General features: G+C 52.1%; 64 protein-coding genes, 1 tRNA gene, 1 riboswitch and 1 other annotated feature (1 of these 67 running past the window's edge). Of the genes, 55 read left to right on the forward strand and 10 right to left on the reverse strand.

Annotated features, from left to right (window positions below; all coding sequences use genetic code 11):
- From mvk to VF260_10370, 14 genes are all read left to right on the forward strand, one after another.
- Positions 1-707, forward strand: a 707-nt coding sequence (mvk, locus tag VF260_10305) for a mevalonate kinase (GenBank protein ID HEX7057567.1), incomplete at its 5' end; no start/stop codon positions are given.
- On the forward strand, positions 704-1,687 hold the full coding sequence (gene mvaD, locus VF260_10310) for a diphosphomevalonate decarboxylase (GenBank protein HEX7057568.1): 984 nt from the start codon (positions 704-706) through the stop codon (positions 1,685-1,687). The genes mvk and mvaD, both read left to right, overlap by 4 nt.
- 3 nt (positions 1,688-1,690) lie before the next feature.
- Entirely contained in the window at positions 1,691-2,821 is a 1,131-nt protein-coding gene (locus VF260_10315; protein HEX7057569.1) for a phosphomevalonate kinase, read from the forward strand.
- Between the two features lie 96 nt (positions 2,822-2,917).
- Positions 2,918-4,252 (forward strand): diaminopimelate decarboxylase, encoded by a 1,335-nt coding sequence (gene lysA, locus VF260_10320; GenBank protein ID HEX7057570.1) that lies wholly within the window; start codon positions 2,918-2,920, stop codon positions 4,250-4,252.
- A gap of 64 nt (positions 4,253-4,316) precedes the next feature.
- The gene (locus VF260_10325; protein ID HEX7057571.1) at positions 4,317-4,751 is read left to right on the forward strand and encodes a peptidylprolyl isomerase; all 435 of its coding nucleotides are present in this window, start codon (positions 4,317-4,319) and stop codon (positions 4,749-4,751) included.
- A 90-nt stretch (positions 4,752-4,841) separates the two neighbouring features.
- Positions 4,842-5,002: riboswitch (FMN riboswitch) on the forward strand.
- Between the two features lie 179 nt (positions 5,003-5,181).
- A complete protein-coding gene (ribD, locus tag VF260_10330; protein ID HEX7057572.1) occupies positions 5,182-6,363 on the forward strand; it encodes a bifunctional diaminohydroxyphosphoribosylaminopyrimidine deaminase/5-amino-6-(5-phosphoribosylamino)uracil reductase RibD in 1,182 nt (393 codons plus the stop codon).
- Complete coding sequence (gene ribE, locus VF260_10335) at positions 6,344-7,000, forward strand: riboflavin synthase (protein ID HEX7057573.1); 657 nt, start codon at positions 6,344-6,346, stop codon at positions 6,998-7,000. Before ribD ends, ribE (VF260_10335) begins: the two co-directional genes overlap by 20 nt.
- Before the next feature lie 29 nt (positions 7,001-7,029).
- Positions 7,030-8,253, forward strand: a complete 1,224-nt coding sequence (locus VF260_10340; GenBank protein ID HEX7057574.1) for a bifunctional 3,4-dihydroxy-2-butanone-4-phosphate synthase/GTP cyclohydrolase II — start codon at positions 7,030-7,032, stop codon at positions 8,251-8,253.
- A gap of 16 nt (positions 8,254-8,269) precedes the next feature.
- Entirely contained in the window at positions 8,270-8,737 is a 468-nt protein-coding gene (gene ribE, locus VF260_10345; GenBank protein HEX7057575.1) for a 6,7-dimethyl-8-ribityllumazine synthase, read from the forward strand.
- Positions 8,738-8,777: 40 nt separating this feature from the next.
- A complete protein-coding gene (locus VF260_10350) occupies positions 8,778-9,518 on the forward strand; it encodes a segregation/condensation protein A (GenBank protein HEX7057576.1) in 741 nt (246 codons plus the stop codon).
- Between the two features lie 4 nt (positions 9,519-9,522).
- Complete coding sequence (gene scpB / locus VF260_10355) at positions 9,523-10,140, forward strand: SMC-Scp complex subunit ScpB (GenBank protein HEX7057577.1); 618 nt, start codon at positions 9,523-9,525, stop codon at positions 10,138-10,140.
- Positions 10,141-10,226: 86 nt separating this feature from the next.
- A complete protein-coding gene (locus tag VF260_10360) occupies positions 10,227-10,910 on the forward strand; it encodes a DUF2953 domain-containing protein (protein ID HEX7057578.1) in 684 nt (227 codons plus the stop codon).
- A gap of 96 nt (positions 10,911-11,006) precedes the next feature.
- Entirely contained in the window at positions 11,007-11,465 is a 459-nt protein-coding gene (gene ytfJ / locus VF260_10365) for a GerW family sporulation protein (protein HEX7057579.1), read from the forward strand.
- Positions 11,466-11,483: 18 nt separating this feature from the next.
- Positions 11,484-11,663 carry a small acid-soluble spore protein H gene (locus VF260_10370; GenBank protein HEX7057580.1) on the forward strand — a complete coding sequence of 60 codons (180 nt, stop codon included), beginning with the start codon at positions 11,484-11,486 and terminating at the stop codon, positions 11,661-11,663.
- Positions 11,664-11,727: 64 nt separating this feature from the next.
- On the opposite strand, the gene VF260_10375 is transcribed toward VF260_10370, so the two are convergent.
- The 6 genes from VF260_10375 to VF260_10400 form a co-directional block, all read right to left on the reverse strand.
- Positions 11,728-13,344, reverse strand: coding sequence for a response regulator (locus tag VF260_10375; protein HEX7057581.1), 1,617 nt, complete (start codon positions 13,342-13,344; stop codon positions 11,728-11,730).
- 21 nt (positions 13,345-13,365) lie between these two features.
- Positions 13,366-14,712, reverse strand: a complete 1,347-nt coding sequence (locus tag VF260_10380) for an extracellular solute-binding protein (protein ID HEX7057582.1) — start codon at positions 14,710-14,712, stop codon at positions 13,366-13,368.
- Positions 14,713-14,714: 2 nt separating this feature from the next.
- Entirely contained in the window at positions 14,715-16,493 is a 1,779-nt protein-coding gene (locus VF260_10385) for a sensor histidine kinase (protein HEX7057583.1), read from the reverse strand.
- Positions 16,494-16,574: 81 nt separating this feature from the next.
- Positions 16,575-17,426 (reverse strand): carbohydrate ABC transporter permease, encoded by an 852-nt coding sequence (locus VF260_10390; GenBank protein ID HEX7057584.1) that lies wholly within the window; start codon positions 17,424-17,426, stop codon positions 16,575-16,577.
- Positions 17,423-18,388, reverse strand: coding sequence for a sugar ABC transporter permease (locus tag VF260_10395; protein HEX7057585.1), 966 nt, complete (start codon positions 18,386-18,388; stop codon positions 17,423-17,425). Before VF260_10395 ends, VF260_10390 begins: the two co-directional genes overlap by 4 nt.
- 99 nt (positions 18,389-18,487) lie before the next feature.
- Complete coding sequence (locus tag VF260_10400) at positions 18,488-19,834, reverse strand: extracellular solute-binding protein (protein HEX7057586.1); 1,347 nt, start codon at positions 19,832-19,834, stop codon at positions 18,488-18,490.
- A gap of 264 nt (positions 19,835-20,098) precedes the next feature.
- On the opposite strand from VF260_10400, the gene VF260_10405 reads away from it, so the two are divergent.
- From VF260_10405 to VF260_10445, 9 genes are all read left to right on the forward strand, one after another.
- Positions 20,099-21,193, forward strand: a complete 1,095-nt coding sequence (locus VF260_10405) for a D-alanyl-D-alanine carboxypeptidase family protein (GenBank protein ID HEX7057587.1) — start codon at positions 20,099-20,101, stop codon at positions 21,191-21,193.
- A 28-nt stretch (positions 21,194-21,221) separates the two neighbouring features.
- A complete protein-coding gene (locus VF260_10410) occupies positions 21,222-21,821 on the forward strand; it encodes a nucleoside recognition domain-containing protein (protein ID HEX7057588.1) in 600 nt (199 codons plus the stop codon).
- 5 nt (positions 21,822-21,826) lie between these two features.
- Positions 21,827-22,360 carry a spore maturation protein gene (locus VF260_10415; GenBank protein HEX7057589.1) on the forward strand — a complete coding sequence of 178 codons (534 nt, stop codon included), beginning with the start codon at positions 21,827-21,829 and terminating at the stop codon, positions 22,358-22,360.
- 104 nt (positions 22,361-22,464) lie between these two features.
- Complete coding sequence (locus VF260_10420) at positions 22,465-23,196, forward strand: pseudouridine synthase (protein HEX7057590.1); 732 nt, start codon at positions 22,465-22,467, stop codon at positions 23,194-23,196.
- 116 nt (positions 23,197-23,312) lie between these two features.
- The gene (locus VF260_10425; GenBank protein HEX7057591.1) at positions 23,313-23,834 is read left to right on the forward strand and encodes a redoxin domain-containing protein; all 522 of its coding nucleotides are present in this window, start codon (positions 23,313-23,315) and stop codon (positions 23,832-23,834) included.
- Positions 23,835-23,876: 42 nt separating this feature from the next.
- Complete coding sequence (locus VF260_10430) at positions 23,877-25,544, forward strand: cytochrome c biogenesis protein ResB (protein ID HEX7057592.1); 1,668 nt, start codon at positions 23,877-23,879, stop codon at positions 25,542-25,544.
- Positions 25,541-26,800, forward strand: a complete 1,260-nt coding sequence (gene ccsA, locus VF260_10435) for a cytochrome c biogenesis protein CcsA (GenBank protein HEX7057593.1) — start codon at positions 25,541-25,543, stop codon at positions 26,798-26,800. The genes VF260_10430 and ccsA overlap by 4 nt, the downstream gene beginning before the upstream one ends.
- Positions 26,801-26,868: 68 nt before the next feature.
- A complete protein-coding gene (locus VF260_10440) occupies positions 26,869-27,585 on the forward strand; it encodes a response regulator transcription factor (protein HEX7057594.1) in 717 nt (238 codons plus the stop codon).
- Positions 27,586-29,025 carry an ATP-binding protein gene (locus VF260_10445; protein HEX7057595.1) on the forward strand — a complete coding sequence of 480 codons (1,440 nt, stop codon included), beginning with the start codon at positions 27,586-27,588 and terminating at the stop codon, positions 29,023-29,025. It begins immediately after the preceding gene.
- Between the two features lie 130 nt (positions 29,026-29,155).
- On the opposite strand, the gene serA is transcribed toward VF260_10445, so the two are convergent.
- The 3 genes from serA to VF260_10460 all read right to left on the reverse strand — a co-directional run bounded on the left by serA (position 29,156) and on the right by VF260_10460 (position 32,653).
- The gene (serA, locus tag VF260_10450; protein HEX7057596.1) at positions 29,156-30,745 is read right to left on the reverse strand and encodes a phosphoglycerate dehydrogenase; all 1,590 of its coding nucleotides are present in this window, start codon (positions 30,743-30,745) and stop codon (positions 29,156-29,158) included.
- A 63-nt stretch (positions 30,746-30,808) separates the two neighbouring features.
- Positions 30,809-31,061: a binding site (T-box leader), on the reverse strand.
- 72 nt (positions 31,062-31,133) lie between these two features.
- Positions 31,134-31,634: an inorganic diphosphatase gene (locus VF260_10455; GenBank protein ID HEX7057597.1), complete on the reverse strand. Its 501-nt coding sequence runs from the start codon at positions 31,632-31,634 to the stop codon at positions 31,134-31,136.
- A 107-nt stretch (positions 31,635-31,741) separates the two neighbouring features.
- Positions 31,742-32,653 (reverse strand): hypothetical protein, encoded by a 912-nt coding sequence (locus VF260_10460; GenBank protein HEX7057598.1) that lies wholly within the window; start codon positions 32,651-32,653, stop codon positions 31,742-31,744.
- Positions 32,654-32,761: 108 nt separating this feature from the next.
- On the opposite strand from VF260_10460, the gene VF260_10465 reads away from it, so the two are divergent.
- Positions 32,762-33,355 carry a type II CAAX endopeptidase family protein gene (locus VF260_10465; GenBank protein ID HEX7057599.1) on the forward strand — a complete coding sequence of 198 codons (594 nt, stop codon included), beginning with the start codon at positions 32,762-32,764 and terminating at the stop codon, positions 33,353-33,355.
- The gene (locus VF260_10470; protein HEX7057600.1) at positions 33,352-33,528 is read left to right on the forward strand and encodes a hypothetical protein; all 177 of its coding nucleotides are present in this window, start codon (positions 33,352-33,354) and stop codon (positions 33,526-33,528) included. The genes VF260_10465 and VF260_10470 overlap by 4 nt, the downstream gene beginning before the upstream one ends.
- A gap of 1 nt (position 33,529) precedes the next feature.
- On the opposite strand, the gene VF260_10475 is transcribed toward VF260_10470, so the two are convergent.
- Entirely contained in the window at positions 33,530-34,378 is an 849-nt protein-coding gene (locus tag VF260_10475) for a polysaccharide deacetylase family protein (protein ID HEX7057601.1), read from the reverse strand.
- Positions 34,379-34,566: 188 nt separating this feature from the next.
- Between VF260_10475 and VF260_10480 the strand changes: the two genes are divergently transcribed.
- The 30 genes from VF260_10480 to aroH all read left to right on the forward strand — a co-directional run.
- Positions 34,567-34,845, forward strand: coding sequence for a hypothetical protein (locus tag VF260_10480; GenBank protein HEX7057602.1), 279 nt, complete (start codon positions 34,567-34,569; stop codon positions 34,843-34,845).
- A 183-nt stretch (positions 34,846-35,028) separates the two neighbouring features.
- The gene (locus tag VF260_10485) at positions 35,029-35,625 is read left to right on the forward strand and encodes a genetic competence negative regulator (GenBank protein ID HEX7057603.1); all 597 of its coding nucleotides are present in this window, start codon (positions 35,029-35,031) and stop codon (positions 35,623-35,625) included.
- Positions 35,626-35,633: 8 nt separating this feature from the next.
- Complete coding sequence (prsW, locus tag VF260_10490) at positions 35,634-36,338, forward strand: glutamic-type intramembrane protease PrsW (GenBank protein ID HEX7057604.1); 705 nt, start codon at positions 35,634-35,636, stop codon at positions 36,336-36,338.
- A gap of 50 nt (positions 36,339-36,388) precedes the next feature.
- Positions 36,389-36,541, forward strand: a complete 153-nt coding sequence (locus VF260_10495; protein ID HEX7057605.1) for a hypothetical protein — start codon at positions 36,389-36,391, stop codon at positions 36,539-36,541.
- A 75-nt stretch (positions 36,542-36,616) separates the two neighbouring features.
- A complete protein-coding gene (gene ypeB / locus VF260_10500; protein ID HEX7057606.1) occupies positions 36,617-37,957 on the forward strand; it encodes a germination protein YpeB in 1,341 nt (446 codons plus the stop codon).
- Between the two features lie 45 nt (positions 37,958-38,002).
- Entirely contained in the window at positions 38,003-38,677 is a 675-nt protein-coding gene (locus VF260_10505; protein HEX7057607.1) for a flagellar brake domain-containing protein, read from the forward strand.
- A gap of 15 nt (positions 38,678-38,692) precedes the next feature.
- On the forward strand, positions 38,693-38,827 hold the full coding sequence (locus tag VF260_10510) for a hypothetical protein (protein HEX7057608.1): 135 nt from the start codon (positions 38,693-38,695) through the stop codon (positions 38,825-38,827).
- A 104-nt stretch (positions 38,828-38,931) separates the two neighbouring features.
- Positions 38,932-39,618: a (d)CMP kinase gene (cmk, locus tag VF260_10515; protein ID HEX7057609.1), complete on the forward strand. Its 687-nt coding sequence runs from the start codon at positions 38,932-38,934 to the stop codon at positions 39,616-39,618.
- Positions 39,619-39,796: 178 nt separating this feature from the next.
- Positions 39,797-41,059, forward strand: coding sequence for a 30S ribosomal protein S1 (gene rpsA, locus VF260_10520; protein ID HEX7057610.1), 1,263 nt, complete (start codon positions 39,797-39,799; stop codon positions 41,057-41,059).
- A gap of 142 nt (positions 41,060-41,201) precedes the next feature.
- Positions 41,202-41,819, forward strand: a complete 618-nt coding sequence (locus VF260_10525; GenBank protein HEX7057611.1) for a hypothetical protein — start codon at positions 41,202-41,204, stop codon at positions 41,817-41,819.
- Between the two features lie 62 nt (positions 41,820-41,881).
- Complete coding sequence (der, locus tag VF260_10530; protein ID HEX7057612.1) at positions 41,882-43,207, forward strand: ribosome biogenesis GTPase Der; 1,326 nt, start codon at positions 41,882-41,884, stop codon at positions 43,205-43,207.
- A 21-nt stretch (positions 43,208-43,228) separates the two neighbouring features.
- Complete coding sequence (plsY, locus tag VF260_10535; protein ID HEX7057613.1) at positions 43,229-43,837, forward strand: glycerol-3-phosphate 1-O-acyltransferase PlsY; 609 nt, start codon at positions 43,229-43,231, stop codon at positions 43,835-43,837.
- The gene (locus VF260_10540; GenBank protein ID HEX7057614.1) at positions 43,834-44,880 is read left to right on the forward strand and encodes an NAD(P)H-dependent glycerol-3-phosphate dehydrogenase; all 1,047 of its coding nucleotides are present in this window, start codon (positions 43,834-43,836) and stop codon (positions 44,878-44,880) included. Before plsY ends, VF260_10540 begins: the two co-directional genes overlap by 4 nt.
- 75 nt (positions 44,881-44,955) lie before the next feature.
- Complete coding sequence (locus VF260_10545; GenBank protein HEX7057615.1) at positions 44,956-45,237, forward strand: stage VI sporulation protein F; 282 nt, start codon at positions 44,956-44,958, stop codon at positions 45,235-45,237.
- A gap of 126 nt (positions 45,238-45,363) precedes the next feature.
- Complete coding sequence (locus VF260_10550) at positions 45,364-45,540, forward strand: DUF2768 family protein (protein ID HEX7057616.1); 177 nt, start codon at positions 45,364-45,366, stop codon at positions 45,538-45,540.
- A gap of 37 nt (positions 45,541-45,577) precedes the next feature.
- Positions 45,578-46,315 (forward strand): hypothetical protein, encoded by a 738-nt coding sequence (locus VF260_10555; protein HEX7057617.1) that lies wholly within the window; start codon positions 45,578-45,580, stop codon positions 46,313-46,315.
- An 884-nt stretch (positions 46,316-47,199) separates the two neighbouring features.
- Positions 47,200-48,678, forward strand: coding sequence for a stage IV sporulation protein A (spoIVA, locus tag VF260_10560; GenBank protein HEX7057618.1), 1,479 nt, complete (start codon positions 47,200-47,202; stop codon positions 48,676-48,678).
- 207 nt (positions 48,679-48,885) lie between these two features.
- Positions 48,886-49,161, forward strand: coding sequence for an HU family DNA-binding protein (locus tag VF260_10565; protein HEX7057619.1), 276 nt, complete (start codon positions 48,886-48,888; stop codon positions 49,159-49,161).
- 160 nt (positions 49,162-49,321) lie between these two features.
- Positions 49,322-49,398, forward strand: a tRNA-Pro gene (locus VF260_10570).
- Between the two features lie 197 nt (positions 49,399-49,595).
- Positions 49,596-49,817 carry a trp RNA-binding attenuation protein MtrB gene (gene mtrB, locus VF260_10575; protein HEX7057620.1) on the forward strand — a complete coding sequence of 74 codons (222 nt, stop codon included), beginning with the start codon at positions 49,596-49,598 and terminating at the stop codon, positions 49,815-49,817.
- Positions 49,818-49,918: 101 nt separating this feature from the next.
- The gene (locus VF260_10580) at positions 49,919-50,464 is read left to right on the forward strand and encodes a hypothetical protein (protein ID HEX7057621.1); all 546 of its coding nucleotides are present in this window, start codon (positions 49,919-49,921) and stop codon (positions 50,462-50,464) included.
- Positions 50,465-50,675: 211 nt separating this feature from the next.
- Positions 50,676-51,518, forward strand: a complete 843-nt coding sequence (locus tag VF260_10585; GenBank protein ID HEX7057622.1) for a heptaprenyl diphosphate synthase component 1 — start codon at positions 50,676-50,678, stop codon at positions 51,516-51,518.
- Between the two features lie 34 nt (positions 51,519-51,552).
- On the forward strand, positions 51,553-52,266 hold the full coding sequence (locus VF260_10590; GenBank protein HEX7057623.1) for a demethylmenaquinone methyltransferase: 714 nt from the start codon (positions 51,553-51,555) through the stop codon (positions 52,264-52,266).
- A gap of 28 nt (positions 52,267-52,294) precedes the next feature.
- Complete coding sequence (locus VF260_10595) at positions 52,295-53,269, forward strand: polyprenyl synthetase family protein (protein HEX7057624.1); 975 nt, start codon at positions 52,295-52,297, stop codon at positions 53,267-53,269.
- A 59-nt stretch (positions 53,270-53,328) separates the two neighbouring features.
- On the forward strand, positions 53,329-53,781 hold the full coding sequence (ndk, locus tag VF260_10600; GenBank protein ID HEX7057625.1) for a nucleoside-diphosphate kinase: 453 nt from the start codon (positions 53,329-53,331) through the stop codon (positions 53,779-53,781).
- Positions 53,782-53,864: 83 nt separating this feature from the next.
- Positions 53,865-54,647: a protein-glutamate O-methyltransferase CheR gene (locus VF260_10605; protein ID HEX7057626.1), complete on the forward strand. Its 783-nt coding sequence runs from the start codon at positions 53,865-53,867 to the stop codon at positions 54,645-54,647.
- A gap of 70 nt (positions 54,648-54,717) precedes the next feature.
- Entirely contained in the window at positions 54,718-54,885 is a 168-nt protein-coding gene (locus VF260_10610; protein HEX7057627.1) for a hypothetical protein, read from the forward strand.
- Positions 54,886-55,131: 246 nt separating this feature from the next.
- Positions 55,132-56,295: a chorismate synthase gene (gene aroC, locus VF260_10615; protein ID HEX7057628.1), complete on the forward strand. Its 1,164-nt coding sequence runs from the start codon at positions 55,132-55,134 to the stop codon at positions 56,293-56,295.
- A gap of 5 nt (positions 56,296-56,300) precedes the next feature.
- A complete protein-coding gene (gene aroB, locus VF260_10620) occupies positions 56,301-57,395 on the forward strand; it encodes a 3-dehydroquinate synthase (protein HEX7057629.1) in 1,095 nt (364 codons plus the stop codon).
- Position 57,396: 1 nt separating this feature from the next.
- Positions 57,397-57,671, forward strand: the 5' portion of a protein-coding gene (gene aroH, locus VF260_10625; GenBank protein HEX7057630.1) for a chorismate mutase. 91 nt of this gene lie beyond the right edge of the window; 275 of the gene's 366 nt are visible here — the first part of the coding sequence; the start codon lies at positions 57,397-57,399; the stop codon falls past the right edge of the window.

The raw sequence follows: 57,671 nt of genomic DNA on the forward strand, positions 1-57,671 counted from the left end.
TGGGAAAACCGGAGTACGGTTTGTCCATCCGGATCGCTTCGTCCATTCCGCCGGAGAGGGGAATGGGTTCAAGCGCGGCCGTCGCGGTGGCATTGGTGCGCAGCCTGTTTGCTTTTTACGGGCGCAAAGCGGATCCTGCCGAATTGTTGGCTTTGGCGCATATTGCGGAAACCTTTGCGCATGGAACGCCAAGCGGAATCGACGCGGCGGCCGTTTCTGCGGATTGCCCGCTGTGGTTTTGCAAAGGGGAGAAGCCGCAAACGCTGCCGCTCGGCGCGGCCCTGCATTTGGTTATAGCGGATTCCGGCCGCAAGAGCGACACGCGATCCGCCGTTCAGGCAGTGAAAGAACGTTTGCGGCAAGCGCGGGAGGAAACAAAAGAGCATGTCAATCGCCTGGAAACAATGGCCGTAGAAGCAAGATCTGTGCTGTCCCGCGGAGATTGCGCCCGCTTGGGCGAACTGCTGGATTCGGCCCAAGATGCGCTTAATGCGCTCGGCGTTAGCGACGATGGGCTCAATCGGCTGGTAAACGCTGCGCGCGACGCGGGCGCTTTGGGAGCAAAACTTACAGGCGGCGGGCGCGGCGGTTGTATGTTGGCGCTGGCGCCGGACGGCGCGCATGCGGCCCGCGTATCGCGGGCGCTTAAGCGAGCGGGCGCGTCCAACACCTGGTATTTCGAGTTGGGTGAGAGGGTTGAAAAATGAAAGCTACGGCACGTGCCCACACAAATATTGCCCTGGTCAAATATTGGGGCAAACGCGATGATGCGTTGGTTTTGCCATGCAACAACAGCATTTCCCTGACGTTGGACGCGTTTTATACGACAACTTCAGTGGAATTTTGCGACCATTTGAACGATGATGTGATTTTACTGAACGGCCTGATTGTCGACGAGCGGGAGCAGCATAAAATTTCCCGCTTTCTGGATATTGTGCGATCCGCTGCGGGGACAAGCGTGCACGCGGTCGTGAAATCCGTCAATCATGTGCCGACCGCCGCGGGGTTTGCTTCTTCCGCGTCGGGATTTGCGGCGCTTGCCGCCGCGGCGATGAAAGCTTTGGATTTGCCATTGGATGAGCAGGCAATGTCCCTTATGGCGCGGCGGGGCTCCGGTTCCGCATGCCGCTCTGTTTACGGCGGGTTTGTTGAATGGCTGAAAGGAGAGCGTAAAGACGGTTCGGATTCTTATGCTGTTCCCCTGGCGGCGCAAGATTATTGGGATTTGCGCGTCATGGCGGTCACGCTGTCTGCCGGGGTGAAAGAGGTATCCAGCCGGGAAGGCATGAAACGGACGGTGGATACGTCGCCTTTTTACAATGGTTGGTTGCAATCGGTAGAGCATGATTTGCGCAACGTAAGGCAGGCCATAGCGGAGCGCGATTTTGCCATGCTTGGCCGGACGGCGGAGGCAAATGCGCTGAAAATGCATGCGTCGATGTTTGCGGCGAATCCGCCGATTATTTATTGGCATAGCGCCACCGTGGATGTGATCAGGCGGGTTAAGGAATTGCGCACAGCCGGCATTCCCGCATACTTTACGATCGATGCCGGTCCAAACGTGAAAGTTTTATGCGAACCCAAAGACGAAATCGCGGTACGTTCAGCTTTATTATCGGTCCCGGATGTGCTGGCGGTGACGGTGTGCCGTCCGGGACCGGGAGTGACATTTTTACAGGGAGCTTGAGTGATGACTTGGGATTGTTTGCAGATCAAGGCGCCGGGAAAGCTGTTTATTGCCGGCGAATACGCCGTGCTGGAACCTTATCAATCTTCGGTAGTAATTGCCGTGGATCGCTACATTTTGGCGAAGATCGAAAAAAATGAGGAAAACAGTATAGCGCTGCCGGATTTGGGTGTGGGCCAAACAGCGTGGCGATACGCCGACGGAACCGCGGTATTTTCGCCAAGCGATGAGCGTTTTCGTTTTGTCGGCAGCGCGATTGAAACATCGCTTCGTTATTTGCAGGAGCATCAGATCAATCTGAAAACCTTTCGTTTGACGATCACAAGCGAGCTTGATGATCCGTCCGGCCGCAAGTATGGCCTGGGGTCGAGCGCGGCGGTTGTAGTAGCGGTCGTATCCGCAATTTTGCATTTTCACGGTTCGGCGGTGAAGCTTTCCAGGAGTCTTCTGTTCAAGTTGGCGGCGATCGCCCATTTGCGCGCACAGGGCAACGGTTCGGGCGCGGATGTGGCGGCGGCGGTATTTGGCGGATGGATCAAGTACGCTTCGTTTCAGGCCGACTGGTTGTTGCGGCGTATTCGGCAAACCGAACATTTGACCACCATCATCGATGAACCGTGGCCTTTTTTGGCTGTGGACGAGCTTTATCCCATACCCGATTTGCATGTATGCGTCGGTTGGACCGGTCAACCGGCAAGCACATCCGGCTTGATCAAACAGGTGCAGGCAATCCGTGAAACAAGCCCGGAAATGTATCAGGAATTTTTGCAAAGCAGCATGACGGCCGTAAAAGAATTGACCGCCGCGTTTGCCAAAAGCGAAGTTGCGCCGGCATTGGCGGGCATTGCCCGAAACCGCGCAGCCTTGAAAAAATTGGGCGATTTGGCTCAGGCAATGATCGAGACGCCCGAATTAACTGAATTATGCCGCCTCGCGGAAAAATATAACGGCGCCGGCAAACCTTCCGGCGCGGGCGGCGGGGATTGCGGCATTGCCCTGATTGCGGGCGAGGCGAATGCGGAACGTTTGCGCGCAGCCTGGCGGCAAGCGGGGATTACCCCGTTGCGGCTGAATGTGGACTTTCAAGGGGTTGCCGTTTCCGAACAATCGGCTTTTGGCATGAAATTGGTGTAAAAAGCAGTGTTGTCATCTCAATATGGATATGTTACTTTATTAGTATTATTTTATGATTGTGTCGAATCATAGTAGTTTTTGAGAGGGGAAAAAATCATGTATTTGCACGGCACCAGCAAAATCAACCGATTGGGCCATTTGGAGATCGGCGGGTGCGATACCACACAACTGGTTGCGGAATTCGGCACGCCTTTATATGTCATGGATGAGGCGTTGATTCGCAAGCGTGCGGCGGAATTCAAAGCGGCTTTTGCCGCATCCGGACTGAAATTTCAGGTCGCTTACGCCAGCAAAACATTTTGCGTTAAAGCCATGTGCCGTTTGGCGGACGAAGAGGGCTTGTCCCTTGACGTTGTTTCCGACGGCGAATTGTATACGGCGCTGCAAGCCGGTTTTCCCGCGGAGCGCATTCATTTCCACGGAAATAATAAAACGCCCGCCGAGATCGAAATGGCGCTTGAAGCCAGGATCGGCTGTTTTGTCGTCGATAATTTCACGGAACTGCATTTGCTAAACCGGATGGCTGCGGAAAGGGGACAAAACGTCAACGTCTTGTTCCGCATTACGCCAGGGGTTGAGGCTCATACGCACGAGTTTATCTCAACCGGTCAAACCGACTCGAAGTTCGGCTTCGACCTTGCGAGCGGCGCCGCCCTGCAGGCGGTAAAAGAAGCGTTGGCATTGCCCGCGCTGCGGGTGCTTGGCGTTCATTCCCATATCGGTTCGCAAATTTTCGAAACGGAAGGATTCAGATTGGCCGCGGAAAAAGTTGCCGGATTTGCCGCCCAGGTTCGCGATGAATTAAATGCGGTGTTCACCGTTATCAATTTGGGCGGCGGGTTTGGCATACGGTACACGGAAGCGGATGCGCCGCTGCCGATCGCCCAATATGTGGAAGCAATTACCGATGCGATCAAAACGAGTTTTACGGCACACCACTATCCCTTGCCGGAAATTTGGGTCGAACCCGGCCGCAGCATGGTCGGCGAGGCGGGCACGACGTTGTACACAGTGGGAACGTTCAAGGAAATTCCGGGAGTGCGCAAGTATTTGGCGGTCGACGGCGGCATGTCCGACAATCCGCGCCCCGCGCTGTATGGCGCAAAGTATGAAGGCATGCTCGCCAACCGCGCCAACGATCCGGTTGAGGAAACGGTATCGGTCGCGGGAAAGGCATGTGAAAGCGGCGATATGCTGATTTGGGATTTGCCGCTGCCGAAAGCGGCAAGCGGCGATATATTGGCGGTATCCTGCACCGGCGCGTACAATTATGCGATGGCCAGCAACTATAACCGTATTCGCCGGCCGGCGGTCGTTTTCGTGAAGGACGGACATGCCGATCTGGTTGTCAAGCGGGAATCGCACGCTGATTTAACGGCCAATGATGTGATACCGGAGCGCATGAAGAAAGCATTGAGCAACTCGCGCTAGGACGGCAATGGCCGGGCCCCGATCGCAATTGGCCGCAAATAAACGTATACAAGGAGCGTTTGCGATGAAAAAAGGAAGCATCACGCTGGAAAACGGCGGCAAAGTATTGATTGAATTTTTTGCGGAACATGCGCCGAATACGGTGGCGAACTTTGAAAAACTCGCCAATTCCGGTTTTTATAACGGCTTGACTTTTCACCGCGTGATTCCCGGTTTTGTCGCGCAAGGCGGCTGCCCGCGCGGCAACGGCACCGGCGGCCCGGGCTACACCATTAAATGCGAAACGGCGGGAAATCCGCATAAACATGAGCGCGGCGCAATTGCCATGGCGCATGCGGGCAAGGATACGGGCGGCAGCCAATTTTACATTGCATATGACGCTTTTCCGCATCTGGATGGCGTTCATACCGTATTCGGCAAAGTAACTGCGGGAATGGAACATGTTGACGGCATTAAACAAGGCGATAAAATGACGGAAGTAAAAGTTTGGGAAGAATAAACGGCAATTTTGCGCATTCCAGGCGGCGAAAATGTTGCAACTTGGCAAAATGCGTGGACATATACCGGCAAAATCAGTATACTTGTACGTGTAATCCTTCGGGGCGGGGTGCAATTCCCCACCGACGGTGATTGAAGGCTCATGTTCCTTCATAAGCCCGTGACCCGGAGCATCCCGGCATTTCCGGATGCTTCGGCTGACCCGGCGCAAATCCGGGGCCGACAGTATAGTCTGGATGGGAGAAGGATTATACGGCAGTCAACAAAACGGATCAGCCGCATTTGTTCGTTTTTTCACAAGGACAGTTTGTGTGCGAGCAAATTGCGACTTGATCTTAGTTATAGCTGCGTTGATATCGGAACGAATCCCCCAAAGCCCCTTGCCTATAAGCAATCGGGCTTTTTCATTTTTCCGGATGAGAGGGGTGGTTATGCTGCAGTTTCTTGATGATGAGGAATATATGCGGCTGGCGCTAAAGATGGCGGAGCAATGTCAAGGACAAACGGGGATCAATCCGGCCGTCGGATGCGTGTTGGTCAAGGACGGGCGAATCGTTGGCCTGGGCGCTCATTTGGAGCGGGGCGGCCCGCATGCGGAAATTAACGCGCTCAATATGGCCGGGGAAAAGGCGGCGGGAAGCACGGTATACGTCACCCTGGAACCGTGCAGCCACTTCGGCAAAACGCCGCCATGCGGCGAACGGCTAATACGGGAAAAGGTGAAGCGCGTTGTTATTGCCCGGCTGGACCCGAATCCGCTTGTTTCCGGGAAAGGTATCGCCTTGTTGCAAAAAGCGGGCGTGGAAGTAAAGACGGGCGTTTTGGAACAGGAAGCGAAATATTTGAACGAGGCGTTTGAAAAATATATTCGCACCAAAAAGCCGTTCGTCACGTTAAAGACCGCCAGCACATTGGACGGCAAAATTGCCAGTTCTACGGGAGACAGCAAATGGATCAGCGGAGAACAAGCGCGCGAATATGTCCATGTGCTGCGGCATAAACATCAGGCGGTGATGGTCGGCATCAATACGGTTATTGCCGATAATCCGCGGCTTTCGACCCGGTTAACGGTGCCGGGATTGCAACCGATCCGGATTGTGGTCGATTCGGCCTTGAAAATTCCGGAAACGGCGGCGGTAATTTGCGAGCGAATCGCGAGGACGATTATTGTGACGACTTCGCTGGCCCCTGCGGAGAAGATGGAACGCTTAAAAGCGATGGGCGCCGAATTTGTCGTTTGCGGTGCGGGGCCGCACGTGGATTTGCCGCTCGCCATGGAACGGCTTGGCGAAATGGAGATTGGCTCGATCCTTTTGGAGGGCGGCGGCAAACTGAACGGATCGATGCTTGCGCAAGGTCTGGTCGATAAAATGGTGCTTTTTTTCGCGCCGAAACTGATTGGCGGCGCGCAATCTCCGCCGAATTTCGTTTTTCCCGGATTTGCCCGAATGGACGAGGCAATTCGCCTGAAAAACATGAGAGTCGAAACGATTGGCGAAGATATTTGCATCACGGGTTATCCCGCGCTTCCGGGCGAACGGCGTAATAAGCGGGATGAGCGGCAGGTGCGGGATGAAAGGAGGGAAGCGGCCGATGTTTACCGGAATAATTGAAGAAATGGGCACGTTAAAAGCAATTCAACGGCAAGGGGATACGCTTTATATCACCGTTGCCGCAAACAGCGTTTTGCATGATCTGCACATGGGCGACAGCATCGCGGTAAACGGCGTTTGCCTTACGGTCGTATCGTTCGATGCGCATGCGTTCAGCGCGGATGTGATGCCGGAAACGTTTCGCCGCACGAACCTGGCAAACTTGCGCCCGAAAGACCGGGTCAATTTGGAGCGGGCGCTATCGCCAAACGGCAGATTTGGCGGCCATATCGTGCAGGGGCATATCGACGGTGTGGGCGTGATCACGGAAAAACAGGCGGTTGGAAATGCGGTCATGTTCACTATCGTGCCGCAAGACGCCGCTCTTATGAAACATATCGTCGCAAAGGGCTCCATCGCGATTGACGGAATCAGTCTGACCGTCGTGTTCGCCGATGATGAAAAGTTTGGCGTTTCCATCATCCCGCATACGCTCGCCCATACGGTGTTGCAGGATAAAGGCAAAGGCGCCACGGTGAACATTGAAACGGACATTTTGGGAAAATACATCGAGCGGCTGCTGCACTTTTCGTCCGCCAAATCCGCCGAATCCGGCGGTCTCAGTTTGGAATTTCTCGTTGAGCACGGTTTTGCCTGAATTCATCCACAACGGGAGGAGTATGCGAGATGGAAGAGAAAATGAAACTGGACCCGATTGAAGAAGCCATTTACGACCTGATGCTGGGCAAAGTCGTGATTGTGGTCGACGATGAGGATCGGGAGAACGAGGGAGATTTTATCGCTTTGGCGGATAAAGCGACGCCGGAAGTGATCAATTTCATGATCACCGAAGGAAGGGGCCTCGTCTGCGTGCCGATCACGCAGGAGCGGGCGGAACAATTGGAATTGCCGCCAATGGTGGCGAACAATACGGAATATTACGGTACAGCCTTTACCATTTCGGTCGACCATAAGGACACGACCACCGGAATTTCCGCGTACGAGCGCGCCAGAACGATTCAAGCGCTGATCGATCCTGCCGCCAAGGCGCAGGATTTCCGGCGGCCGGGGCATATTTTTCCGCTGATCGCCAAAAAAGGCGGCGTGCTGCGCCGCACCGGACATACGGAAGCCGCCGTCGATTTGGCGAAAATGTGCGGGGCGACGCCCGCCGCCGTCATTTGCGAAATCATTAAAGCCGACGGGACGATGGCAAGACTGCCGGATTTGGTGAAAATCGCCAAAAAATATGAATTAAAGCTGATTTCCATTCACGATTTAATTCACTATCGCAATGAAAAAGAAAAGCTGGTCAAACGCGAAGTGGAGGTCAAACTGCCGACGGATTACGGCACATTTACGGCGATCGCCTACTCCAATGATGTCGACCGTAAAGAACATGTGGCCCTGGTCAAAGGCAAGATTGACGAAACGCAGCCGGTGCTTGTCAGGATGCACTCGGAATGCCTGACAGGGGATGTGTTTCACTCCCACCGTTGCGATTGCGGCCCGCAGTTGCACGCCGCCTTGCGGCAAATCAGCGAAGCGGGCGCCGGCGTGCTTGTCTACTTGCGGCAGGAAGGCCGGGGCATCGGGCTTGTGAACAAATTGCGCGCCTACCGGCTGCAGGAGCAGGGATTGGATACGGTCGACGCGAATATTAAACTTGGGTTTAAACCCGATTTGCGCGATTATGGAATCGGTGCGCAAATATTGAAGGATATCGGCGTCAGGAAAATTCGCCTGCTGACAAACAACCCCCGGAAAATCATCGGTCTGGGCGGTTACGGCCTCGAGGTTGTCGAACGGGTCCCGATTCAGGTGAAGGAAAATGAAGACAACGAGTCATACTTGCGCACGAAAAAGCTAAAAATGGGCCATCTGCTTGATTTTCACGAAGGGCTAAAGTAAAAGGAGCGGACAAAACATGGCGGTTTACGAAGGACAGTTGGTTTCGAAAAATTTGAAGTACGGCATTGTGGTCGGGCGGTTCAACGAGTTTATTTCCGGCAAGCTGCTTTCCGGAGCGTTGGATGCGCTGAAGCGCCACGGCGTGACCGACGATGAAATCGACATCGCGTGGGTGCCGGGATCGTTTGAAATTCCGTTGATCGCGAGAAAAATGGCCGACAGCAAAAAATATGACGCGATTATCACATTGGGGGCGGTCATTCGCGGAGCGACGGCGCATTTTGATTATGTCGCCGGCGAAACGGCAAAAGGCGTCGCCCAGGTTGCCATGGCCACCGGTGTGCCGGTGATTTTCGGCGTGCTGACGACGGAGACGATCGAACAAGCAATCGAACGCGCGGGCACCAAAGCCGGCAATAAAGGTTGGGAAGCCGCCGTTTCGGCGATTGAAATGGCCAACTTGACCAAGCATTTTGCGCCGTAAGGCGGATTGCGCAGTTGCGCCTTTTTTAGGAGGATGATGCATGGGCGTCCTGTACAAGCTGCAAACGTTTGAAGGGCCGCTGGATCTGCTGCTGCATCTGATCGACAAGGCGGAAATCGATATTTACGATATCCCGATCAGTGAAATCACCGACCAGTATATGGAGTATGTCAGCACGATGCAGGAGCTTTCGCTTGATGTGGCGAGCGAGTTTCTGGTGATGGCGGCAACCCTGATGGCGATCAAGAGCAAAATGCTGCTTCCGAAGCCTCCGGTTATCGAACTTGACGGGGAACAATATGATCCCGATTACGACCCGCGCGCCGAACTGGTGCAAATGCTGCTTGAATACCGGAAATTCAAGGAAGCTGCCGAATATTTGCGGGATAAAGAACTGGCGCGCAGCTTGATCTATACAAGAGAGCCGGCCGATTTGACGCCCTATGCGAATCACGCGCCGGCAAATCCGGTGCGGGGGCTGCACATTGCCGATCTTGTCATTGCCTTGCACAAAGCCTTGAAGCGTGCGGCTTCGCGGAATCGGGTAGCCAAAATAGAGCGCGATGAACTTTCCGTTAACGACCGGATCGTTGTCCTGGAAAGCTTGCTCAAGGCGCAGGGCAAAGTGAAATTTTCCGCGCTTCTGTACGACTGTGTGTCGCGCGAAGGGATTATCGTAACCTTCCTGGCGTTATTGGAATTGATGCGGCTAAAAAAAGTCAGCTGCTATCAACATCGCCTGTTTGACGATATGATCATCAGCTACAGAGAGGGGGCTTGAGCGCATGGATTATCGGCAGCTGAAAGCGATTATTGAAGGATTGCTGTTCGTTTCCGGAGATGAGGGGCTTGACGCGCGGCAAATCGCCGAAGTCGTTGAGCAGGATACCGCTCTTGTCATTGATTTGCTTAAGGACATGAAAAACGATTACGTCCGCGAGCACCGCGGCGTGCAACTTTTGGAACTTGCCGGCACTTACCAGTTGGCGACATTGCCGGCGCATGCGCCGTATTTCGAACGGCTGGCCGCTTCCCCCTCGCGTTCCACATTGTCGCAAGCCGCATTGGAAACATTGGCGATCATCGCTTACAGGCAGCCGATCACGCGCGTGGAAATCGAGGAAATCCGCGGGGTGAAATCGGATCGCGCCATTCATACGCTGGCGGTGAAACAATTGATCTGCGAGGTGGGCCGCGCCGATGCGGTGGGCAAGCCCATTTTATACGGCACGTCAAAGGAGTTTCTCGATTATTTCGGTTTAAACAGTTTGCGCGATTTGCCGGACTTTTCCGCGTTTGAAAACGGCGAAAATCTTGAGGAAGAAACGAGAATGCTGTTTGAAAAGCTTGACGAGCGCCAGCTGACGATCGATGATGTTGCCGCCGCCGCCGAAAAAACGTAACGGGCGCCCAAGCGCATGATATCAGGTTTGCTGAGCATAATAGGACTGCGGCTTCGTCGAACTTATTTGCTAAAGGAACGTGAATCATGTTCTGGCTATGGATCGTTGCGGCTGTTATCGCGCTTTTGGCGATGATTGTTTTTTTGGATCGGATCAAAATCGAGCTAATGTTAAGCCGTGAGCACGATAATGACATAATGTTTGCCGATGTAAGGCTTTTGTTCGGAATCGTCCATATCCGCCGGAATATGCCGATGTTTGATTGGCTTGGCAAAGACAAGGGAATCGCGTTCAAGAGCGAAACGGTCAACCGCAACAACAACGAAACGACCGCTGAAAGCCGCGATTTGCTGAATCTTGACGATCTGGAAAATCTTTGGCGCATAAGCAAAGCCATGAATGAATTAATCGCCGGGTTCGGCTCATGGTTTCTCCGCTTTTTGGCGCATGTCCGCTGCCATTCGCTAACCTGGATGACCGAGATCGGTTTTGCCGACGCGGCGAAAACCGGCGTGGCGGTCGGTTTGGCCTGGAGTTTGAAATCTTCCGTCGCCGGTTTTATCACGTCGCGCATTCGCATGCTCGCAAATCCGCGCATTACGGTAACGCCCAACTATGCGCATGCGCATTTCTCCACCAAAATGAGATGCCTGCTAACAGTGCGTCTTTTTTCTTTTCTTGTTGCCGGCATGTTGCTTCTCATCCGGGTGATGCGGGCGAAAAAGGGCGTGCGCAGGTTGCGGAAAATCGTAAAAACGCCCACGGGATGACGTGTTGCCTTGCGTATAACCGAGGTCTGCATACATAAAAAGCTCCGGATTGGCCACACTAACCATGCGTATCTTACACCAGAGGAGGAATAATGTATGTCCGAACATCCGATACAAGGTCTTATGCAGACGGCAATGGAAAACATCAAGGAAATGGTCGACGTCAATACGATTGTCGGCGATCCGGTGGAGACGCCTGACGGCAGCGTTATTTTGCCGATTTCCCGGGTTGGTTTTGGGTTTGCCGCGGGCGGCAGCGATTTTGTCATTGAAAAAGGCGCGGAGAACGCGCAGCATCAAAACGATGCGCAAAACGCCAAGGTCGCGCTGCCCTTCGGCGGCGGCAGCGGCGGCGGCGTATCCATCAATCCGATCGCGTTTCTCGTGGTGAACAGTTCCGGCGTCAAGGTCGTGCCGTTGGACAATAACACCCACCTGGTGGAACGGATGATTGATCTGGCGCCGCAAGTGATGGAGAAAATCCAGGCGATGGTCAAAGGGCAAAAAAATGCGAATTCCCAAGCATTGCAAACAAATTCCAATGTGGTCATGTAGCGGGAGGGCAATTAACTTATGAACGTGCAACGAGCGAAGGAAATCGCGGCGTCTCCCGATATGAAGCATGTGACGTATAACGGTGAAGCGATTTATATCCAGCATGTGGATGAACAGAATGAAACGGCGAGAATTTATTCTTTAAACGATCGGCAGCATGAACAGGTTGTATCGGTGGACAGCCTGCAGGAACATTGAGCGATCGCTTGTGTTTGGCGGTGGGGGACGAACCCCCACCGTTGCTTATGCGCCTTTCCGATTATCAGTTGCCTTTGCGGGAGGCCGCTCCCGCGGAGCCGTAACTTTTCACGCGGTATTCGGTTGGGGTGAGGCCGATGATTTTTTTGAATACCTGGGTAAAATAGCGGGCGTCCTGATATCCCACCAAAGGTCCGATCTGGTACACTTTTACGTCGGGGTTGCGCAGGATTTCGCACGCCTTTTCGATCCGGTATTTTGTCAAGTATTCCAAAAAAGTCAAGCCTGTTTCCTGTTTAAACAGCACGCAAAAATAGCTGCAGCTTAAACCCACGAATTCGGCGGCTTCGTCGACGCTCATATCGTAGTAATACCGGCTGGCGATAAATTCGCGGGCTTTTTCAATCAATGCGCGGCTGCTTTCCTCGTTGCCTTTTTCGACATTTTGCGCGATCATGTTGCCGAAATATTCGGCAAATCGAAAGATCATCTCCGCGAGATTGTCCGCGGCGAAAATGATATCCATCACATAATTCGCGTTCGATTCCGAATGGATGCGCAGATTTTCCGCTTCCCGCTGCAAAACGACGACCATTTGCAACATGGTGTTTACGGCCTGCTCTTTCGAAAGCGCGTTTTGCCGCAGGTGTTCGTGCAGCTTTTCCGCCGTCTCGCGCAAACGCTGGGCGTTCATGGTGTGCAAAGCCTGGACCAGTTCGTTTTCGATCGCTTTCGGATAATCGGTTGCGCCGTTTATCACAGGCACATCGGCGGTATAAATTTTTTTGCCCGGTTCGAAAAATTTTTGCAGCAATGCCGTTTGCGCATCCGCATAACTGGCGCTTAATTGGTCAAGCCCGCGAAATTTGCCGCTGATGCCGACCGAGCAAAGCAGTTTCGTGAATTTATGAATGACCCCGATCAGTTCACGGCCGTATTCGACCAATTCATCGCGCGTTTTATTTTGAAAAATCATGATCCATTCGCCCCGATGAAACGGAAACATCGTAAAGCAGTCTTTTTTCTCTCCGAATTCCGCCAAAATATTGCCGATCGCAAACAGCCACAATTTGACCTCGTCCTGATTCCAGCGTTTGGCGGCCAGATCGTCTTGATCAATGAGGATGATCATCGTATGGTAAGGATGCTCCAGTTCCCAATTTTCCAGCCAATAGGAATGTTTGCTGTCCGCCGCCCTGCCTTCGATCAAATCGACAAACATGCGTTCGCGAACGAGCGTGGACAGCGATTGCATCGATTTTCGCAAAATTTCCGTCTCGCGCTTCTGCAAGCGGGTTTTGTCCAATTTCGCTTTCGCTTTCAGCAAAACTTTGTGCAATTCCTCGTGGTCAATCGGCTTGAGCAAATAGTCGAAGGCGCCGAACCGCATTGCTTCGCGGGCATAACTGAACTCCGAATATCCGCTCAGAAAAATAAAGATGACGCCGGGATATTCTTTCAGGATTTCCTTCATAAAAAAAATTCCGTCCATGGAGGGCATGCGGATGTCGCTTATGATGATGTCGGGCTTCAACTGCCTCGCCATCAACAGCGCTTCTTCGCCGTTTGCGGCATCGCCGACAATATCGATTTGCAATTGTTCCCAAGGCAGGGCGATTTTCAAACTGCGGAGAATGATCGGTTCATCATCAACCAGCATAATCTGATATCTGTTTTCCATTGGGCAATCATTCCTCCAAGGTTAATGTTTTCCGTCTTGCACCAGACTCCGGTAGAGTTCAAGGGACTCCTGCAATTTTGCCAAAACCGCCTCCGGAGTGGTTGTTTGGTCGATCAAATCTTTCACTACCTCAAGGAAGGTCTGCTTGACCTCGGGAGGCAAAATGTTGTCATATGGTATAAACGTATGTTTGGAGTGTTCGATCAAATCGATTACTTGCGGGAAGATCGGGCCGGTTTTGGCGGCGTCGAAAGAAATGTTCATCGACGGGATGCGCATAGCCTCGTACACCAGCTCCCGTTGCACTTCTTCGGTATAAATCGCTTTTAACAATTCCTCGGCGGCTTTTAGCCTGGCTCCCTTCAGATTGGCTGACAGGCCGATGCCAAACGTATATCCGCCGGCCAGCGCTCCGGCGTCTTCTTTGCCGACGGGCGCAACGGGGAAATTGACGACGCCGACCTCGTCGCGGAATAAAAGGTCCGCATTGTTGCCTTGAAACAGCCCGATATCCCAACTGCCGTTCAAATACATGGCCGCTTTGCGGCTTGTAAACAAATTGACCGCGTATTCCTTGGTCAATTCGTTGGCGCCGTCCGGAAAAGCGCCCAGTTCGATCAGTTTGGCGAAGTCTTTTGTCGCCTGCAAATAATCGGCGTTTACAAAACTGCCGTCTTTCGTCAAAATATTTTCGATCCGTTCATTGCCGCCGTATCGCTGCAAAAAATAGTGATAGAAGATTGCGCCTGTCCAGCGGTCTTTGTTTTGCAAGGCAAACGGGATATAGCCGGCTTTCTTTAAAACGGGGATGGCTGCAAACAAATCATCTATCGTTTTGGGCGGGTTCAAGTGCAATGAGGCAAAGATTTTTTTGTTGTAGTAAAGCGGTTCGGCGTTTCCTTCCATAGGCAGTCCGTAGACTTTATTGTGAAACGTCCACAAATCAAGATTTTTGAAAGCGGATTTTAACCCGTTTTGCTCGAGAAAATCCGTCAGGTCGACCAATCTTCCGGCGCGGACGTACGGTTCAATTTCGCCGCCTCCGAACAACGGAATGATGTCCGGCGGATTGCCGGCTACCATTTCGCTTTTCAATTTTTGTTCCCGGTAGATGGTTTGGTTCATGCCTTCAAATTCTATTTTCACATGCGGATGCGTGGTTTCGAAATTGTTGATAACGGCTTCAATCGTGTTCGCCACTTTCAGATCGTGTTCGTCAACCCAGAAATGCCGAAAACTCAAGGTGATTTTTTCCTGTTGCGGCATATCGGCGCCGGATTGATCGGCGCAGCCGGAAACGGCAACGGAAGCGAGCAGGGAAAGGGCCAGCGCCGCTAGTTTGATTCGGATCAATGGTTTGCGTTGCATGGTCATTCCTCCCGGGGAGTGGTTGGCGCCTGGCCGACATCGTCGATCGGCGATTCGATCAGCGGCAGGCGAATGCGAACGGTTGTGCCGTCGTGCGGCGACGAGCAAATCATGATGCCGTAAGGGCTCCCAAAGCGGATGCGGATGCGTTCATGCACATTTTTCAATCCGACGCCCTTATGGTAATATTTTTTCGCTCCGGTCAGCGAATTTTCCGATAAGCTGCGCAGCGTTTCATTGTCGAAACCCAGGCCGTTGTCGATTACGTCAATCACGATGTTGGCGTGATATCTCCTTGCGCGAATCAACAGTTTGCCGACGCCGTGCATCGGCTCGATTCCGTGGTAGAGCGCGTTTTCCACGATCGGCTGGACAAACAGCTTTTGCGTCAATACGTTGCCGAGTTCCTCCGGCAAATCAATTTCGTATTCGAATTTGTCTTCAAATCGGAACTTCTGGATCGCAAGATAGTGCTTGACGTGTTCCATTTCCATGGACAGCGGAATCAACTCCGGACTGTCGCTGATGCTGATGCGCAGCAACCGGCCCAGGGACACGACCATTTTGCTGATTTCTTTGTTGCCGTGAATAATCGCCAACGAGTTGATCGACTCTAATGAATTGTAGATAAAATGAGGGTTGATTTGCGCCACCAGCGCCTGCATTTCCGCTTCCTTCTTGCGTTGTTGCTCCTGTTCGACGGTGCTGATCAATTCCTTGATTTGCCCGCTCATGCGATTGAATCCGTCAACCAGCATCGTGCTTTCGTCTTTCCCCAGTTTGATGTCGGATTTAACCGGGATGACCGGGTTGAAGATCCCTTGCTCGACCCGTTTCATGCCTTTTACCACGCGGCTGATCGCCTTTACCAGTTTCGATATGAACAAGAGGTCGAAGGCGAGGGCGGTTAAGAGGGAGAATGCCAACAGCGCCAGCGTGATATTGCGAATTTTCGCCGATTCGGAGCGCAGCGCGCGAAACGAGGTTTCCGCCACCAAATACCAATTCTCGTTAAAAGAAGGCACGACCGTAATAAAAGATTTTTCGCCTTGATACGTTTCGATATACGAGTTTTTCGCGTTTTGGCCGAAATGCAGCGGCAACCGGTCTTTGCCTCCAAAGTAACGGCCGGATTTGCTGAAAATAATATCTCCGTTTTTATTTACGAGCAAAATGTCCCCTTGTTTCAAAATGGAAGCTTCCCAAAACACTTGTTCCAAAATGTCGGGTTTGACAGTCAAAACCAGCATGCCGATATCTTCCAGCGAATAATAATCTTTCACGGTGCGGGCGAACGTGAGATAGCGCGGCTCGGCCAACGCGTCATTTTCATACGGGCCCAGCCACAGCGGTTTGCCGTTCAAATTTTTCATCTCTTTGTACCAGGGCTGCTTGACAATCACGCTGAAACTGCTTGTCAGCGCAGGATTGGTTGTGTACAGCAGGCGAGTTTTCGAATACAGCGAAAGCGAAATAATCCGGGGATGAGAAAGGAACAGGTTGTTTAATTCCTGTTCCTCGCTGTCGGAGATGGCGGAAATATCTCGTTTTAACATTTTTTGCACGACCGGCTGCACGATCCCGACATCGGTCACCGAGTTGATTTGATTTAAGGCGTAATTCAGTTTCCGGTCGGTTTCCTGAAGCGAAACTTTGTAAAAATCGCTCGTTTTCTTTTCGATCGTTTCGGAGAAGGTCAGGTAGGAAATGACCCCCAGCGCAATTACGGGAGCAAAGACTAGCATAATAATGGCGATCATGAATTTGCCTCTGAGCGTCATCGATCCCACATCCTCCGAATGCTTTCATCCAATTACAATTATTCGTTAAATTGTGACCTTTTTCAATACAAATCTCACAATTTACGCTTTTACAGCCCCGGAAGTCAGACCCGAAATGAACCAGCGGTTGAACAGCAAAAAGACGAGCAAAAGCGGAAGCGTAGCCGTAAACGTGGCCGCCATCACCATCCCGTAGTCGACGCCGTCGCGGTTGTACAACAACTGCCTGAGCGTCATTTGCAGCGTGAAATGCTCTTGCGATTTCAAAACGACAAGCGGCCACATAAAATCGTTCCAGACATACATAAAGGTGAAAATGCCAAGTGTGGACAATGCCGGAGTGATAATCGGCAAAATGATCCGCCAAAAGATGCGAAAATGGCTGCAGCCGTCGATGCGCCCTGCTTCGATCAGATCATTGCTCACCGCCGCTTCGATATATTGGCGCATCCAAAAGATGCCGAACGCGTTCACCATGCCGGGCACGATAATGGCTTTGAAATCGTCGATCCAATGCAGTTTGGCCATGATGATATAGTTGGGCAGCAAACTGAGCTGCTGCGGCACAAACAGTGTTCCGAGCACCAGAATGAACAAGCTTCGCTTCAGCGGAAATTCGTATTTGGCAAAGGCAAACCCCGCCAATGCGCAAAAGAACAAGACAAACACCGTCTCCAAAGAAGCGAGGATAAAGGAATTATACATTGAACGGAAAAATAAAATGCGCTCGATTACTTTTTCCATGTTGGTGAGCAACAGATTGCCCCACACAAGTTTTGGCGGAATATGGAACACGGCGCTGCGATCGTTCGTTCCGACGACAAACATCCAATAGAAAGGAAATGCCGACATAATGGCGCCCAGCCATAAGATCAAATACAAAATCGTTTTTTGTAAAAATCCCGGCTTTTCGCCGACTGCTACAGTATTCATTTCGCACCTCCCAAAGACGACCCGGAAGAGCCCAGTCTGTTCGTAATCATCAGGTTGATCAGCGAAAATATGATCGTAAACAGGAACAATACGACGGCGGTCGCGGCAGCCGTCCCGAAGTATGAATTGGTAAAGGCTTCGCGATACAGGTAGATGACCATCGTAATCCCTTCCGGCCGCGTCGCGCCCGTACCCGATGTTCCGAGAAAGACGAACGGCTCGGTAAACAACTGCAAGCTGCCGATCGTGGACGTCAAAATGGTAAACAGAATAAACGGTTTTAACAGCGGGATCGTGATTTTGAACAACGCGTCGCGCGAGTTTGCGCCGTCGATTTTGGCCGCTTCGTAAAGTTCCGGGGAAATGCTTTGCAATCCGGCCAGGTAAATGATGGCGTTATATCCGGTCCAGCGCCAAAAAATCATGACGGCAATCGCGATTTTGACCCCCCACCAGCCGGAGTTCCACGCCACGTCCGTCGTTACGCCCAACCAGTCAAGCAGCATGTTGGCCATGCCCTGATTGCTGAAAATGACGCTGAAAACCAGCGTTACCGCGACAATGGACGTAATATTCGGCAAAAAGTAGACGATCCTGAAAAAGTTCTTGAAGCGCACAATCGCCGAATTCAGCGCAACGGCGAGCAAAAGCGCGACAATCAGCTGCGGGACCGTGCCCATGATGCCCATGAGGATGGTGTTCATAAGCGATACCCAGAAGGTCGGGTCTTCAAAAATCAGGGCAAAGTTCTGGAACCCCACATATTTCATTGGCGAGATCGCGTTCCACTTGAAAAAGGACAAATAAAACGTGAAAAAAATCGGGTATACGCCAAAAATTAAAAACAGTATAAAGAAAGGCGAAATATATAAATAGGCTGTTGAAGCGGTGCGTCTGCGCTCGGTCCAAAACGGGCGCTTGGGCGGTTTGCCAACGTTAGCTGCCACTATAGTCTGACTCATGGTCCACCTCCGTAATACCTTGCAATGTAAAGGGCACGGCGGGTTTCCCCGCCGTGCATGTGAGCTGTGTCATTCCATAAGCTGCGCAAGCTTGCGGAATCAGCCGCCGCGTTTGACAATCTCTTTCGCTTGCTTGACCGCTTCGTCCCATTCCTTCGCCGGTTCGGCCTTCTTTTCTAGGACATTGCGCAAAGCGTTCTTGAAGATCGCGTCGATGGCGTCATGTTGCGGGCCGTAGTACATCGGTTTCACTTTTTGCGCCGCTGCCGCAAATTCCTGGGCAATCTTTTGATCGCCGTAGAAGCCGCTCGGATCTACGAAATCTTTGAATTCCTGTTCGTCGTAGATGGCCGGGATGGACGGGAACAACTGGTTCGTTTTGAAAGATTCCATCTGGTTTTCTTTGCTTACCATCCAGGAGATAAATGCAAACGCTTCTTTTGGATGTTTCGACTGTTTCGGAATTGTCAGGAACGATCCGCCCCAGTTGCCGGCGCCTTCAGGAAGCTGCGTAATCCGCCATTTGCCGGCAGTGTCGGGCGCGTTTCCTTTGATGACGCCGGACATCCAGGCGGGGGCGGGCATGACGGCGAAATCGCCGTTGTTTGTCGCTTGGCCCCATTCCGGAGACCACATCGGAGACGGGTTCACCCATCCTTCCTGAATGGCTTTAACCGTGTAATCAAACGCTTTTTTCACTTGCGGATTCGTATCGCCGATAAACGAGCCGTCGGCTTTGCTCAGGTAAATTTCTCCGTCGGATTGATCGCGCAGCGCGTTGTGCAACAAATCGGTTGTATCAACGAAATATTTGCCGGTTTTTTCGTGGTATTGTTTGGCGGCTGCCGCGAATTTATCCCAGGTGTCGAGAGCCGCCGCCAATCCTGCCGGATCGGCGGGAAGTCCCGCCGCCTGGACCAAATCCTGGCGGTAGTACAAAACGGTCGGTCCGATATCGGTCGGCAGGCCAAGCTGGAAGCTGCCGTCTTTGGAAGACGCTTGCTGCCATTTCCAGTCCAGATAGTTTCCTTTCAGATCTTGCGCGCCCAAATCATTCAGGTTGTAGAAGTTGTCTGTCGCAGCCAGAAATTTTTCCATGAAGCCGATTTCCAGCATGAAGATGTCCGGAGCGCCGGAACCGGCGGAAATGGCTGTCAGCATATTGTTGTGGTGAGCCGTTTGGTCGCCGGTATTTTGCACTTTCACTTGAATGTCGGGATGATCCGCATTCCATTTGTCAACCAGTGTTTCATACCCGTTGTTGCCCAATGTCCAGAACGTAAGTTCAATTTTCTCCTTGGGCGCATCCGTTTGCGCCGCGCCTTGCGTCGATTGCGGGGAATTGTCGTTTGCTTCTGTCCCCCCTTTCTTTCCGCTGCAAGCCGCCAGTGCGAAAACAAGCGCGACCGACAGCAGCAAGAACAAACTCTTGCGAAATGTTGCCATGTGCGAAACCCCTTTCGTATCAATGGATTTTTGATTGCGTGCATGATCATCTTAAAAGATTCGGTCTGAAAAATAGAGGCGGCGATTCTATTTTTTGCGGTTGAAATTTTTATTCCCGCCATCTCAAAACATAACCGCAAAGGCCAAGCATATGTATAGTTACGGGACGAAATACAAGCAGCATTCCCTGCTGAAATTCGGGAGGAACAAATGATAAGAGCACTATCCGTACCGATCATTGCCGTATTGGCAGCCGCATCTGTCATGTTGCCGCATCCGGCCGCCGCCGCGCCCCAAAAACCGGTCGTCCACGCCGAGGCGGCGGCGCTGATCGATGTCACTTCGGGCAGATTGCTCTACAGCCTGAACGGGGAAAAACAAATGCGCATCGCGTCGCTAACGAAAATCATGACAGCCATTGTGGCGATTGAAGCGGGCGATTTGGCGGATAAGGTAAAAGTGGGGGCGAAAGCTTACGGCGTCGAGGGCTCTTCCGTCTATTTAAAGCGCGGCGAGGAAATCAGTCTGGAAAATTTGCTGTACGGCTTGATGCTGCGTTCGGGAAACGATGCGGCTGTCGCGATTGCCGAGCATGTCGGCGGGTCGGTTGACGGATTCGTGAAAATGATGAACGACAAGGCGCAAGAGATCGGGATGCGGCATACCCATTTTGCCAATCCGCACGGATTGGACGCGCCCGATCATTATTCCACCGCCGCCGATTTGGCCAGACTGGCCGCGTATGCGCTCCATAACGCGACCTTTCGCAACATTGTGAAGACGAAGTTGAAAACCGTTCCGGATCCGGGGCAGCCTTGGGACCGCACCTGGATCAACAAAAACAAAATGCTGTCGCTCTATGAAGGAGCGGATGGCGTGAAAACGGGCTACACGAAAAAAGCGGGGCGTTGCCTCGTATCATCCGCGACCAGGGGAGGGCAGCAACTGGCCGTCGTCACGCTCAACGATCCGGTCGATTGGGCGGACCATCGCATATTGCTGGATTACGGGTTGGCCAACTATCCGTTGCGGGAAATCGTCGCGGCGGGGCAGCCGGTCAAAAACACCGGCTACATAGCGGCAAAATCGTTTCGGTATCCGCTGCGCCACGATGAAGAAGGCGCCTTGTCTTACCGGATTAACCGGCATGCGGCCCAATCGTTATCCTATAGGCTGGGATGGCGCGGAAATGTGGAGATCAGGTTGCACGGCGAAACGATCGGGATTGTGCCGCTTATACCCGCCGCCGACACGTCCGCCGCCGAAGCAAATGCGGCGCGCGCATCGGTTAGCGGACGCGCTTTGTCCGCATATATGCGCGCGCTCAGGATGCTGATCACGTTTCAGGAAAGCGAATAATCAGGATCAAGCGAAAGGGGAGGCATGCATGGTCAACGTCATTTGGCTGTTGTTTATCGTGATCGGCATCGTGTTTGCCGCCGCCAAAGGTGACATCAGTCTGGCGACAAACGCCGTTTTCGAAGGCGCGAAGACGGGTGTTACGGTGAGCTTCGGCTTGATCAGCATTTTGGTGTTTTGGCTCGGGATGATGAAAATCGCCGAAGATGCCGGACTGTTGGCCGTTATCGGCAAAATGCTGAGCCCCTTCATCCGCCTCTTGTTCCCCGGCGTTCCCGCAAACCATCCGGCGTTGGGCTATATTTTGTCGAATATGAGCGCGAATATTCTGGGGCTGGGCAACGCCGCCACGCCGATGGGCATCAAGGCGATGCAGGAGTTGCAAAAACTGAATCCGCAAAAAGACACGGCAAGCCCCGACATGTGCACGCTTTTGGCGATCAATACGGCGAGCATTACGCTGATTCCGACAACGCTCATCGCGATTCGCCTGAATTTTCATTCGGCGAATCCGACGGAGATTGTCGGCACCACGCTTGCGGCCACATTCCTGTCCACGACGGCGGCGATTTTGCTCGACAGGTGGTACAGGCGTGTGCACGGAGCGCCGCAAACACCGAAGGGGTGATTGCCTTGCTGTCCGTCATTACGGCGATTTCGGCATGGGCAATTCCGGTTGTTTTGGTGTTTATTCCTTTATATGCGGCCGCGAAAAAAGTACCCGTTTACGAGTCGTTTGTCGACGGCGCCAAAGACGGTTTCGACACGGCCGTCCGCATTATCCCGCATTTGGTCGGCATGATGGTCGCAATCAGCGTGTTCCGCGCTTCCGGCGCCATGGAATGGCTGATCGGGCTGTTCCGGCCGTTTCTGGAAAATTGGGGCGTGCCCGGGGAAGTGCTGCCGCTTGCCGTGCTTCGCCCGATCACCGGCGCGGGCAGTTTGGCGTTCACCGCCGATTTGATCAAACAATTCGGGCCGGACTCCATGATCGGGCGCATGGCCTCGACAATCCAGGGAAGCACGGACACAACCCTCTATGTGCTGACGGTTTATTTTGGCGCCGTCGGCATCCGCAAAACCCGCTACGCTTTGAAAGTCGGCCTCCTCTCCGATCTGGTCGGCTTTATCTCCGCTGTCGCCGTATGCCTGCTCGCGTTCTCCTGATTCTGCGCCATTTTTTCCCGGTTGATGAACTTGTGATTTCTCCTGTTGATGGCTATCATGAAAGTGTAATCGAAAATTTGCGTTGAGGAGAACATGCACGATCAATGGAACGATTGCAAAAAGTGATGGCGCAAGCGGGGATCGCCTCCCGCCGCAAGTGCGAGGAAATGATCACAGCCGGCAGGGTTACGGTAAACGGCGAAACGGTCACGGCGCTTGGCAGCAAAGTCGATCCGGCCGCGGATGAAATCAGGGTCGACGGCAGGCTGCTCGATAAAGAAAAATTTGTATACTACATGTTTCACAAGCCCAAAGGCGTGATCACCAGCATGTCCGACCCGCAAGGGCGAAAAACCGTATCCGACTATATCCGGGGCGTGAAGGAACGGGTGTTTCCCGTCGGGCGGCTCGATTACGACACCGAGGGCCTGTTGCTTTTGACGAACGATGGCGAATTGGCGAACCGCCTGTTGCACCCGAGCCGTCACGTCAAAAAAACATATATCGCGACGGTCGAGGGCATTCCCCACGGGGACAAGCTGGAGAAATTGGCGAACGGCATCAAGTTGCAGGACGGCATGACCAAGCCCGCCGAAGTTGAATATCGCGACGTAAATCTGGAAAAAAACCAAGCGACGATCATCATCTCCATAACGGAAGGGCGCAATCGCCAGGTACGGCGCATGTTTGAAGCGATCGGACACCCGGTCAGGCTGTTGAAGCGCGTCGGATTCGGGCCGCTGCTATTGGAAGGCGTGCCGCGCGGCAAATACCGGAAACTCACGCCGGAAGAAATAGCCGGCTTGCAGCAAGCGGAAGATTCCCTGTTGCCCTGACACAAACATTTCACAAACTTGGTTGGGAGTAAAAAAATTTTTCGCTATAATGAAGGTAGTTGTGAATATTTAATATTGTTCTAAAAGGAAATACACCGAAGCGGGTGATGCGGGTCATGAATCGGAACAAGGCGGTGCAAATCATCATATTGCTCGCGGTTTTGGCGGTAGGCGGGATCACGATCGCAAGCGGCGCGTTTTCCGCCAACAGTTCGGTTCCGAAAGCGGGCGATATGGCGCCCGAGTTCACGTTGGCGGGTCTGGACGGAGCGGATCACAGCCTCTCCGATTACCGCGGCAAAGCGGTCATGATCAATTTTTGGGGAAGCTTTTGCCCACCGTGCGTAAGAGAAATGCCGGCCATTCAAAAACAATATGAAAAAACAGCCGGCGCCGATTTTACGGTGTTGGGCATCAACCTGGATGAAAGCGTCGTTACGGTGAAGAGCTTTATCAATCAGCACGGCGTCACGTTTCCGATCTTGCTCGATAAAGATACCGTGCGCGAGCGGTATGGCGTCACCGCGTTCCCGACGACATTTTTCCTTGACAAAAAAGGCAAAATTATGGTCCGCCATGAGGGTGAAATGAGCGAGGATTTTATCAAAGCCACGTTGGCGAAATTATTGGCGGACTAATTGCCCGTACAGTCTGGCGACAGAAGGGAGTTTGGCCGGCGCGTGGTCTTCGAAAATACTAAATGCGAATGCGGGCATCAAAATCCTGCGGGAACCGTGCTTTGCGAAAGTTGCGGCAAACCGTTGCAGGAGCATGCCGGGCAAAAACTGCTGGAAATGCGTTATGACGGAGTGGCGCGCCGTTCGCAAAAAGCGAATCCGAACATCATCGACCGTATCTGGAATTTCTTTTCATCGGTTCGAAACGCCGTCATCATCATTGTCATTACGCTGGTCGGCGCTTCGCTGGGGACGGTTTATCCGCAGGAAAACACATTTATTCATTTTGATCCGTCCGTTTACTACAAAGAAACATATGGCACGCTTGGCGAAATCTATTATTTGCTCGGACTTTCGCACACGTATACTTCCTGGTGGTTCAAGACGCTCTTGGTGATGCTCGGAGCGTCGCTTGTAATTTGCAGCCTCGATCGCGTGGTGCCTTTGTACCGCGCGCTCAACAAGCAAAAAATCCGGAAGCATCGTGAATTTATCCAGCGGCAGCGCGTGACGTATATGGGGCCGATTCCCGCCGGGGTGAGCGACCGGGCCTGGGTGGAAAAGTTCGCGGAAATATTGCGGAAAAAGCGTTTCCGCGTGCGCATGGACGGCTCCGCGCTGTTGGCCGAAAAAAACCGGTTCAGCCGTTGGGGGCCGTACATCAACCATTGCGGGCTGATCATCTTTTTGCTCGCGGTATTGCTGCGCGGCGTGCCCGGCTGGTACATGGATGAGTACGTCAATGTGTTGGAAGGCGATACCGTTCCGATTCCGGGAACGCCTTATTTTGTGCAAAACAAGCAGTTTACGGCAGAATATTATTCCGCTGCGGAACTGCCCGAGAAATTCCGCGATGAACAGCGCTATGTGCCGAAGTTGTTTCGCACGGAGGCGGTGTTGTACAAATGTACGGCAAACTGCGGCGATCCGGCAAAGAAACCGGTGCTGACCAAAGTCAAAGAAGGCGATATCGAGGTTAACCACCCGTTGAGCTATAAAGGGATGAAGCTGTACCAGATTGATTTCAGCCAAACGCCGCAAATTGTCAGCATCGATACTTTTTTAACCGACCAAACGACCGGGAAATCGTACGGCCCGTTTACGCTTTCGATGAAAAATCCGCAGGAAAGCTACGATGTCGGGCCCTATCATTTGGAACTGAAAAGTTATTTTCCCGATTTCGCGATAAACGAACAAAAAAAGCCCTATACGAAGTCGAACAATCCGAATGCTCCGGCGTTTGTGTTTCTGGTGACCGGACCCGGCATCGCGCAAACGGGCGAAATCTATATTTATTTTCCGTTGCCGCAAGATCAAGAGCGCTTCAGCCAGGACAAGCTGAACGGCGATTTCGGCAAAAAAATCGCCATAGACGCCAAATCGATGGACGATGTGCGGATCGCGTTGTACACGAGTTTGCTAAACGCGCATGTGGAACGGGCGATTCCTTACATTTTTAGCGGCGCGATCATTTTCATAATCGGCGTGGCGATGGGAGTATATTGGCAGCACAGACGCGTCTGGCTTACCGTAGAAGACGGCGCTTTGCTGCTCGGGGCACATACGAATAAAAACTGGATCGGGTTAAGAAGAGAGGTTGCCGCGATGCTCGGCAAATCGGGCATCGCCGTGAAGCCGAAACAGTTGGAAAACGGAGGCGAACAACGTTGAATTGGTTGGCATTTAGCAGCCAGGCGCTGCTCATCGCATTTGTAATGTATTGTCTGGCATTCATTTCGTTTGTCATTGCCATTGCCGGAAGCCGCTTCAACAACCGCGAGCCGGAAAAACACCGCAAGCGTTGGGGGAATTTCGCATTTTTTCTTATTGTTGTCGGTTTTGCGGCGCAGGTCGTTTATTTCTTCGCCCGTTGGGCAGGCGGGGGACACGTGCCGACCAGCAACATGTTTGAGTTTATGACTTTTCTTGGCATGATGATTATGGCGGCGTTTATTGTCATTTACCTGTTTTACCGCGCGCCGTTGTTGGGAGTGTTTGCGGCGCCGGTCGGCATCATCATTTTGGCTTACGCGGCGGTATTTCCGAAAGAAGTGCAGCCGCTTATTCCCGCTCTGCAAAGCTATTGGCTCTATATTCATGTGACGACCGCCGCGTTGGGAGAAGCTTTTTTCGCCGTCGGTTTCGCCGCCGGCCTGATGTATTTGCTGTGCACGGTCAATTATCGGGACAGCGGCAAAATTGCGCGCCGCGAGCGCTTTTGGTTGGAAATGTCGTTGTTTGTCATCCTTATCGTGGTCGGCTTTATCGCAGATATTTTCGGTTTTCGGGCCGCCGGCTACGAAGCGGAATTCGTGCAGCAAGTGGTTACGGTTGACCAGAACGGACAACCCCAAACGGTCGAGCAAAAAGTCGAATATACACTGCCTGCGCTCGTCAAGCCGTATAACAGCGAAAAAACGCACATGGACGCCTTCCTGGGGATGAATGACGCGCTGTTTGCCGCGCCGGGCTGGATGAAAGGCGTCAATGCCGGACGCAAACTGAATACGATTCTGTGGGCAATCATCACCGGAGCGCTTTTGTACGCCTTGCTTCGCCTTGTTTTGCGCAAGCCGGTCGGAGCGTCGTTTGGCGGCATCATGAACGGGATCGACCCCGATGACCTCGATGAAATCTGCTATCGGGCGATCGCCATCGGCTTTCCCATTTATACGTTGGGCGCGCTGGTCTTTGCCATGATATGGGCGCAAGAAGCGTGGGGCAGGTTTTGGGGCTTTGATCCGAAAGAAACATGGGCGCTTATCACCTGGTTGTTTTACACGTTGTTTTTGCATTTGCGCCTGTCCCGCGGGTGGCAGGGAAAAAAATCATCCTGGCTTGCGGTCATCGGGTTTATTGTCGTCATGTTTACGCTGATTGGCGTTAATCTGATTATCGCCGGACTTCATTCGTATGCCGGTGTGTAAAGCTCCGGCTGTGCTATGTCCGGCGGCCTCATGTAGGGCAACCCATTCCAAGAACGGGAGTTGAGGAGATGGACGAAAAATTGAAGCGCATTCTGGTTGTGGACGATGAAGAAAGGATTCGCCGTTTGCTGCGCATGTATCTGGAGAAGGAAGGGTTCCAGATCGATGAAGCGGAAGACGGCGAAACGGCGCTGCGCAAGGCGATAGCCGAGGATTTTGCGTTGATTTTGCTTGATTTGATGTTGCCGGGTATGGACGGCATGGAAGTATGCACAAGGCTGCGCCAGGTCAAAGCAACGCCGGTCATCATGTTGACCGCAAAAGGGGAAGAAGCAAACCGGGTGCATGGCTTTGAAGCGGGCACCGACGATTACGTTGTCAAGCCGTTCAGCCCGCGGGAAGTCATATACCGGGTCAAGGCGATTTTGCGCCGGTCCTCGGCTACGGCTTTTCTTTCCCGCCAGGATGGTTCGAGCAACGTGATCGTATTTCCGCACCTGACGATTGAACATGATGCGCACCGGGTTACGGTCGCGGGACAGGAAGTCAGCCTGACGCCGAAAGAATATGAATTGTTGCATTACCTGGCTTCCTCGCCCGATAAAGTGTTTTCCCGGGAAGATTTGCTGAAGGACGTATGGAATTATGAATTTTTCGGCGATTTGCGCACTGTGGACACGCATGTGAAGCGGTTGCGCGAAAAGTTGAATAAAGTTTCCGCCGAGGCCGCGGCGATGATCACGACTGTATGGGGCGTCGGCTACAAGCTCGAGGTGCCGAAATAAGTGGCGATCTGGCGAAGTGTTGTAGGCAAACTGTGGCTGACGATCATTGCGCTGGTGGCGCTGGTTTTGATCATATTGGGCAGCTTTCTGTTGGAATACATCGATATGACGTTTTCCAACGCGGACCAAATCAAAAGGCTGTTTATTTATGTGGGGATTATCGGTTTTTTTCTGACTACCTTTTTTGCCTTTTTTTTATCAACCCGCATCACGCGTCCGCTTGTGCAAATGAAAGAAGCGGCGGATATGATCTCAATGGGGCGATATGGCATTCGGGTGCCGGTTTCCTCGCAGGATGAAATCGGCGAATTGGCCAAGACGCTGAACCATATGGCCACGAAACTGCAGGCCACCGTCCATGACCTCAGCATGGAAAAAGAACATTTGGCCGGGATTTTGCGCAGCATGACGGACGCCGTCATTACATTCAGCGTCGAGGGAAACGTGATTTTGGCCAACCCGCAGGGACAAAAAATACTGCGCGATTGGCATTCGCTGTTATGGGAGCAGGAGGCGTCGCCGGATGAGCAGTTGGGACAAGTGCCGGCGCCGTTAAGAGTTCCGTTCGAGACGGCGGTTACACACTCGCGGGATACAATAAGCAAGGTCAATGTGCTGAACGGCGTTTGGTCGGTGGCCATGACGCCGCTATACTCCGGCGGTCCGATTCACGGCGCCGTCGCGGTGTTGCGGGATGTCACCGAAGAGCATCGGTTGGAGAAACTGCGCAAAGATTTTGTGGCCAACGTTTCGCACGAACTGCGCACGCCGATTTCCATGCTGCAGGGATACAGCGAAGCGCTGCTTGACGATATTGCCGCCACTCCCGAGGAACGCAACGAACTGGTTCAAGTCATTTACGACGAGTCTTTGCGCATGGGGCGTCTGGTCAAGGATTTGCTGGACCTGGCGCGCATGGAAGCCGGGCATCTGGAACTAAATTTCGGCAAGGTGGATTTGCGCGTCCTCTTGTCCCGCGTGAACCGGAAATTCAGCGTGATGTGCAAAGAGAAAGGAATCCGTTTGGAGCTTGCCGTAGCGGACGGCGAATTCGTTTGCCAGCATGCCGATGAAGACAGGCTGGAGCAAGTTTTGACCAATCTGCTGGATAATGCCGTGCGCCATACGCCGTCCGGCAAGGCGATCACGATCCGCTTGAAGCCGGATACGCTCCATCACGCGGAAGCGATCTTGCTGGAAATTGCCGATGAAGGGCAGGGCATTCCCGCACAGGATGTGCCTTACGTGTTTGAGCGGTTCTATAAAGCGGACAAAGCGCGGACGCGGGGGAATTCGTCCGGAGGCACCGGATTGGGGCTTGCGATCGTCAAAAATATTGTGGAAGCGCATCAAGGGCAAGTAAGCGTAACGAGTACGGAACATGTCGGAACGACCTTTTCGGTCAAAATTCCGGTCAAAGAGCAGCGCAAGGGCAAATAGGCGCAAATATGGGTGGGCTGCGGATTTTGGCAAATCATGCCGCTTGCTGTGGAATGGTCGCGTTTAATCTTGTTGCCCGTGAAACAAAAACCGTCCGGTCAAATGGCCGGACGGTTTTCGTGTGCCAACATTACAGCGCGACTTGCTTGATTTTGACAATTTCCGCCGCCGATTGGGCAAGGTTGCGCAGCAGCTCCAGGGGAGCGGCCTTGTCAATCGTCAGCACCATGACGGCGGCGCCGCCGACAATTTTCCGGCCAACTTGCATCGTCGCAATATTGACGTCGTTGTTGCCCAGCGCCGTTCCGATTTTGCCGACGATACCGGGCTTGTCGTGATGGGATACGAGCAGCAGGTTGCCTTCCGGCACAACATCGACGGGGTATTGGTCGATTTGCACGATGCGCGCGCCGTAGCCGTTCAACAGCGTGCCGGAAACGGAGCGCTCCTCTTTGTTCGTTTTTACCGAGACGGTAATCAGATTGGTAAAGCCTTTGGAAGACGAAGTCTTTTGCTCGACAATGCGGACATCGCGGGATTTAGCCAGATGCATGGCGCTCACAATATTGACTTCCGAGCCGTAGGCCGGCGACAAAACGCCTTTGACCACATATCGGGTGAGCGGCGCAACGTCCGTATCCGCCAACTCGCCGGAAGTGCTGATATGCACCTCCTGCACGGGGCCGTCGATAACTTGCGCCAGCAACGCGCCCATTTTCTCGGCAAGCGTAAAATACGGCTGCAGCTTTTTCAATACGTTCGGCGCCACGGGCGGAATGTTCACCGCGTTTTTAAACGGCTCATCCCGCAAAATATGCAGCACTTCTTCGGAAACGTCGACGGCGACGTTTTCCTGCGCCTCCACCGTGGAAGCGCCCAAATGGGGCGTGACGATGATCTTGGGATGGTGCAAAAACGGATGGTCCGCTGCCGGCGGTTCCTGCTCAAATACGTCAAAAGCGGCGCCGGCCACAATGCCCGCGTCGATTGCTTCCACGAGCGACTTTTCGTTGACGAGGCCGCCTCTTGCGCAGTTGATAATCCGCACGCCTTTTTTCATGATGGCAAATTGCGGCTTGTCGATCATGTTGCGGGTTTCATTCGTTAAAGGCGTATGCAGGGTAATGAAATCCGCCTTGGCGCAAATTTCGTCGACGGAACTCAGTTTGACGCCCAGCTTTTCGGCGCGTTCCTCGCTCAAATACGGGTCAAACCCGATTACATCCATCCCGAACGCTTTGGCGCGTTTGGCCACCTCGCTGCCGATTCGTCCCATGCCGATAATGCCCAGCGTTTTGTTGCGCAGCTCCACGCCCACGAACGATTTGCGGTCCCACACGCCTTCGCACGTCTTGCGGTAAGCTTGCGGAATATGGCGGGATACGGCCATCAACATCGCGAAAGCGTGCTCGCAAGTCGAAACCGTATTGCCGTCAGGCGCATTGATGACGATGATGCCTTTTTCCGTGGCGGCCTGCAGGTCGATATTGTCGACGCCGACGCCGGCGCGGCCGATTACTTTCAGCTTGGCGGCGGCATCCATAATTTTTGCGGTTACTTTTGTTTGGCTGCGGACAAGCAGCGCGTCGTAATCGCCGATAATCTCGATCAACTGCTCTTCGGACAAGCCGGTCTTTTTCTCTACCGTAACATCCGGCGCGTCGGTCAACTGCTGGATCCCCATGTCGCTGATCGGGTCCGATACAAGAACTTTGAACATAAAATGGTTCCTCCTAATCCTTTTTGTCAACAAAAAAACTCTCAACCTCACACGTCTGGCGTATGAAGGGACGAGAGTTGTTTCGTGGTGCCACCCTTTTTCGCAATCCGTTCGCACGAACTGCCTTAGCCGGTCAAATGACCGCAACGTTAACGGGGTTACCGTTCGCACCTATTTCCTTGACAACCATAGTTGCCATAAGCTTGTTTCAGTGCGACAACTCAGGAATGCTCCGCATGCCTGCACCACCGGTTTGCACCGACCACCGGCTCTCTGGAAGGCTTTTTCGCATGCTTGGTTCCGTCATCGTTATTTTCGCGATGTATGCTTGTTTTTTCATAATGGTACACTGCGAAAGCCCGCAATGTCAATAGCAAAAAGCTTGCTGTTAACGATTGTTAACCGTATCGTTATAGCGCTTTACGCAATCGTCATAAAGCTGTTGCGCGAACGCCGCGTCTTTCCAGCCTTCGATGATCGTCTTCTTGTTTTCAAGATCTTTATAGACCTGGAAAAAGTGGGCGATCTCTTTCAGCTTGTGCTGCGGGATGTCTTTTAGGGAATTGACTTCCCGCCAACGCGGATCATGCACCGGCACCGCCAGCAGCTTCTCGTCCTGGCCTTTATCGTCGGACATGATCAGCACGCCGATCACGCGGGATTCGATCACGCAGCCCGGGAACGTCGGGAAGGTGGTCAGCACCAGAATGTCAAGCGGGTCGCCGTCCAGCGCCAGCGTATTTTCCAGATATCCATATTCCGTCGGATAATGCATCGGCGAATACAGGACACGGTCAAGCACAAACGCTTTTTTCTCTTTATCGAATTCGTATTTGTTTTGGCTGCCTGTCGGAATTTCGATAAAAGCGTCAACTATCAGGTTGGACATGAACGTTGCCTCCTATTAATTCTAAGTAAACCACGGGGAATTCATGTTCATAATCAACATTTTATATTTTATAGCAGCGCGGGGGACAATTGCAACAGTTTTCCGCCTCAATCGATGAAAAAGGGCAATTGCGGCAGGCGTTCGTTCCGGTAATATTTCGCCTTGCCGTTGTTGAAATCGCCGGCGCGCACCCCGGCGGAATTCACCAACGTTGCCGCGATGTCATCGACCGTCGACAGGCGCATTTTTTTCGCGTTGCCTTTCGCGATCATATCATCGATGTCGATGGCCAAATCTTGCGGGTAAAAGTTGGCAAACACCATGTTTTCCGAAAGCCATGCGGCGAGATAACGGTTTTTTTCGTTCAGATTCAACTTTTCCCAAAGGTTCAGGGACAGGCCCGACTTCGCATCTACCGGCGTGAGCGTCGGATCGACCGTTTCGTTCCACAGCACAATCGCGTCGTAAAATTGCAGTTGCGAGTGCAAAGCGAACCGTTTCGCTTCCGTGATATAGGAATCATTGCGGACGGCGTCGGCCCATTTTATCCCGTCGTCGGCCTGCTTTTCCAGCAACCGGTCCGCTCCGCTCGCGAACAAACGCAAGCTTTTCATATAGCCCGTTTGCGCGTCGAGCAACAGAGGCGAATTTTGCGGCAGGGTGATATGTTGTATCGCGCTGTATTTCTCGTTGGCCAGCCGTTGCAACCCTTTAAGCAACGATTTGACATCGGTGGTGGCATCCGGCGCCGCAATCGCCTCCATGTCCGCGGACCACTTATTTTGAAATTCCCGGAACGGCGAATAAATGGTATGATAAAATGAGACCAGGACCTGCTGCTCGTAAGCGGACGGTTGTTTTTTTACGGCGTCATCACCGGGGTGCAGTTTTGCGTATTGCGTCTGCATTTCATGCCTGCCGATTTGCACGCCGTAGAAAAATGCGCCGACAGCTGCGACCAGCATGAAAATAAACACAAAAATAAACAGATAATCGGAGCGGGTAAGTCTTTTTTCCATACCGAGACCTCTTTCGGATTGTATATATGATTGGCTTCCAACTATTTGCATTCAGTATAGGGGAAAATGTCGGAAAAGGGAAGATAATCTGAAAGCGGGAGAAGCCGGATGAAAAAATGGAATTGGCGAAAATGGCGAATTCGCAGGATCAAGATCGAGGAAATTGACGAACGGCTGCTCCTGATCAATCTCTATGCGACGCAGGCGCTTTCCTTTTGCCTGGGGATTGTCGTCATTTGGCTGCAAAGAAACAACGATCTTCATTTGTGGGCGTTTGACCGCCTTGAGCAAGCTTTCATCTGGGGCGGATTGTTGGCCGCGGTCGTTATCGCCGGAGATTTGCTGTTGAACCGGTTTGTTCCCGAGGAAGTGACCGATGACGGCGGGATGAACGAGAAAATATTCCGGAATCGCCCGCTGTGGCACGTGGCTTTCATTTGCCTTGTCGTGTCGATCAGCGAGGAAATGTTGTTTCGCGGCGCGATACAGCATGCGCTTGGCGCCTATTGGACCAGCATTGTTTTTGCCACCCTGCATTTCCGCTATCTTCGCCATTGGCTCATGACGGGAATGGTTTTTTCCGTCAGTTACGGGCTTGGTTGGATTTATGCGCAAACAGGCACCTTATTGACACCGATATTCGCCCATTTTATGATAGATTTTGTGATGGGCAGTATGATTCGGTGGCGGAGGGAATTATGACCAAAGAAACGCATGAAGAAACGGAACAGTCGCCATTTCCCCCCAGGAGAGTGTTGCATCCGTCCAACAAGGCGAAAATGGCGAAAATATTTTACGGGTCGTTATTTGTGCTTTTTTTATCATTGGTGGTCGGCCTGATCGTCTGGGGCATTCGGCTGAAATCCGGCGTTTGAGCTAATTCGCGGTTTCCGGCGGGTGCAAGTCGATCGTTCGCGGGTCGACGAAAGAGTAGCCTTTTTCTTCAAGTGTTGTCAACAGCTCATCCAGCGCGGCGACGGTCCACGGCAATTCATGCATCAAAATGTTGCTGCCGGGATGCAGTTGCTGCAGCACGGATTGGATCACCCCGTCGGGTTTGTGCTGGTTGTCCGCCCAGTCGAGCGAGCCGTTGGACCACGTCATATACAAGAGATTGTTTTTCGCGCAAACCTCTTTCACAAAACCTTTTCCGGCGCCATAAGGCGGGCGGAAAAACACAGGCGTATAGCCGGTCGTATCTTTGACGATTTGCTGCACGTCGCCGATCTGTTGTTCGACTTTCTCCTTGTTTTCTTTGGACAGATCGATATGATCCCATGAATGATTGCCGATTGTTTGTCCGCGTTCATAAATTTCCTTCAGCAGATCGGGATTTTGCTTGACCCGATACCCGTTTACGAAAAATATCGCCTTGGCATGGTGTTTATCCAACGTATCGAGCAAGCCGCCCAACGTTTCTTCCGCTTTCGGGCCGTCGTCAAAAGTCAGCAAGACAACTTTATTGTTTCCGTTTTTGTCAAGCGGCTTGACGAAATAGGCGGAGGAAATGTAATACTCCGGCTTGACCGGTGTTGGCGTCGGAGTTGGCGTTGCCGTTGCGGTTGGCGTTGGCGTCGGAGTTGGCGTCGCCGATTGTTCAATAGCGGCGGAAGGAGCGGTCCCGGCTTCGGCCGTTTCGCCGTTATTTGCCTGCGGCAGCGTTTTTTGGCCGCATCCGCTTAACACAAGCGACATAATGGCAAGCAACATGATGAATCTTCTCATGGCGGTTTCTCTCCCGAAATATTGTCGAATTGGTACTATCGTATCACAGATTTTCCGCTTTGTTGCGGATTTTTTTCGACCATTTTCAACATGCGTTTCCTTAATTTATAAAGAATGTGCAATCAGACAACGGGGAAACTATGGAGCGAAATAAATCATCTGGTTGTGAAAAGGAGATGCCTTGGCATATGCGAATGTTCTCGTTTTTAATCGGAGGCGTCTGCGGCGCCGCGGCCGCGTTATGGATGACCCGCAACAACAGGCCGTTCATGTCGGCAATGGGCGAGGCGGCTTCACGATGGTTTGGCGCGAACCAGTTCGCCAACCGTTCAAACGAGCCCCAAAAAGCTGCCGGGTCAAACGCCGCGGGCAACGGTCAGTTGCGGGACATGATCAAATCCGATTCCCAAGTGAAACAATCGGTCAACGAGATACTTGCGGAAAACGGCGGAAATACAATGCAATAGGCCTTTTGGGGAAACGAACGCGAACCATTTTCGCATTGTCCGAAAATGGTTCTTTTTTCGTTATGAATGGGTAGTGCATTCGCCGGCGTTTAATGATAACATATGCTTAAGAATCTATGATTTCACCAATCGCAGTTTGCAGCCATAATTTGTTAAGACAGCGGTGTAAGGGAGGATCCTGCGTTGAAAATTGAGCGTTTAAGTCAGGATAAGATTAGGATTTTCCTTACGTTCGATGATTTGCAGGAGCGCGGCATCCAAAAGGAAGATATGTGGCGCGAAATACCGAAAGTGCATGACCTTTTCAGCGAAATGATGGATCAGGCGTATAACGAATTAGGTTTTGACGCTTCCGGACCGTTGGCGGTGGAGGTGTTTGCGCTTCCCGCGCAAGGAATGGTTGTCATCGTTACAAGAGGAAAAATGGAGTCCGCGCGTACCGAAGATGAGGAAACGGAAGAGGACATTTACGAAATGGAGGTTACGTTAGAGCAGAGCGACGTTATCTCCTACGCTTTTCACGACTTTGAGATGCTGTTGTCGGCGGTAAAAGCGCTCAGGCATCATCTTATTGCCGACGGAAGTTTATATTCTTACAAGGGAAAATGGATCTTGCAGCTTGAGCCGATTTCCGATGACGAGCGGCGTTATCAAGCGGTGATCGCCATTTTGTCCGAATACGGCGAAGCGACTTCCTTAACAAGCGCGGTACTGGCAGAGTATGGGAAGTTAATTGTCCCGGAAAACGCCGTTTACGAACTTTCCGAACGTTTCAAATAGGAGATACAATGGAACTGATCTCGTTGTTGGCCGCCGCGATTGCGCCCGGGGCGTCGTTGCTCGCCTATTTCTACTTAAAGGACAAGTACGAATCCGAGCCTATTAAACTCGTAGGCAAACTGTTTGTTTTCGGCATTTTGCTCGTATTTCCCACGATGATTTTTCAGCGCGGCCTTGAACTGGCCGGCGGGGATAATCCGGTCATGTTTTCATTTGTCGTGTCGGCAAGCGTTGAGGAATTTTTCAAATGGTTTGTGCTTTACTTCGTGATTTTCAGCCATAAAGAATTTGACGAGCCGTATGACGGCATCGTCTATGCGGTTTCATTGTCGCTAGGGTTTGCGACCATGGAAAATTTGCTCTATGCCTTCCTGAATGAAATGTCGTTTTCCTCCTTGCTGATGCGCGCGTTGTTGCCGGTTTCCGGACATGCTTTATTCGGCGTGATGATGGGCTATTATTTGGGCAAGGCCAAATTCGTCCCTGCCCATGCGCGGCGCAAATGGCTGATCTATTCGTTGCTGTTGCCGATCATTTGGCATGGCCTGTTTGATTACATCATCCTTGTGTTCAAACACTTTACCTGGGTCATTGTTCCGTTTATGGCATTATTGTGGGCCGGATGCATTTGGCGGGTGAAGCGGGCCAACCTGCGATCGCCATACCGAAGCCTGCAGCGGGATCCGGATGTCAAAGGGATTAATTTTCCGTAAATTCGCCCATAATGAAACATATTCTGAACTTGATGCGGAGGGATTTTCGGTTGGTTAGGCGCGTAAAGGTTACGATCCGCTGCCGCCGCTGCGGTGAACGCTTTATTTTGCGGGGCAGAAAAGATCGCGGCAAGCTCGATACGGGCTTTCGGCGATGCCTGTGTGACAACGAATCGGATTTTGACATTCAGGAAGAACAATAGCGCACATGCATAAACCTCCTTTTTTCAACGAACAATACGATTGGAAATTGTCGTTGCGGAAAGGAGTTTTAATTTATGTACACACGATTGAGCGCCGTGATGTTCCCGATTCTGGCCATCGCTCTGGCGGCCGTAGGAATTTGGGGCTATCAGGAGCACCAGGATAAAAACGCGGTGCTGATTAAAGCGGAAAACCAGTACCAGCGATCGTTTCATGATTTGAGTTTTCATATCGCCAGTTTACATAAAGAACTGGGCCATGCGCTGGCTGTTAACGCCGGTTCGCACGCTTTTTTGCGCAAAAGCATGGCGAATGTGTGGCGCTTGACCAGTCAGGCGCAAGGCGAGATCAACCAATTGCCGCTCTCGCTGTTGCCGTTTCATAAAACGGAGGAATTTTTGGCGAATATCAGCAATTTCGCCTATCGCACTTCCTTGCGGGATTTGCGAAGCGAGCCGCTTTCGGACGGCGAATTGAAAACTTTGCAGGCGTTGTATGAACGCTCGCATGAAATCTCGAACGAATTGAAAAACGTGCAGGCCAAAGTCATCCGGCATCATTTGCGCTGGATGGATGTGGAAATGGCGCTCGCGACACAGCATGAACAGATGGACAACACCATTATTGACGGATTTAAAACGGTCGACAACAAAGTGGGCGCATATCCAGAATTGGATTGGGGAGCCGCCGCGGCGGCCATGCACCAGGACCGCTCAACGCGGATGCTATCGGGGAGCGCGGTTACGCCGCAAGATATCAAACGCAAAGCCGCCGGCTTTTTGCATTGGCCAAGCGGGAAGGCCGCGCAACTGAAAGTCGTGGAAAACGGGAAAGGCACGGAATACTCCTCTTACAGCGTATCGGCAAAGATGGGGGATCGCGAATACCAGCTGGATTATAGCAAAAAAGGCGGCCGTTTGCTGTGGTATATGGCGGACCGCCCGATCAAAAGCAAAAAGTTGTCGCCGGACCAGGCTGTGGCATACGCCCGAAAATTTTTAAAGGCGCACGGTTTCCCGGATGCGGAGCCGGTGAATTACACGGCTTCTGACAACTCCGCAGGCATCGTGATGGTGCCGGTGCACAACGATGTATTGATTTATCCGCGGCAAATCGGCGTCAACGTTGCCTTGGACAACGGCGAGGTAATCGGATTGAACGTGGTCGACTATGCGTACGAATCGGATACAAAAGCGCTGACGCCGCCGAAAATGAGGCCGGATGAAGCGCGGAAATTCCTGAACAAAAATTTTCAGGTGCAAGGTGAAAAACTGGCGTTAATCCGCAACGATATGAACCGGGACGTTCTATGCTACGAATTTACCGGGCGAATTAACGGCGGCACGTACCGGATTTTCATCAACGCAACGGACGGCGCGGAAGAAAAAGTTGAGACGATCGACGGTGTCGTTTGATTCTTCCCGCCCTTCCCGCATCATGTTATAATGGAATAAAGAAACATGGTGCGGGAAAGGTTGAAGCCGATGCAGCCAAGGATCAACCAACAATTGTTTATCCAACTTTTATCGGGCGACCGTAATGAAATGGACCAGGAATACAAATCGCGGATAGCGGATTTGCGGGAAAATTTGATTTACATGGAAGTCCCGCTCAACATCAGGACCGGAAGGCTGCGAAAGCTTAACACGGGCGATTTGCTGTCCATTTATTACGTGGATCAGGATGGCATAAAATATAAATTTACGTCGGAAGTGGTCGGGTTCGGCAGAAATGTGATTCCCCAGGTGATCATTCAACAACCGGATCCCAGCCGCATTGCCAGGGAACAGCGCAGACGGTTTCTCAGGGTGCCGGCGGAGCTTGAGATCTCGGTCAAAATTCCGGAACAAGGCTGGCTGCTGGGGCTTACCGAAAATATAAGCGGGGGCGGCCTTTCCGCCATTTTCGACGGTGTCGTTCCGTTGGAAGCGAACATGAGGCTGACAAGTTGGTTGCATGTGCCGTTTAAAAACGGCATGATCGAGTTTGTGCAGTTTGTGGGGGAAGTTTTGCGGGTCAACAAACTTGAAACAGGCAGGCAATTGGTCATGTTCAAATTTGTCGAGATCGCTCCCTCGGATGAGCAGAAAATCATCCGTTTCTGTTTTGAAAGGCAATTGTTAAATAAGAAGTGAAAGGCAATAATAAACATGAAGGATTATCGCCACGAGCGTTTTCAAACGCTGTACATCCTCTTTTCCGCCCAAATCGAAAAATGGCTGCTTTGCTCCATTGCCGTACTGTTCGCGCTGCTTGTTGCCGTACAACTGCTTTTTTCTTTGTGAACGGAAGTTTTGCAATCTCCCTCATTCTTATGGTATAATTTTTTCGTTCGCAGGCAGTGCCTGCTTTTTTGTTGAAGCATCGGCAAATGGAAAGAGGCGATTGATTGAACGGCGAACGTTTCAATGTGGCGATAGACGGACCCGCCGGCGCCGGGAAAAGCACCGTTGCGCGACTTGTCGCCCAAAAACTGCGCTTTATTTATGTTGATACGGGAGCCATGTACCGGGCAATCACCTGGGAGGCGCTGAAGGCCAAAATTGCGGCGGACGACGCCAGGAAAATCGCGGAGTTGGCGAAATCTTTGGAAATCAGGCTGCATCCGACGGAGCACAGCCAGCAAGTATGGGTCAACGGCGTGGATGTCACCGCTAATCTCCGGTCTGCCGCGGTGAACGAGCGGGTATCGCAAATTGCGCAAATTCCCGCGGTCCGGGAATTGTTGACCGCAATGCAAAAACAGATGGCTTCAGGCCAAGGCGTCGTCATGGACGGCCGCGATATCGGCACGCATGTGCTGCCGGATGCGAAAGTCAAAATCTTTTTGACCGCGTCGGTGGAGGAACGCGCGATGCGGCGCTATAAAGAATTGGTGGATTCCGGACAAGTCGTCGATTTTGCCCAACTGAAACGGGAATTGACCGCCCGCGATCAGATGGACGAAGGGCGCGCGGTTTCCCCTTTAACGAAGGCGCCGGATGCCGTATATGTGGATTCGACCGGCATGTCCATACATGAAGTGGTGGAATATATTTTAAAATTGTGCCATGCAGCGAAGCCGACGAGCAAGTGACGTATGTATGCGATCGGCAGCCGGTTACCATAATACGTAATATCGGACCCGTTTATAATTCCCGCATGAAATTCCTGCGGAATACAATAAATTATAAGAATTTTATCTTGCCCGCATCATGTCGATATCCATGCGGCTTGGGGTTGGAACTGAGGAGGAAGAACAGATGACGGAAGAAATGAAAGTTGAAGCAAACGAATTGGCGGATGACACCGCGGCTGAAGGGACTGAAAAGCAAACGGAACAGCCGGAAAACGAAGCGGCAGGCGCCGGATTGGCCGAGCAATTTGACCAGATCAAGTCGTTGAAAAAAGGTGACATCGTCTCGGGAAAGATCGTCAAGGTTGAAGACAATCAGGCTTTGGTCGATATCGGCTACAAATACGATGGCGTGCTTCCTGTTCGCGAGATGTCGTCCGTACACGTCGAACATGCTGCGGAAGCCGTATCCGTCGGGCAAGCGGTAACGTGCAAAGTCATCTCCATCAATGATGAGAAAGAAGTCCTGACGCTATCCAAGCGTGCGGTCGACGCGGAAAAAGCCTGGCAGGATGTGCAAGCCAAGTTTGCGTCCGGAGAAATCATCGAAGCAACCGTTGCCGAAGTTGTCAAAGGCGGATTGGTAGTGGATATCGGCTTGCGCGGATTTATTCCGGCTTCGCTTGTCGAACGCCATTTTGTCGAAGATTTCAGCGATTACAAAGGTCGTAAGTTGAGGCTGAAAGTCAAGGAAATCGACCGGGAAAAAAATAAAGTGATCCTTTCGCAAAAAGACGTTTTGGATGAAGAATACGAAATGAAAAAGCAGCAAATATTCGCCAGCCTGCAGGTCGGGCAAGAACTGACGGGCGTCGTGCAGCGCATTACCCCGTTTGGCGTGTTTGTGGACATCGGCGGCATTGACGGATTGGTCCACATTTCCGAGATGGCCTGGCATCATGTTGAGCATCCGTCGGAAGTTGTGCAAGTAGGCCAGGAAGTGCAAGTGAAAGTCCTGAAACTGGATCCGCAAAACGATCGCATCAGCTTGAGCATGAAGGCCGCCATGCCCGGTCCGTGGGAACTGGCCCGCGATCAGATAAAAGCCGGGGAGATCGTCACCGGAACCGTGAAGCGGCTCGTTTCCTTTGGCGCATTTGTCGAAATTGCTCCGGGTGTCGAAGGGCTGGTGCACATTTCGCAAATTTCCCGCAAGCATATCGGCACGCCGCATGAAGTGCTGCAAGAAGGCCAGCAGGTAAAAGTTAAAATTCTGGAGTTTCTTCCCGCGGAAAAAAGAGCTTCGCTCAGCATCAAGGAGACGGAGGAGCCGCTTGCCGAGCAGCCGAAGCGCAAGGAGCACCACGAAGCCGTAAATAACGAAAACGTATCGCTGAACAACCAGGGGATGACGACGACTTTGGGCGAACGGCTCGGCGATAAGTTAAACAAGCTGAAATAATGCCCGAATTCGTGTACAAACTGCCCTCCGCAAAACAGCAGCCGGCAACGGCTGCTGTTTTGCGTGTTGGCCGGGATTATTTTGCTTGATCCAAACAAACACTACATAAAAACGTTTGCGGGTGAGCGGATTGAATCCCGGGGTGCTTGCATGGTTAATTGCGGTAGCGGCAATCATTCTTTTGGTAAGCGGCTGGAAGCGGGAAATGATCGGCGCGATGTCCGGCCGGGATTTTGTTGTTTTTGCGGCAGGCTGGATGTTGCTCAATCGGGTACGGCTCCCGATCGGTCATCGGCTCGCCGTTTCGGCGGCCTTTTTCTTCAGCATTGTTTTTGCGTTGTATTTGATGTATAAGCATGCGGCTATCTTTCGCCCGTTCGGCAATGCCTGCATGCTCATGGCGGCGGTTTTCGCCATTTCGGTATGCATGCGGCAGCTGGCGGCCTTAGCCCCTTTGCTGGGCCTTAACCACCCGGAATGGCTTCTTTCGTTTGCGCTCGGATTTGTTCTGCTGTTGATGGCCAAACAACCGATCGGGCAGTTCGTCGTCTTAACCCTCGGTTTGGCGGCTTCGCGCATGGCCGACCCGTTATTTTCGACATCCGATGTTGCGGCGCCGCCCGGCGAAGCCAGCTATTGGGACGAGTGGTGGCTTACGCTGTTGTTGGCCCGGTTGTTTGCGGAAGTTTCGCTATTATTGTCATTATTGTCGCATTGGGTCAAAAATGCGGGGCTTTTGTTGCGTAGAGAGCGAAAATAGCCAAACAGCTTAATTTTTGCTATCATGATAACCATGAGTGTGAAAGAGGTGCTTTGTTCAGCATGGCAAAACCAGTCGTCGCGATCGTCGGACGTCCCAATGTGGGAAAATCAACCATTTTCAACCGGATTATCGGCGATCGTCTGGCAATTGTGGAAGACAAGCCCGGCATTACGCGCGACCGCATTTACGGAACCGGCGAATGGAACAAGCGGAAATTCCATGTGATCGATACAGGCGGAATCGAAATAGGCGGCGAAGATCACATCATCCGGTCCATCCGCGCCCAGGCCGAATTGGCCATTGCCGAAGCGGACGTCATCATCTTTATGGTGGATGGCAAAGCGGGGCTTACGCCCGCTGACGAAGAAGTGGCGCAAATGCTGTACCGCGCAAAGAAGCCGGTGATTGTTGCCGTCAATAAAATCGACAACCCGGCGCGCATGAACAATATTTACGATTTTTACAGCCTCGGCTTTGCCCCGCCGATCGCAATTTCCGGCGCGCATGGGCTTGGTTTGGGCGATTTGCTGGATGAAGTCGTGAAACGTCTGCCTGCCGAGCAGGATGAAGATGAATACGGGGAAGACGTGATCAAGGTTTGCCTGATCGGGCGGCCCAATGTCGGCAAATCGTCGCTGGTCAACGCCATCCTGGGGGAAGAACGGGTAATTGTCAGCGATATCGCCGGCACGACGCGCGACGCGATCGATACGCCGTTTTCCCGCGATGGGCAAAAATATGTGCTGATTGATACGGCGGGCATGCGCAAACGGGGCAAAGTGTATGAAACAACGGAAAAATACAGCGTCATGCGGGCGATGAAAGCGATCGAACGCGCGGATGTCGCGTTGATCGTGCTGAACGGCGAAGAGGGAATAATCGAGCAGGATAAACATATTGCGGGCTACGCCCACGAAAATGGCAAAGCCGCCGTTTTTGTCGTCAACAAGTGGGATGCCGTGGAAAAGGATAGCAAGACGATGCAGCGGTTTACGCAGCAAATCCGCGATCATTTTCTGTTTATGGCCTATGCGCCGGTCGTTTTTGTCTCCGCAAAAACAAAACAGAAAATATCGAATATTTTGCCGCGGGTGAATCAGGTGGCGGAACAGCATGCCATGCGCGTGCAAACATCGGTTTTAAACGATGTTATCGCCGATGCCGTGGCGATTACGCCACCGCCTGCCGACAAAGGGCAGCGTCTTAGAATCAGCTATGCGACGCAAGTCGCGGTAAAGCCTCCGGTGTTTGTTATGTTTGTGAACCACCCGCAATTGATGCATTTTTCCTACGAACGTTATTTGGAAAACCGCATCAGGGCAGCCTTTTCTTTTGAAGGCACGCCCATACGCATAGTTGCGCGGAAAAAATCCGAAAACGAATAGGGGAGAAGCGCATTGGCAGCAGTGACCGTTCTCGTATGTGTTATCATCTGTTATTTGCTAGGATCGGTCATCTTTAGCATTGTGATCGGGAAGTTATGGAAGGGCGTAGATATCCGCAAACATGGGAGCGGCAATGCCGGCGCGACCAACGCGCTGCGGGTGATGGGAAAGGTGCCGGCGCTCTTGATTTTTGCGCTTGACATCGCGAAAGGCGTATTGGGCGTCTGGATCGGCACATGGGTTGCTCCCGACGATTATTATGTGCGGGTCATTTGCGGCCTGGCGGTTATTATCGGGCATAATTGGCCGGTATTTTTCCGTTTTAAAGGCGGCAAAGGCATCGCCACCACGATCGGCATTGTGGCGACGTTAAGTTTTTGGCCGGGTTTCGCCGCAGGTATAATCGGTATTTTGGCCATTATTTTAACGAGATATGTCTCGCTCGGCTCCTTGTTGTTTACGGGCTTGTTTCCGATAACCGCATGGGTGATGGGAGCGCGCCATGAAATCGTTCTGGCCAGCCTGGCGATTATGGTGTTGGCGTTTTGGCGGCATAAAAGCAACATCCGCAAATTGCTGTCCGGCAAGGAAAATAAATTGGGCGCGAAACGGACGGTGGATCATTCATGACCAAAAAACATGCCGCGGTCCTGGTGGCGGGGAGTTGGGGCACGGCGCTCGCCCAGGTGCTGGCCGACAACGAAAATGAAGTCAAGCTTTGGACGCGCAACGAGGCGCAAAAAAACGAGATCAACAACCACCATACCAACGAAAAATATTTGCCGAATGTCAGACTTTCTTCCGGCATAACCGCCACATGCGACATCGCCGAAGCGGTTTCCGGCGCCGGCGCCGTCTTGCTGGTCCCGCCATCATCAGCCATGCGCGAAGTGGCCACGGCGATCAGGCCCCATTTGGCGAAAGGGACGCTTTTGCTCCATGCCACCAAAGGGCTGGAGACCGGTTCTCTCAAGCGGATGAGTGAAGTGATCGCCGAGTCGCTGCCGCACATCGATTCTTCCGAAATTGTCGTTTTGTCCGGTCCAAGCCACGCGGAAGAAGTGATTATGCGCAGCCCGACGGCGGTCGTAGTCGCGGCTAAAAACGCGGAAGCGGCGGAAAAAGCGCAGGATCTGTTTATTAATTGCTACTTTCGCGTATATACAAATCCCGATGTTCTGGGAGTGGAAATGAGCGGCGCACTGAAAAATATTATTGCGCTCGGCGCCGGCATGTCGGACGGCCTGGGCTTTGGCGACAATGCCAAAGCCGCGCTCGTGACAAGGGGGCTTGCCGAGATTGCCCGGTTGGGCGCGGAGATCGGCGCCAATCCCCTTACATTTGCGGGACTTGCCGGCATCGGCGATTTGGTCGTGACCAGTACGAGCAAACATAGCCGCAACTGGCGGGCGGGTTACATGCTGGCGCAAGGCAAATCGTTGCAACAGGTACTGGCGGAAATGGGCATGGTGGTGGAAGGCATTCGCACAACGGAGGCGGTTCATCAGCTTGCGGCCGGTAAAAATGTGTCGATGCCGATAACGGCGGCGCTTTATCAGGTGTTGTTTGCGGGCAAAGATCCGCGCTCGGCAGTCGAAGAGTTGATGGGACGCGGCAAAACCCGCGAAATCGAAGAAATCGCCCGCAAGGCCAAATTGAATTGGTTGTTGTAATAACGGTGTGTTGCCTATACAAAAAAGAAAAGCCCCTCATAGCATGAAGTAAACTACGCGATAGGGAGGGGCAAAATGAGTTCGAAAAATCTTTCCAAAGATGTGTTGGACGTCGTCAAGAAGAAAACCGGCAAAACCGTTACGGAAAAAGATATCAAAAAGCTGGCAGGCACCGTCACTCCGAAAACCATTCAAAGCGAACAGCAACTTCGGCAACTCATACACAATGTCGCCAGAATGGTGAATGCGCAAGTGTCCGAGTCGACGGTGAAAGAAATTGTCAACGCGGTGAAAAAAAGCGGCGTCAATCCGGCCAATATGGAGGAATTGATGAAGATGATGCTCGGCAAAAAATAACGCATTTGCGCTCGATGGACCGTTCGGCGTGCAGGTTTCCGGACGGTTTTTATTTGCGCTCTTTGCCCGCTCACGGTATGATGATAGAGAAGTGATCCTGCGAAAAGCAAAAACAGGAGTTGGACGATGGGCAGTGAGAAGGAAATCATCTCATTTTGGGCATTGGGGCTGATGATTGCAGCGGCGCTCTTGGTTACCTTTGCGCGCAAGAAGACAAAAGGGGCAATCCGCTTTGTTTTGTCGGCGATCGCCTTTTTGTTGCTGCTTTTATCCGTTCCATTGATTCTGATTGTCATTTCATAATGATGCCGGAGAACGAAATAAAGGATGGGATCAGCCCGTGTTTTTGCAGTTTGCCAAATCTTCCGGTTTTGTCAAGGTATGCATGGGATTTGCCATGGTAGCACTGCTAACGACAGGATGCCTGTATCCAAACGAATTGCGCAAGGAAAATCAGGTGCCTCCCGGCGAATATATTTCGCTCGTACAACATGCTGTCGATGAGTTTCAGGCGAAAACGGGCGTTCTTCCGATAAAAAACAGCGAATTGGACACGCCCATTTATGAAAAATACGTGATCGATTTTCGCAGATTGCAGGAGCGCAATTTCCTCAGCCTGATACCGGCGAACGCCTATGAAAAAGGCGGACGATTCTACTATGTGCTCGTTAATCCGGAGAATCATCCGCAAGTGAAATTGATGGATCTTGTCGCATTTCGCAAGGCCGCCGACACGGAAAAAACGGTGCGCGATTACATTGGGCGGCATGGCGGGCTGCCCGCCGCGGGACAAGCATATGACGGGCTGTTCTGGATCGATTATACCGAACTGGGGATCAAGCGCGCACAGGTGGAAAGCGTATTTACGCGCGCGTTCCTGAATTTGATGATGGACGACGCCGGGCATGTTTATATCGATTATGCGCCGGATATCGTAGCATTGCGGCAAAAAGCAGGCGGCAACGCCGCCGGTTCGGATGCGGATTTGCGCGCGATTCTGGTGCAAAACTCCTATTTTGTGCCGGTACGCTCGCTGCCTTACCGGTTGGTGAACGGCGATCCGTACGCTGTGAAGTAAACCGCAAAAACGGGGGTTCTGCTTATTGCCGGACCTTTGCGACGCAATGGAAACTTTCTGTTCCCGCGGGTTCCAATCGACTTTTGCGCCTGATTGTTCGCTGAAGAACCATAACGGCAAGTAAGGAGTGTTGGTGTTGAGAAAAGGTTCATTTTGCAGCGTGATTTGTTCGCCTTTCATAGCCGCTTCGCGGTTTTAAAACCACCTCGCCCTACGCTAACGGACGCAGCAGAGGCTATTTGCCGAAAAAAGGCTGGGCAAAAATTTTAACGGACGCCACAGCGGCTATTCGCCTTATTTTTACCTGAATGCCGCACAAAGTGCTAAAATAAGCGCGCCTACGACCGTTAAACTTAAAAACCGGGCGTAAAACCCCCAATAGCCTCTGTCGCGTCCGTTAGATCGGAAAGCGCCCTGCCATGACCGTAAAAGTCGCAACTCGGCGAACCGACCGAGTTTCCGTAGGCAAGCTTTATGCGGCTTTAGCCACAGATTGCCCTTCCGCAGGCTTTAACCCGAACAGTCGGCTTAGCCATTGCCAAACTGAACCGCTTTGCCGTTTAAAAAGACGGCAATTAGTATCCCGCATGATCGGTTTTAAGCCTGCCATTTTTGTTGGTATGTTCCCTGCCGCTTTTTCATCGTCCGTTTGTGCCTGCTTGTAATCTAAAGGTCCCTCCTTTCATCGGAAAAAGCCGGATCGCGTAAAGAAAGTTGCATGCTAATCGCGCTAATAAAGGAGTCATAATCTTTCCGCCATTTCATATATTTTTAGCAGTCCAAATGAAAGTACGAGTACCGTCGCTGCACGTGTCCTTTTGTTCCGTTTTGGTTTAGTACGGCGAAAAGCGGTATCATTTACTACCTTTTGGGAGGGATCTTGGTTGGAAAAAGTAGATATTTTCAAGGACATCGCTGAACGCACCGGAGGGGACATCTACCTGGGGGTCGTTGGCGCGGTCCGTACTGGGAAATCCACTTTTATCAAACGTTTTATGGAAACGGTTGTCCTGCCCCATATCCGAAGCGAGTCGGAACGGATGCGGGCGACCGATGAGCTTCCGCAAAGCGCGGCTGGCAGGACGATCATGACCACGGAGCCGAAATTTGTGCCGAATAACGCAGTGCGAATCAACGTCGCCGAAGGCCTCGATGTAAACGTGCGGCTGGTCGACTGCGTAGGATATGCCGTAGAAGGGGCAAAAGGCTACGAGGATGAAAACGGCCCGCGCATGGTTTCCACGCCATGGTTCGACGAGTCGATCCCGTTTCAGGAAGCCGCCGAGATCGGCACCCGGAAAGTGATCCAGGAGCATTCCACACTGGGCGTTGTCGTCACGACGGACGGCACGATCGCCGAAATTCCGCGCGAGGCCTATATTGACGCGGAGGAACGTGTCATTTCCGAATTGAAGGAAGTCGGCAAACCGTTTGTGCTGGTGATCAACTCGACGCATCCGAACAGCGAAGCAACCCGCGAGTTGCGCAATGAATTGACGGCAAAATACGATATTCCGGTTATGGCGGCGAGCGTTGCGCATATGGGTGAAGGCGATTTTATGCGTGTTTTGAAAGAAGTCCTGTATGAATTCCCGGTTCATGAAGTCAATGTCAATCTGCCCAGTTGGGTCATGGTGTTGAACGATAAACACTGGCTGCGCAGCCAGTTTGAAAGTTCGGTGCGGGAAACGGTCAAAGGCATTCGCCGGCTGCGCGATGTGGATCGCGTGGTGGAGCAATTTGCCCAGTACGACTTTATTGATCGCGCCGGGCTGGCGGGTATGAACATGGGCCAAGGCATTGCCGAAATCGATTTGTACGCGCCCGATGAATTGTATGACAAGATCTTGATGGAGGTCGTCGGCACGGAAATCCGCGGCAAGGACCATTTGCTGCAAATCATGCAGGACTTCAGCCACGCGAAGCGGGAATACGACCGGTATGCGGAAGCGATGGAGATGGTCCGTACGACCGGCTATGGCATTGCCGCGCCTTCGCTGGAGGAGATGACTCTGGACGAACCGGAATTGATCCGGCAGGGCTCGCGTTTTGGCGTGCGCCTGAAAGCTACGGCGCCATCCGTACATATGATAAGGGTGGATGTCGAGTCGGAATTCGCCCCGATCATCGGCACGGAAAAGCAAAGCGAGGAATTGGTCCGCTATTTGATGCAAGACTTTGAAGAAAATCCGACGAAAATTTGGGAATCCGATATTTTTGGCAGATCCCTGCATTCCATTGTGCGCGAAGGGATTCAGGGAAAACTCGCCATGATGCCGGACAATGCCCGCTATAAATTGCAGGAAACTTTGGGCCGTATCATCAATGAAGGTTCCGGCGGATTGATCGCCATCATTTTGTAAAAGAAAGAAGCGTTCGCGAATGCGGATGGCGGGTTATCCGATGCAAAGTTCCGACGCCCGGCTTGACGGCGGGTTCAGGATCAGGTAAAAATGGATATGCCCGCTTTTTATTTATGCAAACTTTTTTGCCGGGCTATGTATAATCTTTCGCAAAACGGTTAACACATGGTAATAAACGATGTGTCACGCCACGGGAGGTGAAATGGATTGAACAAATCCGATTTGATCACGCGCGTTGCCGAATCGGCGGAGCTTTCGAAAAAAGACGCGACCAAAGCGGTCGAAGCTACATTTGCGGCGATCTCGGAAGCGCTGCAAAACGGAGACAAAGTGCAGCTGGTCGGTTTTGGCAATTTTGAAATCAGGGAACGTTCCGCAAGGAAAGGAAGAAACCCGCAAACAGGCGAGGAAATCGATATTCCGGCAAGCAAGGTGCCGGCATTCAAACCGGGCAAAGCGCTCCGGGATGCTTGCGACAAATAGCCGGAAATCGGGCCAGAACTTTTTGCATTACATAATCGATCGTCTCGGGCAATGCCTTTTTCCCGATATTTACGGGATAAAGGCATCATTTTTTTAGCGCCTGCAACATTTTTTTCGTTTGACATTTCCCGCGATATGCTTTAGAATCATCAATTGTCGGCGGGGTATAGCGCAGCCTGGTAGCGCGCACCCTTGGGGTGGGTGAGGTCGCAGGTTCAAATCCTGTTACTCCGACCATGGGGAAAGTATCGTTAACATACCGGTACTTTTCCCGTTTCATCCATGAAGCGAATGGGAGCCGCTTTCCGGATAAAAACGGGGGCGGCGTTTTGCTGCGCAATATCACAAAATTGTCGGAGCAACTGGTTGACTTCGCCGCTCATTTCGCGCATCATGAAAGAAACGTGGAAACTTGCGGAAGGATGGCATGTTCGATGGAAACGCATGAGAGCGATTATTTCGTAGTCAAGGCCAAAGAAAACGGCGTGCATGTGATCGGATTGACAAGAGGACAGGATACCCGGTTTCACCACACGGAGAAATTGGATAAAGGCGAAGTCATGATCGCCCAGTTTACCGAGCATACCTCAGCGGTGAAAATTCGCGGCAAAGCGATTATTTTGACGAAGTACGGAAAAGTGGACACTGAAGAATAAGGCGAACAAGGATAAGAGATGGATATCAGTCTGAATGCAGGCATAGCCTGCATTTTTTCTTTGTACAATGTTGTAAAGGGAAGTCGTGGGAGGCGATTGGCGTGAGGTGGCTTCTGCGTTTTTTCCTGACGGCATTGTTCGCCTGCGGGCTCGCTGTTGCGCTTTCGTTGTTGCCCCGGCAGGGCGTTTCCGGCACAGGTTTTAGCGTGTTTAACCATACGGAAAAAATAATCGCAAACAACGGCAATATTGTTGACTTTATGCAGCAATTGCCGCTTCTGTTGAAAATCCGCAAGGTGGATTTAAGCCAATCGGTGCTCATGGTTGATCTTACCGTTGAAAAAGGGGATTCTGCGTCGGCTGTTTTCCGCGATTTTTATGTATTGTCGGTTGCGGGCTTGCGGGATACGGAAAACATCGATCGTGTACTGGTCAGAGCGGTTGCCGCGCCAAGCATGAAGGTCGGCGCCGGAGCGCTGCTCGCCGCCATGGACGCCCGCAAGAGCAGGCTTGAGGCGGAAGCGGCTGTTTTTCCCGTCAAAGACGCCGTTTCGGCTGAAGATTTTGTCCGCGACCGATTCGATCTGACCTTTACCACGTTATGGAAAACGGTATTTCAAAATTCGGCAAATGACAGGCCAGCGTAACGCGATCGATTGCGAAGCGCGCTCTGCGGGTGTAGTTGGAAACCACGTTCGTGACCGTGCAGGAATTGGGACAACCCCTCCTTAACATTTTGGTGTGATGAGACCGCGCCCACTTTCGTAACTTTTCAACTAAGTGATCGCGTCGGATGCGATTTCTCGAAGCGTATGTTATAATGTACTGAATGATTTTTTGATGCTCGGGGGCCACTTCATGGACAACTTTCGAATCGCGGAAATGGCGCGGAAATATACGGAATATGATATGATCCAGGCCTTTACAAAGCTTCCGGACTATCCTGATGCCAAAACAAGATTGTTGATGCTGTTCCTAAACGGCGGCAAAGCCGCGTCGCATATGAACGAAATATTCGCCCTTGTAGCCTCGTTGGTGCAGATGGGGCTCGATACCCATGAACTGATCGCCAACCGGGAAGAAGCGATGGCAAAACATGAACCGTTTCGCTCCATTCAATTAAAAGTGCTCGCCGGCGATTATTTCAGCAGCCGCTTCTATCAATTGCTCGCCCAGGCGGGCCGCATCGATCTGATCGGCCAAATCTCGACGGCAATTTGCGAAGTCAACCAATTAAAAATGCGGTTTTATGAAAAAACGAAAGCATTTGCCATTTCAGCGGAAGAGTATTTGCAAACAAAAGTAAGAATCAATACGGAAATCTACCTGTCGCTCGGTAGCATCATGGAAGGCGCGTATCGCAAGCATTGGCCGGAAGTGCTGCGCGGGCTGGCCAGCTGCGAATTGTTGGCGGAAGAGATTGCCGTTGCCAAGGACGGCGAGCGGTTCTCCGGCAGCTTGGGTTTTTGGCACCTGCTCGACGAAGTTCCTGAAAACGTGCATAATAAAATTTGCTCGGGAGAACTGATCGGTGCGAGCATTTCCAATCTGATTGCGGAATATCAAGTGCCGACGGCATTGCAGCGCAGGTTGGAACTGCAGATTGCCCAGTTGTATGAATGTTGCGGAAAAATAAATGTGGTCAATGTGCATGCCGAATTGGAAAGGCTTCTGCGGCCTTTTCACGAGATAGCGGTTTGAACAACTGTCTGCGGGGAAATTTGAGGTGCGCTTAATGGAGGCAAAATCGAAAGAACAATATGTCCATTCCGTATTTGAAAGCATTGCCGGAAAATACGATTTGATGAACGATGTTATCAGCTTTCGCCGGCATAAGGCATGGCGCAAGTTTGCGATGAAACGCATGAATGTGCTGCCGGGCCAAAGCGCGATTGATGTTTGCTGCGGCACTTGCGATTGGACGATCAGTTTGGCCAAGGCCAGCGGGAACGGTCAAATTGTCGGCCTGGATTTTAGCGAAAATATGCTGAACGTGGGCAGAAGAAAAATCGCGGAAAGCGGTCTAAATACCCGGATTGAGCTTGTAAACGGCAATGCGATGGCGCTTCCGTTTCCCGACGATTCGTTTGATTTTGCCACAATCGGTTTCGGACTGCGCAATACGCCCGATATCGTCCGGACATTGCGGGAAATGGCAAGGGTCGTGAAGCCGGGGGGCAAAGTGGTCTGCCTTGAATTGTCCAAGCCGACCATGCAGCCGTTCAAGGCGGTTTATTATTTGTATTTCCGCCATTTGCTGCCGCTTCTTGGCAAACTGGTGGCGAAGCGGTACGAGCAGTACAAGTGGCTGCCGCAATCTCTGCTTGATTTTCCCGACTATCGCAAATTGGCGGAAATGTTCCGCACCGAAGCCGGATTGACGAATGTCGAAGTTTATCCGCTCTATTTAGGAATAGCTGCGGTGCATATCGGAACAAAAAAAGAATAACATTATAAACAAAAAATTGGGTGTAGGAATGAAACTGTTAGATATTTTTGCCCAGTGCAAGCATGAGGTGCAAGCGGTAGAACGCGAATTGGAGAAAAGCATTGTTTCCGACAACGCTTTATTGACGGAAACTTCGTTGCATTTACTGAAGGCGGGCGGAAAGCGCATCCGTCCGATCGTCGTGCTCCTGTCCGGCGGGTTTGGGGATGGCAAGCCGGAGGTTTTGCGGCAGGTAGCCGTTTCGCTGGAATTGATCCATATGGCTTCGCTCGTCCATGACGATGTGATCGATGATGCCGAGACGCGGCGGGGCCAGCCGACGGTCAAAGCGAAGTGGGATAATAAAATAGCCATGTACACGGGCGACTATATTTTCGCCAGGGCGCTCGGCGTCATTTCGCGTTTGGAAAACGCGCAGATCCATCAAAAGTTTTCCAAAGCGATTGTGCAAATGTGCATTGGCGAAATGGAGCAAATCCGTTTATTCTTTGATACGCGGCAAACGATTCGCGATTATTTGCTCCGTATCCGGCGCAAAACAGCGTTGCTGATCGCAATCAGCTGCCAGCTGGGAGCCTTGTCGGCAAACGCCTCTTCCGATGCGGTCAGAAGGTTGTACGATTACGGGTACAACTGCGGAATGGCGTTTCAAATCAGGGATGACATCCTTGATTTGACCGGAACGAAACGGCAGCTTGGCAAGCCGCCCGGAAGCGACGTCAAACAGGGAAATATTACGCTTCCCGTGATTTATGCGCTGCGCGACAAAACATATGGCGGCCAGGTGTTGAAATTGATCACTGAAGTGCAATCGACCGGAGCCGCGGAAACGTTGGCAAAGCTGGTTGAACTTATCCGCATGACTGACGGCATTCAACACGCGGAACTGTTGGCGCGCCGGTATATCGAAAAAGCGATAAACGCGCTCGCGCCGCTTCCGGATATTAATGAAAAGCGCAGCCTGATCGAGATCGCCCATTTTATCGGCAGCCGCAGCAGTTAAATTCAACAAAAAAGTTTTTTTATTACACATCTATACATCAAAGCAAAGGAGATCAAGCCATGGAAAAAACATTTCTCATGATCAAACCGGATGGCGTACAGCGGGGGTTGATCGGCGACATCGTCAAAAGATTCGAACAGAAAGGCTTTCAGCTCGTTGCCTGCAAGTTGATGCGGTTATCCCGCGAAAAAGCGGAAAAACATTATGCGGAGCATATTGACAAACCGTTTTTTGCCGACCTTGTGCAGTTTATTACTTCCGGCCCGGTATTCGCCATGGTGTGGCAAGGTAACGGCGTTATCGCAGCGGCGCGGACCATGATGGGCAAGACAAATCCGGCCGAAGCGGCGCCGGGAACCATTCGCGGCGATTTCGCGGTACAAACGAGCAGAAACATTATTCACGGTTCCGACTCACCCGAAAGCGCCGCGCGCGAGATCGCGAATTTCTTTGCGCCGGACGAACTGATCCCATATGAATTGGCTATCGATATGTGGGTAAATCCGCAATAAATAAGATAGGCTTGCAGGAAAAAAGGCGCCGCCATGGAATAATTACTAATTGAACATGCAGTCGAAAAATGGTGGGATGCCTGGTGGAACATGTAGATTTGGACTTTGCCGAATTTGTCAAAAAAGTAAAAGCAGCCACTTCCATCGATTTGTCGCTTTATAAAGAAGCGCAAATGAAACGCAGATTGACCGCATTCCGTCTGAAAAAAGGCTTCGACACATTTTCCGCTTTTTTTGCGGCGCTCGTGAAAGACGACCAATTGCTGTATGAGTTTTTTGACAGAATGACGATCAACGTTTCCGAGTTTTGGCGCAACTCCAATCGCTGGACGGTATTGGCGGAGAAGATTTTGCCGCAACTGCTGAAAAAAAATCCGCGGCTGAAATGCTGGAGCGCCGCTTGCTCCACGGGCGAAGAGCCTTATACGCTGGCGATGATCATGGCGGAAAAGAATGCGCTTTTAGGCGCGAAAATTATCGCTTCGGACATCGATGCCGGCGTACTGGAACGGGCTAGGGCGGGCATTTACGGCGAACGTTCCCTGAAGGAAATGCCGGATTATTATGTGCGGAAATATTTTTCCGCGGAAAACGGCATGTTTCGCGTACACGACACATTGCGGCGCGCGGTTGACTTTCGCAAAGGCAATTTGCTGAATGACCGGTTTGAAAACGATTTCGACCTGATTATTTGCCGCAATGTTGTCATTTATTTTACCGAAGAAGCCAAGCACCTGCTTTATCAGAAATTTTCCAACGCCTTAAAACGCGGCGGGATTTTGTTTGTCGGCAGCACCGAACAAATCTTTCAACCGGGTAAATACGGCCTGGAAGTTGCGGAGTCGTTTTTTTACCGAAAGATCTAAGCAGTGTATAACCGCGGCTTTGCTGTTCCATACTAGGAATACCCAAGTTTTGGAGGGCGAAGCTTAAGCCATGGACAAACGAAAGGTTATCGACGCCTATCGCAGAGGGTTTATTACGATGCAGGAGTGTGCGCAAATATTGGGCGTTGATTTCGCGCAAATCACAAGCATCGTGAGCGATCCGCAGTACAAGGAGCATCCCCGCCTGCGCGTGGAGAAAAAACCGGTCAACGAATGATCGGCGCAAATGACTGGCGCAAATGCATAATAATCTACCGGCACGCTGCAGATACAGGGATGCGGCGTGTTTTTCTGCTGTTTCTTTCTTGTCAAAATGGCATTTTATATAATATAATGGGCACAAGATATTTTACGCTTAAAAGCGCTAAAGCGGTAACGTACGCTGTTTCGGGCTAATCTGGAAGTGCGCTTGGGAATCGATTATGATTAGATCAGGTTTTTACTGTCGGAGGGGGAACCGTACATGCGATATTTGACTGCGGGTGAAACGCACGGTCCGCAGCTAACTGCGATTATTGAAGGATTGCCAAGCAATTTGCAGATTTCGATTGAAGAATTGAATTTTCAGTTGCGGCGCCGCCAGAAAGGCTATGGACGGGGCAGACGCATGCAGATTGAGCAGGATACCGCCAAAATTGTCGGCGGCGTTCGGCATGGCAGCACAACGGGCGCTCCCGTCGCCATCGTCGTCGAAAATAAAGATTGGCAGCATTGGACAAAAGTGATGAATATCGAGCCGATAGAAGGAGAGGACGAGGACAAGCGCAGGGTGCACCGTCCCCGTCCGGGACATGCCGATTTGAACGGCGGGTTGAAATACAACTTGCATGACCTGCGCAACGTTTTGGAACGCTCGAGCGCGCGGGAAACCGCGGCGCGCGTCGCATGCGGGGCGATTGCCCGCCAGCTGTTGGCCGCGTTCGGCATCAAGGTGGCAGGCCAGGTTATCCGCATCGGCGACGTTGAGGCGAAACGAATCGACCTTCCGCTCGATGAATTGATCCGCATCACGGAACAATCGCCTGTCCGCGTAGTGGACAGCGAAGCGGAAGCCAAAATGATCGCATGCATTGAGCGAATCAAAAAAGAAGGCGACTCCATCGGCGGCATCGTCGAATGCGTCATTGAAGGCGTTCCGCCCGGCCTGGGTTCGCATGTGCAGTGGGACCGCAAGCTGGACGGGCGTATCGCGCAAGCGGTCGTTTCCATCAACGCCTTTAAAGGTTGCGAATTTGGGATTGGCTTCGCAGCGGGGGAACTTCCCGGCTCAAAGGTGCATGATGAGATCATGTACAGCAAGGAGAGGGGCTTTTACCGCGCTTCGAACCGTTTGGGCGGATTTGAAGGCGGCATGACAAACGGGATGCCGATCATCGTGCGCGGCGTCATGAAGCCGATTCCGACATTATACAAACCGCTGCAAAGTGTCGATATCGATACGAAAGAACCGTTTACCGCCCAGGTGGAACGATCGGACGCCTGCGCGGTTCCGGCGGCGAGCGTCGTCATGGAGCATGTTGTGGCATGGGAAGTGGCCGTAGCTTTCATGGAAAAATTCGGCGGCGACTCGATGGAAGAAATTCGCGCAAATTATGAAAACTACATGAAGCAATTGGAGCGGTATTAAATATGATGAAAGAATTGTTGGTAGATTTACAAGAGCGTTCATACCCGATATATATCGGCGACGGATTGCTTAACGATGCCGCTTCGTATTTGCAAAAGCATGGGGTAAGCAAACAATCTCCCGTTATGGTGGTTACCGATACGAATGTAGCCCCGCTATACCTGGATCGGCTTGGCGGATTGCTGCAATCAGCCGGGTATACGGTCGTGCCGGCAATCGTTTCCGCCGGTGAAACGGCAAAGTCGTTGGATATGCTCGAAGAATTGGTCACCAAGGCGTTATCGGGCGGGCTTGATCGCAAATCGACGATCATTGCGTTGGGCGGCGGGGTTGTCGGCGATTTGGCGGGATTTGCCGCCGCCAGTTACATGCGCGGCATTTCGTTTGTCCAGATGCCCACGACGATATTGGCGCACGACAGCAGCGTTGGCGGCAAGGTCGGCGTCAATCACCGCTTGGCGAAAAATATTATCGGCGCATTTCACCAACCGAAATTTGTGCTGTACGATACGTCAACGCTGCGCTCGTTGCCGTTGCGGCATATTCGCGCCGGATTAGCCGAAGTGATCAAGCACGGGTTCATCCGCGATGCGGAATTTGCCGCGTGGTGCGAAGAACATGCCGACGCGCTCTTGCGGTTGGATCCGCACGCTTTGCAGCACGCGCTTTACGAAGGTTGCAAGATCAAAGCGCAAGTGGTCGCGCAGGATGAAAAAGAAGCGGGCCTGCGCGCGATATTGAATTTGGGGCATACGATCGGGCACGCGCTCGAGGCGGTGGCCGGTTACGGCGAACTGTTGCATGGCGAAGCGATTTCGATCGGGATGATCGGCGCCGCCAAACTGGCGGTCCGCCTGGGACGGCCGGAAGCAATTTATCGGGACATGAAACGCGTCCTGCAGCGCTTCGGTTTGCCGACTGCGCTTTCGCCGCATTATCAAATTGAGGCGATCATGTCGGCCATGATGCACGACAAAAAATTCAAAGAAGGCGTCATCACTTTTATCGTTCCGGTGCGAATCGGTGAAGTGGAGATCAATAAGCATATTTCGGCACAAACGATTCGCGAAATCGTCGCCGAATTGCAACGGGAGGATTAACATGTACGTACGGGGAATTCGCGGTGCCACGACAGTCGATGCAAACAATGAAGAGGAAATTTTAAGCGCCACAGCGCAGTTGCTTAAGCGAATTGTGCAAGAAAACAAAATTTCGCCGGAAGATATCGGGAGCGTATTCATTACGGTGACGCAGGATCTGAACGCCACGTTTCCGGCCAGAGCGATCAGGCAAATGAACGGGTGGGAGTTGGTTCCCCTGATGTGCGCGTTGGAAATCCCCGTTCCGGGCGGATTGCCCAAATGCATCCGGCTGAT

The organism is Bacilli bacterium (assembly GCA_036381315.1).
Lineage (GTDB): Bacteria > Bacillota > Bacilli > Paenibacillales > KCTC-25726 > DASVDB01.

Coding starts and splice junctions, on each gene's coding strand:
- mvaD (HEX7057568.1), top strand. CDS start 704: ATGAAAGCTACGGCACGTGCCCACACAAATATTGCCCTGGTCAAATAT.
- VF260_10315 (HEX7057569.1), top strand. CDS start 1,691: ATGACTTGGGATTGTTTGCAGATCAAGGCGCCGGGAAAGCTGTTTATT.
- lysA (HEX7057570.1), top strand. CDS start 2,918: ATGTATTTGCACGGCACCAGCAAAATCAACCGATTGGGCCATTTGGAG.
- VF260_10325 (HEX7057571.1), top strand. CDS start 4,317: ATGAAAAAAGGAAGCATCACGCTGGAAAACGGCGGCAAAGTATTGATT.
- ribD (HEX7057572.1), top strand. CDS start 5,182: ATGCTGCAGTTTCTTGATGATGAGGAATATATGCGGCTGGCGCTAAAG.
- ribE (HEX7057573.1), top strand. CDS start 6,344: ATGTTTACCGGAATAATTGAAGAAATGGGCACGTTAAAAGCAATTCAA.
- VF260_10340 (HEX7057574.1), top strand. CDS start 7,030: ATGGAAGAGAAAATGAAACTGGACCCGATTGAAGAAGCCATTTACGAC.
- ribE (HEX7057575.1), top strand. CDS start 8,270: ATGGCGGTTTACGAAGGACAGTTGGTTTCGAAAAATTTGAAGTACGGC.
- VF260_10350 (HEX7057576.1), top strand. CDS start 8,778: ATGGGCGTCCTGTACAAGCTGCAAACGTTTGAAGGGCCGCTGGATCTG.
- scpB (HEX7057577.1), top strand. CDS start 9,523: ATGGATTATCGGCAGCTGAAAGCGATTATTGAAGGATTGCTGTTCGTT.
- VF260_10360 (HEX7057578.1), top strand. CDS start 10,227: ATGTTCTGGCTATGGATCGTTGCGGCTGTTATCGCGCTTTTGGCGATG.
- ytfJ (HEX7057579.1), top strand. CDS start 11,007: ATGTCCGAACATCCGATACAAGGTCTTATGCAGACGGCAATGGAAAAC.
- VF260_10370 (HEX7057580.1), top strand. CDS start 11,484: ATGAACGTGCAACGAGCGAAGGAAATCGCGGCGTCTCCCGATATGAAG.
- VF260_10375 (HEX7057581.1), bottom strand. CDS start 13,344: ATGGAAAACAGATATCAGATTATGCTGGTTGATGATGAACCGATCATT.
- VF260_10380 (HEX7057582.1), bottom strand. CDS start 14,712: ATGCAACGCAAACCATTGATCCGAATCAAACTAGCGGCGCTGGCCCTT.
- VF260_10385 (HEX7057583.1), bottom strand. CDS start 16,493: ATGACGCTCAGAGGCAAATTCATGATCGCCATTATTATGCTAGTCTTT.
- VF260_10390 (HEX7057584.1), bottom strand. CDS start 17,426: ATGAATACTGTAGCAGTCGGCGAAAAGCCGGGATTTTTACAAAAAACG.
- VF260_10395 (HEX7057585.1), bottom strand. CDS start 18,388: ATGAGTCAGACTATAGTGGCAGCTAACGTTGGCAAACCGCCCAAGCGC.
- VF260_10400 (HEX7057586.1), bottom strand. CDS start 19,834: ATGGCAACATTTCGCAAGAGTTTGTTCTTGCTGCTGTCGGTCGCGCTT.
- VF260_10405 (HEX7057587.1), top strand. CDS start 20,099: ATGTTGCCGCATCCGGCCGCCGCCGCGCCCCAAAAACCGGTCGTCCAC.
- VF260_10410 (HEX7057588.1), top strand. CDS start 21,222: ATGGTCAACGTCATTTGGCTGTTGTTTATCGTGATCGGCATCGTGTTT.
- VF260_10420 (HEX7057590.1), top strand. CDS start 22,465: ATGGAACGATTGCAAAAAGTGATGGCGCAAGCGGGGATCGCCTCCCGC.
- VF260_10425 (HEX7057591.1), top strand. CDS start 23,313: ATGAATCGGAACAAGGCGGTGCAAATCATCATATTGCTCGCGGTTTTG.
- VF260_10440 (HEX7057594.1), top strand. CDS start 26,869: ATGGACGAAAAATTGAAGCGCATTCTGGTTGTGGACGATGAAGAAAGG.
- serA (HEX7057596.1), bottom strand. CDS start 30,745: ATGTTCAAAGTTCTTGTATCGGACCCGATCAGCGACATGGGGATCCAG.
- VF260_10455 (HEX7057597.1), bottom strand. CDS start 31,634: ATGTCCAACCTGATAGTTGACGCTTTTATCGAAATTCCGACAGGCAGC.
- VF260_10460 (HEX7057598.1), bottom strand. CDS start 32,653: ATGGAAAAAAGACTTACCCGCTCCGATTATCTGTTTATTTTTGTGTTT.
- VF260_10465 (HEX7057599.1), top strand. CDS start 32,762: ATGAAAAAATGGAATTGGCGAAAATGGCGAATTCGCAGGATCAAGATC.
- VF260_10470 (HEX7057600.1), top strand. CDS start 33,352: ATGACCAAAGAAACGCATGAAGAAACGGAACAGTCGCCATTTCCCCCC.
- VF260_10475 (HEX7057601.1), bottom strand. CDS start 34,378: ATGAGAAGATTCATCATGTTGCTTGCCATTATGTCGCTTGTGTTAAGC.
- VF260_10480 (HEX7057602.1), top strand. CDS start 34,567: ATGCGAATGTTCTCGTTTTTAATCGGAGGCGTCTGCGGCGCCGCGGCC.
- prsW (HEX7057604.1), top strand. CDS start 35,634: ATGGAACTGATCTCGTTGTTGGCCGCCGCGATTGCGCCCGGGGCGTCG.
- ypeB (HEX7057606.1), top strand. CDS start 36,617: ATGTACACACGATTGAGCGCCGTGATGTTCCCGATTCTGGCCATCGCT.
- VF260_10505 (HEX7057607.1), top strand. CDS start 38,003: ATGGTGCGGGAAAGGTTGAAGCCGATGCAGCCAAGGATCAACCAACAA.
- VF260_10510 (HEX7057608.1), top strand. CDS start 38,693: ATGAAGGATTATCGCCACGAGCGTTTTCAAACGCTGTACATCCTCTTT.
- rpsA (HEX7057610.1), top strand. CDS start 39,797: ATGAAAGTTGAAGCAAACGAATTGGCGGATGACACCGCGGCTGAAGGG.
- der (HEX7057612.1), top strand. CDS start 41,882: ATGGCAAAACCAGTCGTCGCGATCGTCGGACGTCCCAATGTGGGAAAA.
- VF260_10540 (HEX7057614.1), top strand. CDS start 43,834: ATGACCAAAAAACATGCCGCGGTCCTGGTGGCGGGGAGTTGGGGCACG.
- VF260_10545 (HEX7057615.1), top strand. CDS start 44,956: ATGAGTTCGAAAAATCTTTCCAAAGATGTGTTGGACGTCGTCAAGAAG.
- VF260_10550 (HEX7057616.1), top strand. CDS start 45,364: ATGGGCAGTGAGAAGGAAATCATCTCATTTTGGGCATTGGGGCTGATG.
- mtrB (HEX7057620.1), top strand. CDS start 49,596: ATGGAAACGCATGAGAGCGATTATTTCGTAGTCAAGGCCAAAGAAAAC.
- VF260_10585 (HEX7057622.1), top strand. CDS start 50,676: ATGGACAACTTTCGAATCGCGGAAATGGCGCGGAAATATACGGAATAT.
- VF260_10590 (HEX7057623.1), top strand. CDS start 51,553: ATGGAGGCAAAATCGAAAGAACAATATGTCCATTCCGTATTTGAAAGC.
- VF260_10595 (HEX7057624.1), top strand. CDS start 52,295: ATGAAACTGTTAGATATTTTTGCCCAGTGCAAGCATGAGGTGCAAGCG.
- ndk (HEX7057625.1), top strand. CDS start 53,329: ATGGAAAAAACATTTCTCATGATCAAACCGGATGGCGTACAGCGGGGG.
- VF260_10610 (HEX7057627.1), top strand. CDS start 54,718: ATGGACAAACGAAAGGTTATCGACGCCTATCGCAGAGGGTTTATTACG.
- aroC (HEX7057628.1), top strand. CDS start 55,132: ATGCGATATTTGACTGCGGGTGAAACGCACGGTCCGCAGCTAACTGCG.
- aroB (HEX7057629.1), top strand. CDS start 56,301: ATGAAAGAATTGTTGGTAGATTTACAAGAGCGTTCATACCCGATATAT.